This window comes from Paraburkholderia sp. LEh10 (assembly GCF_017814945.1).
Lineage (GTDB): Bacteria > Pseudomonadota > Gammaproteobacteria > Burkholderiales > Burkholderiaceae > Paraburkholderia.
On record NZ_JAGIPX010000006.1, the window covers coordinates 57,672 to 114,285 of the forward strand.

Consider the following 56,614-nt stretch of genomic DNA (forward strand, 5'->3'; position numbering starts at 1 on the left):
AATCCCGCTAGTGACTGAAAGTTCAATGGGCAACGAGCGCGTCAAGTCCGGATCGTAGATCACAGTCTTGGGCAGTACCCGCAGGTCGGTTCCGGTACGTTTGAGAGCCCCTTCCGTCACTCCGAAGATAGGAGTCATCTCACTGCCCGCATAGGTAGTCGGAATAGCGAGAATCGGCAGCTCGGACTCGAGGGCGATTGCCTTGCCGAGTCCGATCGTGGACCCTCCGCCAACGGCGACAGCGCAGTCTGCGTCCAATTCGCGAGCGAGTAATCTCGCTTCTTCGGCGAGTTCGATGGGCACGTGCATCGTCGCGCGTGCAAACACGCCAGCGGACCTTTCTCCAAGTCGTGCAGCAATCGCTTCGCCGATCGCGTGCTGCTCGGGACTGCACAGGACCAGCGCACGCCTCGCATTCAGATGCGATAGCTCCCGTTCGAGATGCTGCAGGCTCCCGGCGCCAAACACAACGCGCCCGGCCCGGCCTTGGTATACGAAATCAAGTTTGGTCATATGTAACGCTGTCTGTAGGTTTGTACGTGCGTGCCCGAGAGCGCGGGCAACTGACGCATGGCCGCTCTCGTTCGAATCCAGCCGACATCCGGATGCCGAGCTTCGTCTCTAATGGAGTGCATCAGGAGTGCATCACCGACTGGCCGCCGTCGGGTTGAGGATGAAATCGTAGTCGAGGGTATAAAAAGGCCGCTCCATACGCGTGCCGTCCGGCGCGATCCCGGCTTCCTGCCGATTCCAGTCCGCGATGAGGGTCGACCTCACGCCAAAGACCACGTCGGAGTCGAGATACCTATCGCCGTTGCGGAACACGTGAGTGATCAGCGTTTCGTAGCCCTGCGCCTGAATCATGAAATGCAGGTGCGCAGGCCGCCACGGATGACGTCCCGTGGCCGCTAGCATGCGTCCGACAGGTCCATCGTGCGGAATGGGATAAGCTTCGGCCAGGATCGAGCGGAAGTAATAGTGCCCATCGGCCCCAGTTCGGAGCTTGGCACGGGCGCGATGCTGCAGCGCTTCACCCGGTTGCAATTGCGCCTGGACGTCGTAGAAACCATCTTCGTCAGACTGCCATACGTCGAGCAGAGCGCCGGCAATTGGACTGCCGTCGAGACCCACCACCCTTCCCTGCACGAAGCAGGTTTCGCCTCGCGCACCGTTCGCAATGTCATCGCCGCAGTTGTATTCGGGCGCGTCTTCAACGAAGAACGGCCCAAAAACCGTCGCCTCGGTGCAAGCCGCGGGCTTCTTGTTGTTCTGCGATGTGACGAGCGTCGAAAGTCCGAGTGTGTCGGACAAAAGGATGAACTCCTGGCGTTTGTCGTCGGTGATGTGACCGACATCGGTCAGGAACTGGATTGCGTCAAACCATTCGTCTTCCGTGAGTTCCACTTCCCGGGCAAATGAGTGCAGATGCTGCACGAGCGAGGTCATGATCCTACGCAATCGCTCGTTGCGGCACCCGGCCATCGAAGCGAGCACGGCTTGGGTAATGGTGTCTTCGTTAATGTTTTGCATCTTGCACGTCTCCAAATATGCACTTAAGCATGCGTTCTACGATACGTTAGTCGTTCTCTTCGAGAGAAAAAATGCACTATAGTCAAATGACCTTCCCGCTCAATGGAACAATCCGCGGCATGGATCGCTGGCTGCAGATAGAGCTTTTCGTCTTGACCGCGGACCTGGGTAGCTTGTCCAAGGCCGCCGAGCGCCTTGAGATGTCGAGCGCGGCGGCGAGCCGCACGTTGACCGCGCTTGAGGCCCGTCTTGGAACGCGTCTGATCGAGCGCACGACTCGGCGTCAATGGCTCACCGATGCCGGGCGCGATTATCATCGCCGTTGCACAGCGGTACTGGCTGAGATGGCCGAAGCGGACGCGGCAGCCACCGATGCGACCCTCCGTCCCCGCGGTGTCCTGAGAGTTACAAGTTCGGTATCGTTCGCCGTGATGTATATTGCTCCGTGGCTTGCGGAGTTCAGTGATAAATACCCCAATCTGTCGGTCCAGATCGTAACGGCGAATCGGTATCTTGACTTCATCGAATCCGGCATCGACGTCGCCATTCGCACTCGGCAGGACGAAGGCGATGCGAGAATAACCGTGCGCCGTCTCGCCGAAACGCGCCGAGTGATGGCGGCTTCCCCAGCTTATCTGGCCGCGCACGGCCGTCCTTCCGAGCCTGAGGATCTCGCGCGCCACCGACTGCTGATCTACAACCTGGCGGTGGATCCCTACGTCGCGCACCTTCGGCGCGGCGATGAAACCCGCACCATACCCATCACGAGCGCGCTCGACTCGAACGAAGGACAGGTGATCTGCGCCGCCGGACGTGCCGGCATGGGTATCGTCATCCAGCCGCTTTACATCATCTACGAGGATATCGTCGCTGGATTGATGATTCCAATCCTGGAAGACTGGCAACTGCCAAGGCTGACGATTAATCTGGCGTACCAGAGCAGGCGTCATCAGCCCGCGAAAATCCGCGTATTCACCGAGTTTCTCCTTGAGCGCGTCGAGAAGCTTCAACTTGAGAGGAAGTGGACCGGGACTTTCCAAAGCGACTCCAATGCCTTGGACCGGCCGCGCCTCCCCGTCCACCTGGCGGATGCTGCGAACTAGGCACTGCGATGCACGCCTGGCGCGGATCTGGTCCACCCATCGTCGTTGGACGATGCGGGCTCCGCTAACGCGCCGATCCAGCATCAAAGCGTCTGCACATAGCTAACTACATCACGCACGTCGTCTTCCGTCAGCGGAGCGGGGTATAGCCGTGGCATCGCGGCCCTTGGCTCCTTGATCTGATGTGCTATCTGCGGGCCGGATAAGCGGCTCTCGACTTTCCTTAGACTGGGCCCGAGTCCGCCGCTGCCGGCAGTGCCGTGACAGACTACACAATAGCGATTGAACAACAGCTTGCCATGCGCGGAGTCGCCTGAGGTGGCAACCGCGGCGGGAGCCGGATCGCCAGCGGTCCCGGAAGCGGGAACTCCGGCCAGTGTCTGACCTGGCATGCTAAACCAGGCGGCGAGCAGTGTGATGATGGTAACGAAGCGGGATTTCATGTCATTCTCGGATGCTCGTCCCGAGCAGGTACGGGACCTGAGCGGACGATGTGTCGGTAAGATCGCGCCGGCGACGCTCGGCCGCAACGCCGGCGCGCGTGATTACAAGCCCCAGACCACAATGCTGGGCAGGCCCGGGCCGCCAAAGGTGACCCGTGACACGTTGCCCGTCGTCGCAGCTACATATTGCTTACCCTTGGCGGCGTAAGTGATGATCCCGCCACCCATTGACCCATCGAGCTTCTGGGACCACAGGAGCTTTCCCGTGGCCGTCTCGAACGCGAGGAAGTTGCCAGCGGTATCGCCGCTGAACGTCAACCCGCCTGCGGTGGGCGTCAGAGCGGCCACCACCGGTGCTTCGGTATGAAATTTCCATTTGACGGCACCCGTTTCCGCGTTGACTGCCGTGATCCAGCCAGAAGGCTTCGGATCGTTGAGCGGGGTCATCGAGCCTCCGAAGCGCAACTGGCCGCGCTCGTAGTCGGGACCGGTGGCCTTGTGAATCGTGCACCAGTCGACAGCCCCGACCAGGATCAGCCGATTGTCCTCGTCGTAAGCCGGACCGTTCCACTCGGTGCCGCCAATGAAGCCCGGACATGCCTTCGCGCCGGCCTTCGTTGGTTTGGGCGCTTCCTTGAACTGCGTGGTGACGGGAGTCTTGAACAGCATCTTGTGCGTGTTTCGATCGACGGCGAGCAGGTAACCGTCCTTGCCAGCAACCGCGGCAACTTCCTGGATCTTCCCGTTCTGATACAGCATTGCCGGGGCGCTCAGGTCATAGTCCCAGGGGTCGTTCTTTTGCGTCTGATACCACCACTTGAGCCCACCCGTGCGAGCATCGAGCACGACAAGTGAATTCGTAAACAGGTTGTCGCCAACTCGCTCGTCGGGAAGCATGTCCTGTGCGGGATTGCCGACGCTGACAAACAACTCGCCGGCGCGCACATCCAGCGTGTATGAACTCCAGGTGCCGCCGCCGCCAATCTGGGACGCGGTGGCCTTTTTCCAGGTATCGGCGCCCACCTCCTTGCCCCGCGGGATCGTGTTGAAGCGCCAAAGTTCGCGCCCGGATTGTGCGTCGTACGCCATGATGCGACCGCGGATTCCCCAGTCGCCGCCGGCAATGCCCATGAACACCATGCCGTTCCACGCGATCGGGGCGGCCGACGCGAACTCGCCGTACGAGGTATCCGCGATCACGTTGTCCCATACCTTCGAGCCGGTCTTCGCATCGAGCGCGATCAGGTGGCCGTCGGGTGTACCCCGGAACAACAGGCCGTTCAGATAGGCCGCACCGCGGTTCACTGGAAACGGCATGTGCGTAAGTGGCTTATAGGAAGACTTCCAAAGCGACTTGCAGTTGGTCGGATCGATGGCGAATGTGTCGAGCGCCGTCGTCACGTACATGGTCCCGTCGACCAGGATAGGGCCGGCTTGCAAGGAGCCGCCGTCGGACAGTACGAGCCGGCAGACCTCCTTCAGTTGGGTCACGTTCTTTGTGTTGATCTGCGTCAGGTGCGCATAGCGTTGCGCGGCATAGTCGTTGTGATAGGTCGGCCAGGTGCTATCGGCGAGATCCGGGTCTTCGCCCACCCCTGCGGCTGCCGAGGCGGCAAGACTCACTGCGGCGAGCAGGATTCCGGCCGTGAGCCGTCCTAAGATGTTCATGCAAGTCGTTTTCATACAGTCTCCGTTCTTATAGAACAGGCTCAAGCCGTGAAATGTGCGTGCGAACGCCGCCGCCCGGATCGACTCGTGCGGTTCCGGTCTGACGACGAACGGGTTTCCAGAGGATTGGGGGTGCCGCGCCACGGGCGCGAAGCGGAGCAGCGCGGCCGTGGCAAAGCTGATGGCGCTAGCGCGCCCGCGCTGCGCTCATTTTTTCTTGCCCTGCACGAGCCAGGCCGCGTACATCTTCTTGACCGCATCGGTCGCAGGGTCCAGTTGCATAATCGCGCCGAACATCTCCGCGCCGTACATGAACGAAACCCAGCACGACAACTCGACGATCTGCTCCGCGCTGAAGTGTGTGCGCAACTCATCAAACACTTCGTCGGCGATGCCTGTCGGGCTTTGCGCGACGGCAGTACCGAAGCGGACGGCCGCCGCCACACGCGGGTCATCGTAATGAGACTGCGGGTCGCCCAGCGATGCGCAGAACTTGCAGCCGCTCTGCTGCGCGACGGCACGGCGCACTTCCTCCTTCAGGTCAGAGTCGACCGTTCCCCCGAAGCGCAGGAACTCGTCCATTTCCATCCATTTCTTTGAGATGTCCTTTCGGTGATCCATGACGTTGAAGTAAGGGGTACCTGATCGCGTGGCTTGTTCAAGGCGGGGCATGTTGTGTCTCCTGGATTAGGGGTTACGATTACTTCTTTAGCGGTCTTTAGATGCTGACCAGCAAGGGGCTTTTCATTTCGAAGAACTGCAGATCGACGTCCGATTCGAGATAGTCGAGCCGGTGCTCCCAGAAATCAGCGAGGTGCGGCATAGCCAGATGCCGGTCCAGGCTTTCCCGGCTACGCCAGTTCTCGTAGAACATGAAAAGGTTGGGGTCGTCTACGCTGCGGTGAAAGTGATAGTCGATGCAATCGGCTTCGAGTCGCGTGGGCTCGACAAGCGATTGCAGGACCTGCTCAAGCGCCTCTCGCTTCTCGGGCTTCGCGTGTAGGTAGGCGATCAGGGTTAGCATCGGAAAGCTCCTTCTAGTTGCAGCGGGCGTCCATTGGAGCCCGCTTGATGGGAAACATTGACCCCGCCCGTGCCCGTAACGGCCGACGGCAGGATTCCACTGCCGGACGTTGCGCCTGCAACGAGCCGGATAGAACGAACGGATGTCTCACGTTACTGAGCGTCTCAACGCTCAGCCTGCGCCTCGATCTGACGCGCCCGAACTCTGGGCAGATCCGTGCGAACTGGCCGCGATTGAAATGGTGAATAACGTCAATTTCTGGCACCTGCCGAGGCGTTCGGTCCTTTCATGTTTGTCTCCGTCGATTCCGTCGCTATCGGTCGGCTTTTGCAAGCGAGGGAGAGGCGTTTCCGGTAGCGATTTACGGCTAACGATACCTTCAAAAACCATGAACAAAAAGCGCAAACAACGGCAAATTTTCTTCTTGTTTTTCGAACGTTTTATGATGTGACCGCCATTTTTAATGCGTCCGTGCAGGGATTACCCTTGAGTCTGCGCGCCGTCCCGTCCCTAAGCACGACGAAAGGTCTGTATCTTCGGAAAAGTCGATCGGTCTGATCGGCCTTTTTGATGGATCGTTCATTTCGGACAGGCGCGCGAATCGATTGGGGCCGTCCGGGGGCGCCCCGACTGTCTTCAGCTTTGGTTATGAGGCGAGTGCGCTGCCACTCACGGAAAGGGCAATCAGGGACGACTACACCCCGCGTATGGCGGATCTTCCGTTCGGCTTTGTTTAAGCAGCGTGTCTTGTCACAGGAAGGACCTCGCATGCTGGCCGCGCGCCAGCATGCGTGCCGGGGGCGATCGCCTCTAAAATCCGACGATCCCATCGCCGTGAAATCTTAAGGAAACGGCAACGCCGCGACGCCAACCTGCAGCCCGAGCCGCGTCGCGATCTGGGCAAGCTGCACGCCGTTGTCGGCGCCAAACTTCTGTCGGATCACCGACTGATGATTTGCGACCGTTTTTGGGCTCAGACCAAGCTTCTCAGCGATGTTCGGCAACGTGTAGCCCTGCACCAGTAGCCGCAGCACTTCGAACTCGCGTGGCGACAACTGCCTGCCGCCTGACGCGCCGTCCTGGCAGCCGTTACTCAGCGCGAGCGCGTGCGACACGTCGGGGCTCAGATAACGCTTGCGCCGTGCGATCTCATGCACCGCTTCGACCAGTATATCGGGCGCGCTCGCCTTCGTGACATAGCCCAACGCGCCGGCGTCGAGCGCGCGCCGCACGAATACCGCTTCCTCGTGCATGCTGAACGCGAGCACCGCCGTGCCCGGTTCGCGAGCCAGCATCCGGCGCATCGCCTCGATGCCGCTCGCGCCCGGCAAGGACACATCCATCACGACCACCTCGGGCGCGAGCACACAAAAGCGCTGATAGGCCTCGGTCGCATTGCCGGCTTCGCCCACGACATTCACATCGCCGCACCGTTCGAGCAGGCGCGTGTAGCCCTCTCGGACCACTGCGTGGTCATCGACCAGCAGCACCGCGATCTTGCGCATCATGATCGTTCGCGTGAGTTCGCGTCGGTGCGAAATATAATCGGCTGGTCCCTGAGGGATGCGCGCCGCAGCGCGGCCTGCGGGCGCGCGGCCGCGAATCGCACGGTCTGCTCGACGGCGCCATGCAACCGCGACTTATCACACACCGGGTCGGTGTTGGCAGCGTCGCCCGTCAACAGATAAGCCTGACAGCGGCAACCTGCAAGATCGTGTTCCTTCTCGTCGCAACTCCGACACGGCTCCTTCATCCAGCCGAAGCCGCGATAGCGCTGGAACGCGTCGCTGTAATACCAGATGTCCGCGAGCGGCCTCTCCGTCACGCGCGGTAGCACGAGCCCCGGCAGCGAGCGCGCCGCGTGGCACGGCAGCGCGAGCCCGTCCGGCGAGATGCCGAGGAACAGGTTGCCCCAGCCGTTCATGCAGCGCTTCGGGCGATCCTCGAAGTAGTCGGGCACCACGAACAGGATCTTGCAGCGCCCGCCGATGCGCTCGCGATACCGTTGCACGACGGCTTCGGCCTGCTCGACCTGCGCGCGCGTCGGAATCAGTTCGGCGCGGTTAAGGTAAGCCCAACCGTAATACTGCGTGTTCGCCAGTTCGAGGTACTCGGCGCCCATCTCGAGCGCCATGTCGATAATCCTGTCCACATGGGGCAGATTGTAGCGATGCAGCACGCAGTTCAGCACCATCGGAAAGCCATGTGCCTTGATCGATGTCGCGACCTTCTTCTTCAGGTCGAAGGTGCGCGTGCTGCTAAGAAAATCGTTCAGCTCTTGCGTCGAGTCCTGGAAGGACAGCTGGATGTGATCAAGGCCCGCGTCCTTCAACGCGCCAAGTCGCTGGTCGGTCAAGCCAATACCCGATGTAATCAGGTTCGTATAAAAGCCAAGCTTGCGTGCTTCCCCGACGAGCACTTCGAGATCGTCGCGCAGCAGCGGCTCGCCTCCGGACAACCCAAGCTGTGCGGCGCCCAGCGCGCGTGCTTGGCGCAACACGTCGAGCCACTGCGCAGTGCTCAATTCCTGTCCGAGCGACGCGTAGTCAACGGGGTTCGAGCAGAAAACACAGTGCAACGGACAGCGATAGGTTAGCTCCGCCAGCAGCCACAGAGGTGGGCCAACTGGCGGGTCAGCGAGCGGCACCACAGTGCGCGGGCTGGCGTCCGCATGGGTGGACTGTATTGAGTTACGCGGGTCGGCGGCATCGTTCATCGCATCACTCCAGCCAGCCACGTCGTTCGGCTTCGTCGACGAACGCCAGCACTTCATGGCCGATTTCGCGCGTATTGAACGCCGCTTCCAGGTCGGCGATCAGCGCATCGACGTCGCGTGTGCCGTCGCAGCGCAACAAGATTTCGGACGCGCTCTGATTGAGCTTCACCATCCCTTCCGGGTACAGTAGTACATAGGCTTGCTGTACCGGTTCGAACTGAAGCCGGTAAATCGGCTTGAGCTTCAACAGTCGGATGCCGGAAATACCGTTCATTGCACAAACGCCTTTTCGATCGAATCGAGCATGGTCCAGAGGATATCGAGCTTGAACTGCAGGATGTCCAGCGCGCGTTGCTGCTGTTCGCGACGTGTGAAATGTTCAAGCGTCACTTCGAGACCATGTTCGACATCGCGGTTCGCGAGCGAGATTCGCGAACGGAAATACGCGAGGCCGTCCGGCTCGATCCACGGATAGTGCTCGGGCCAGCTTGCAAGCCGGTCACGATGGACTTGCGGAGCGAACATCTCGGTCAGTGACGAGCACACGGCCTCCTGCCAAGGCGCGCGGCGCGCGAAGTTCACATAGGCGTCGACGGCGAAACGCACGCCCGGCGTCACCTGCCTGAGGGACCACAATTCGTCGCGCGCTAATCCTACGGCGTCGCCGAGCCGCGCCCACGCTTCGATGCCGCCCGCCTGGTCCCCGAAGCCATCGTGATCGAGAATGCGTTGCATCCAGCGACGGCGCGTCGCGCGATCAGGACAGTTGGACAGGATCGCGGCGTCCTTCAAGGGAATATTGATCTGGTAATAAAAGCGATTCGCGACCCAGCCACGGACCTGTTCCCGCGAACATCCACCGCTATTCATCTTCACGTTGAACGGATGATGAATGTGATACGCGGCACCCTTCGCACGCAGTTGCGTTTCGAATTCGTCGCGTGTCCAGGCACTGCGTTCTGAGTCCATCGAGTCTCCGTCTGTGTATTCGTGTTCCGTGCGCGATGCAGCCGATGCACTGCGTCCGCGGGGGCTTACGGCGGGCATCACTTCCCGTATCACATTTCGAATTGCATGCCGTCGTGGGCGACTTCGATTCCGTGCCGTTCGAGTTCCGCGCGTTCCGGCCCGCGCTCCCTGAGAATCGGATTCGTGTTGTTGATATGGACCAGCACCTTGCGCACGTTCGGGCGAGCGATGGTATCGAGCACTTCTATCATGCCGCCCGTGCCTGTCAGCGCCAGGTGCCCCATGTCTGCGCCGGTTTTGCTCGACAGCCCGAGGCGGATCATCTCGTCGTCGGTCCAGAATGTGCCGTCGATGAGCAGCAGGTCCGCGCTGCACATCGCGGCCATCACATGCGGCTCGATCACGCCGAGGCCTGGCGCGTAGAATGCACGCTTGCCTGTCGCACTGTTTTCAAATACCAGGCCGATGTTGTCGCCGGCGACCGGCGAGTTCCGGCGCGGTGAGTACGGCGGCGCGTTGCTGGTAAGCGCGAGTGCAGTCACCTTCACATCGGTGAGGAACGGGATCGCGAGCGTCGCCCCGTCACCGCCAACCGCCGGTATCTGCCGGCGCTCGATGCGGCAGTAGCTCGACAGGATGGGCCCGATCGGAAAGCCGCTGCTTAGATCCTGCCACACGGACGCGGTCGCATACAGCGGCAGCGGGCAGTGATGCTCGCGCAGCATCAACAGTCCGCTCACGTGGTCGATCTGCGCGTCCATTGCCAGTATCGCAGCGATCCCGCTGTCGCGGACCGCGCGCGCCGGCTGGAGCTCGGTGTTCGATGCGATCTGCGCGAGAATGTCGGGCGACGCATTAACGAGCAGCCAGTCTGCATTGTTCGTCGTGACCGCGAGCGACGATTGTGTGCGTCGCAGCGCATCGACCGTGCCGCGTCTGAAGCCGTCGCAATTCGGGCAATTGCAGTTCCATTGAGGGAAGCCGCCACCCGCTGACGAGCCTAGTACCTTGATTTTCATAGCAGCGTTCGCGAGGTCAGTTTGTCGTGATCGTTGAATTCACTCTTGAGTACACTGGCATGCACTGTCATGTCGCGACTGCCTGAGCAGGCCCACGCTCGACAAGTGCTTCGTCGGGTGGTGGTCATGCTCGTGCCGCCTCTGCCTGCTACCTCCAACGCCACAAGTGAGGCGGTTGTCGAACCCGCGGGCTTCCGTCCGATAGTGCAATCCTTGTCCCGCCCCAAGCACAATGCTGAACTCGGACGCGCTCGTAAGCGCGCCCGACAACGGCCACCGTGAAACTCAATTGCAGCACTGCGCATTGGGGTTTCCTCGGTTGCTTTACGCGGTGGCCTTTCAACGGCACGGCGATGCCGCTATCGATTCGCGACGTACATCGTGATTTCGAAACCCAAACGCAGATCGGTGTAAGCGGGTGTCGTCCACTTCATATAGCCTCCTTGATTGCTAAAGCCCAATTGGATCGAAAGTCGGATTGCCCCGACGTTCGATTGCCCGGATGATTCCGAGCGGTTGCAGCGGCGATCCCATTTGAATGCATCGCCCACTGATCCTCGTTTCCCGGCAAGTTGCCGAGGTACTCCGCAGTTCGAACGGCTTTCCCGACTCGCTCCTCGGCGTTGAGCCTGTCTCGACAATCACTCTACGGCGAAGCTGCAGAAAGAAAAATGCGTCCTCGGAAAAAGATATTTCCCTCGGGTGGACGAATCGACCACTGAGCGACACTTCGTCATGCGAGCTTGCCCGGACCGCCGGCCAGACTGCGACGCTAATAACAGCGAGTGCCCAACCTTAACCGTATGAGATCCATTCATCTCATTGATTCATGAGTGGAGATTCTGTCCGGCCTCGCCGGCACTTGCTGTTCCTATATCACGCGACTGATTCCATGCGACCCGACTTGGCGCCGCGAATGATGGCTTCGAGGAGCGCGATGTTGTTGACCATGTCCTCGCCAGTAATTGGATAGTTCTCACCCGACTTCACGGCTTTAGCAAACGCCTCAAGGTTGGTCAAAACGGCCTCCGCTTTTCCCACCTCAGTGGTAGTGATCGGCTGTCCGGCCAATCCCTTGGTCACAACCCAGCCGTCGGGTGCCTCGACATGCGCCCGGTCACGAATATCAATCCAACCCCTTGTCCCGTAGACTGCAAATCGGGAAATGAACGGATACGAGAGACTCGCGCTGATATAGGCCGTACCACCGCTTTGAAACCGACAAAGCGCACTCATCGTATCGCCCGACGGCAGTTGTGAAGCCAGTTGCTCGCACGTAACCAGCACCTGCTTCGCAGGCCCCATCAGTTTCACTGCAAGGTCCGTGAGATGAATCCCCGTCGCGGTCATGCCGGCGGCAGGCGCGTGATCCGGTTGCAGACGCCAGTTATCCGCGCTCAATGAGAGGAATTTGTCGTGGCTGAAGTTCGCTTCAATCTGCACCAGCCGGCCAAGCTGCCCTGATGCAGCAAGCTGAAGCATCTCCGCCACAGGAGGCTCGAAGCGACGCTCGTGTCCCATGCCAAGCACCAACCCTGCTTCCTTGCACATTGCGATAGACTGTTCCGCACCCGCTCGGGTGAGCGCGAGGGGCTTCTCGCAGAAGACATGCTTGCCGGCACGCACGGCGCTTGCAATCTGCGCCTCATGAAGCGAATGCGGCGTCGCGAGGATGACCGCGTCGACTAACGGGTCCGCTAACGCTTCCTCATAGCTGGCGCTGAACGCGATCTTGTTCTCGGCGGCAAAGGGACTGCTGGCCTCGACGTTGGGATCGACCGCTCGCACAATTCGCATTTCGTCGCTGTGAGATTGAACCAGCGTCGTCATTTTCCGACCCCACCAACCCAAGCCAATCATCGCAACATTCAGCATTTCCTTCTCCACTTCAACTTTTATTGTGACGGGAACATTCCCGATCCAAAGAGCCGCGCTCAAAGAGTTGACCGCTGCTATTTGACGAACTCGATTTTCGAGCGATCGAGCAGCAGAGCTACGGCAAGAACCACGACCACTCCTTTAATGACGATCTGCGAAAACGGATTCACGCCGCTCACGTTCAGCCCGTTGCTCATGACCGTGATTACCAGTACACCGAAAAGCGCCCTATGAACGCCTCCGATACCGCCTGAGAGGGCCGTGCCTCCGATCACCACCGCTGCGATGGCATCAAGCATCAGGTCGTCGCCCATACGGGACGCGCCCGTTCCGCTTCTTGCCACCAACAGGAATCCGGCGAAGCCAGCAAGAAGCCCGCTCATCAGGAAGGCACCGGCCTTTACCGCAAACACACGCACGCCCGACAGTTCCGCAACAGCCTCTCCACCGCCGACTATCATGAGATTTCGGCCGAAATGCGTGCGAGCTGCGACAAGGGAACAAAGCAGAAAGAGGGCAAGGGACCAGAGCGCCACATTCGGAATGTTGAGCAACATACGTCCTGAGGCCAGGCAAGCGATGCTGGAATCGCTGAAAACAACATTCGCTCCGCCCGCGAGCCAGGTCGATACGCCAGTGAAGATTCCCATCGTGCCGAGCGTGGTCAGAAACGACGGGATTCTCCCCAGGAGATGAAGCGCGGCATTGAAGGCGCCTGCGGCAAGACCAATGGCCATGGCGACCGGAAGGGCCCACAATCCAAACGAATAGTCCCTGACTACGAGTGCAGTTGCGATCGCCGTGAGCGTTGCGACCGCACCTAAGGATAAGTCGATTGATCCGACGAGAATGACGAAGCTGGAACCCGTGGCCACCAATAGTAAGATGGCCGACTGCCTCATTACGTTGAAAAGGTTCATCATCGACAGAAAGCGCTCATTGGAGAGCCCGAAGACAAGCGCTTCGATCACGAGCAGTACCACCGGAAGAAGAGTCACGAATAGCGCCTGCCGTCGGACCATTTGGAAGCCGACGGTGAACGGTGTGACTAATGCCATGTTCGACATGATTGACGATCCTTGAATATGCAAGTTGCCATATACGGCGGAGGTAGCTGCGCCCGCTTACACCATGTGAGCGACCAACTGCTCTTCCGTTGGCTTCGCCTCGGGAGGGGCGAGACACTCTTCGATGACCCGGCCTTCTCGCATCACCAAAATCCGGTCACTCAGTCCAATCAACTCAGGCAGGTCATCCGTGATGACGAGGATCGCCATCCCTTCGTCTGCAAGATCGCGAATGAGGGAGTAAATCTCTTCCTTTGCCCCGACGTCGATACCGCGTGTCGGGTTGTCGAGCACCAAAACCTTAGGCTTGGCCAACAGCCACTTTGCGAGAACCACTTTTTGTTGGTTGCCGCCGCTCAGGTGCGCGCAAAGTTGCATGGCATTCGTGCATTTCACGCGTAGACGCTGGATCTCTTTCCAAACCACCTGCTTTTCCTTTCCGACAGGAATGAACGGCAGGCCCAGAACTCGCATCTTCGGCAGCGCGACCACGCTGGCGTTTGAACGCACCGGGAGGTACAGGACGATCCCCTCGGTTTTCCGCTCCCGTGGCACGTAGGCGACGCCAGCCGAAATTGCGGCTCGGCCGCGGTTTCGTTCGGGCAATGTTTGATCGATCACTCGCACCGATCCGCCACGCGCATACGGGTGCGCGCCCGCGACGGCACGACCGACTGCTTCCTTGCCGCAACCCAAAAGGCCGCCGATTCCCAGTACCTCGCCCGCTCTCAGCGAAAAGGAAACATCGATCACGCCTTCGCCGCAAACTCCGTCGACTCGCAAGATGGGCTGTGTGGATGCGTCACGAGACTTGACGCCCTGCTGTCGCTCCTCCTGGTAGTAGCTCGCCGAACGCTTGCGGCCCACCATCAGTTCGTGCAACCGCTGCTCCGTCATCTCGGCTTTCGGTACTTCCGCTACGCTCTCGCCGTCTTTGAGCACGTACAGGCGATCACACTGTTCCAGGTACTCATGCAGACGATGCGTGACGAGAACGAACGATGCCCGGTCTCGGAGCGCGTCAACCCGTGCGAATAGCGCCTCCGCTTCTCGCTCCGTGATAGCCGCCGAGGGCTCATCGAGCAAGATGATTGGCGACGTTTTCTGATAGAGCGCGGCCAACGCAAATGCTCGAGCAATCTCGACCATTTGTCGATCTTCGAAGCTGAGACGGCCCAGTCTGGTTGTCGGATCGACATGTTCAAGGTTCAAATCTGCGAGGGCCTTCTTCGCCGCTTGAATCGCCGTTTTGCGGTCAATTCGCCCGAAGGCACCCTTGAATGCATGTTCGTGGGCGAGAAACATGTTTTCGTACACGGCGAGGTTCTGAACGAGAGCCTGTTCCTGAAAAACCATCGAGATGCCAGCTTTGACCGCCGCATCGTAACCATGCGGCGCGTACGGGCTTCCATCGAGGCTGAGCGAGCCAGAATCGGGCTGGACAATCCCACTGAGCAACTTCAGGGTCGTGGACTTGCCTGCGCCGTTCTCACCGGCGATTCCCAAAATCTCGCCCGCGTCGATGCGAAGGCTTACCGACTTAAGAACGGGGACGCCCGCGTACGACTTGCTAACGCTATCGGCTACCAACCGTGCGGTTCCGTTTTGGATCGCCGAAGTGACAGCTTCTGCAGATTTGATATCGTTCATTTCAGCGACCTCGTACGACCGTCGTTCATCAGCATTACCGCGATCAGAACCATCGCGCCTTTGATGATCGTCTGGAGATAGGGTTCGACTGCCATAAGGTCCAGACCGTTGGCGACGATCGCAATAATCAACGTCCCGATGAAGACGCGCCAAATGCTTCCGACTCCCCCAGTAATGAACGTTCCCCCGAGTACTATCGCGGCGATCACTTGCAGAGTCAGAGAATCTCCCATGGAAACCGCGGCGGTTCCCAGGCGCGCAGTCATCAACGCTCCAGCAAATCCAGCCACCGCACCGGACAGCGTGAAGGCCAGAATCTTGCATCGGCCAACTTGCAACCCAAGCAACGCTGCAGTGCGCTCGGCGCCTCCTACCGCCATCACGTGGCGCCCGAAGAGTGTCCTCGTATTTACCCAGCCCAATACGAAAAATACGGCCAGTGCCCAAAGGCCGAGATTCGGCACGCCATAGATGAGTTGACCCCGAGCCAGGTACTGAAAGTGACTATCAGAGACGGAAATCGATGAACCGTTGGTCAGCATCAAAGCCACCCCACCAAGGGAAGTCATCATTCCCAGCGTCCCGAGAAACGATGGAATGCGCAAGCCCACATGGACTCCTCCATTCACCGCCCCCAAGATTGCGCCAACTGCCACGGCGGCCAGCGCCGCCGCTACCCCAAGTTGCGGAACCAGCATCGCCGCGATAATGCCCGCCAGCGTCGCTACGGCTCCCACGGACAAGTCGATGCAGCCGAGCAGGATGACGAAGGCGCTTGACGACGCGACCATCAGGAGAAGCGCCGAATAGAGGACAATGTTTTGAAGATTGCCGAGGGTCGCGAAATCCGGTGTCATCACGGAGAATGCTGCATATAACCCGACCAGAACGATCCCTGGTGCGTAGGCCACCAGACTTCGATTCCGGAACATCGACGTCGTCACAGTAGACAAGATTCCTACTCCTGATCCTTTGATCATTTTGCATCGATACCGATGCTTGTCTCCTTCCCGACAAGCATCATCTTGCATCCCCGCACAGATCGGGAAGAGACCTGACGGGCATTGATCCCCAGGCTGCGCATTCGCAGCTTGGTCACGTTCAGCGCTTACACCAGCACCATGCCGCCGTCGCACATGATCACTTGTCCGGTGATGTAGTCGGAATCCTCGCTTGAGAGGAAAGACGCGATGCCAGCCAAGTCCTTCGGCTTCGCGGGATAGCCGAGCAAGATGCTGGAAGAGAAGGAGTTGATGAACTCGCCCTTCTCGTGAATAACGCCTTTGTCCATCATGTCCTGCTCAAGACCATCCCAAAGCGGGGTAACGACGACTCCCGGAGCAATCGCATTGACCGTGATTTTGTGCTTGGCCATTTCCCGGGCGGCAGCCTGGGTGAGCGAGATGACGGCTGCCTTGCTCGCGCAATAGGGCGCGAACTCCGCGTAACCCTGTCTTCCGGCGATTGAAGCCGTGTTGATGATCTTGCCGCCGTCCCCTTGTTCGATCATCTGCTTTCCGACTTCCTGCATGCCAATCATCACGCCGAGCGCATTCACGCGGATGATTGAATTGAAGTTTTCGTCATCGACGTCAAAAAACGGAACAGGCCGATTGAAACCTGCATTGTTGAAAAGCACGTCAATCCGGCCGAACTTTTCAACGGTATCTTCGACCATGCGACGAACGTCTTCGCGCTTCGACACGTCAACCTGAACAGCGATGGCCTCTTGCCCTTGCGCGGACAGAGATGACGCCAGCTTGCACGCGACGTCCTCCTTGAGGTCGGCGATTACCACTCTCGCTCCGTCAGCTGCGACGCGACGCACGATCCCTTCGCCCAGACCTTGAGCGCCGCCCGTGACAATGACGACGCGGCCAGAAAGCTTTACCATAGTCTTCTCCATAAACAATTTATTGAAGTTTCAAATGCGGAGCGTCTTAGAAACTCAGTCTGAATATCTTGTTGACGCACGGCGAAATTACTGAGGCGGATCGCGTGGTCGCGACGCACTGAATAGACTAGAACGAAAGCTTCTGCTTGTTATGCTCTTCGTATTGAGCGCGAACCTTCTGATCGTCCTTGTTCTTGAGTGCGTCCTGATAGGCCGCTGAAAGTTGATAGCCGGAAGGCTTCGGCGTTTTGGCGCGCTCCCATACGGTTACGACATCCATCGGCCAAACGCGATTTTGTGGGTCCCAGTCGTTTGGATGCAGGACATGAGACATCTTCTTCCAATCAAAGGGCAATGGTCCGCCATTGAAGACCTTTTGATATGCAGACACGTTGGCTGCGGTGATGACGGCGACCCCCGTGTACATCATCGCTTCCGTTGGACTCGGCTTCCAACCTTTCGCGATGTCATACGCTCGGACCATTGCATAGCCCGCTTGCCACTCCGGCAGATTGCTTACAGTCGCCAAGATCCGACCGTCTTTGATTAGCTTAATCGTCTCCGCGTTCCCGTCGATACCGACGATAGGAATTCTAATGCCCGCGTCGTCGAGCGCCTGCATTGCGCCGATAGCTTCTGAATCGTTTTGTGCGAAGACACCGTCAATCTTCGGATGCGCGACGATGATGTCTTCCATCACTTTGCGTGAATCGACCTGGTTCCAGTTGCCTTGCTGCGAAGCCACAAGTTTGATTCCGGGAGACTCTTTCAAAGCGCGGTCAAAGCCGTCGTTTCTCGCCACATCGGGTGATGAACCCGGATACCCGGTGAGGTGAACGACGTTACCCTTTCCGCCCATCTTCTGAAAAAGAAGCTTGGCAATCGTGTACGCGTTGGCGCTGTCGTCTGGTGCGAAGAACCCGGCGTACGCGCCGTTCGGCACGTCGAGCGGGTGATACCACGGCAGGGAGTCCCATACTCCGACATAGTGCCCCCCGGCGTCGCGGACCTTGCTGACGAAGGCCGGAATGTTCCCAACATTCTGCGCATTTCCGAAGAAAAGCTTGGTTCCAGCGCGGAGTTGCGATTCATAATTCTGGAGTTGTTTGGTCGGATCGCCGCCGTCCGTCAATGCTCGATAATTCAGCCCCAAGGCATCGGCCGCAGATTTCGCGCCGCGATCCCAATTCGAGAAGTACTCATTTTCGAGGCTCGTAACTTCCCCGACAACCGCTGCCTTCTGCTGCGCCAACACTTCAGTGGAAACCATGAGTGTCATTGCCGAGAGAATGACGACAGTAAAGGTACGGGCGATCGCATTCCCGCCTGGAAGGCGTGATTGACTCATGCTATGTCTCCTGCTGTTTGACGTTATGTCCGCGCGCGTTGGGAACGGTCGGATCTACAAGAAGTGCCGAGGGTATGGAAGGCACGAATTCAGTGTATGAGCGCGGGCTTGGACCGACAACACATCAAATGTCCAATCTGGATATTTTCTGGACGGGTCCTAAACGGTTACTCCATGCGGTCCAGGAAGGTCTGGATACGACTGTTGGCGCGCTCGAGCGCCGTCGCGTCGTCGGTATGGCCACTTAGCGCGTCGTGGATCTCTTCGCCGAGTATCTCTTCGATCCAGTGATAGACGGGAATCGCAGGCCTCATTGACGTGTCCAGCAAATTGTCCCGAGCCTGCTTCTTGACAAAGGAGACAATGGGGGAAGTTGCGTCGAATTCAACATCGCTGCCGACACTGAACTCCGGAACCAACGGGAGGCCGTTCTGCAAGTGACTGATTCGTGATCCAAAGGACGTCATCCAGCTGACGGCCTGCGCGGCAAGAGCAGCCCGATCCCTCGGAAGATTGCTAGGGATCGCCAGAATAAAGCCGCCGACTGGGACGCTCTGCCTCATCCCTCGAACGTTCGGATGCGGTAGATATTTGACGCGTCCGCGTACTCGCGACGAAAGATCGAATTCGAACCGCGCTGCCCGCATACTCCATACGTATGCCATTGCCGTCTTCCCTGACATGAACTCGTACATCGTACGATCACCGTCGAACGTCAGAACGTCGCTCGGCGAAACCTCAAGAAGCTCGCGCATGAAACCGAGCGCATCCTTGGCTTCGGAGCTTTCCAGCATCGCACGCCATCGAAGCCCCTCTCTGGCGGTAGCGCTGACATTGCCGGTCTCGGCCAACGGCGAGACGACTGTGCCATGATGGTCTCCGAGGAAAAACATGAAGGCGCTTGCTATCGGCGTTCCGCGAGCCCCGTTCCACGCGACGCCTCCGAGCCCTCGTTTGGGATCGTGAAGGCGGCGAGCGGCTGACAGTACGTCGGAAGGCGTTCTCGGGAAAGGCAGCTTGGCTGCTTCAAAAAGGTCAGTTCGAGCCGCAAGCGCTTCCACGGTCACATAAAGCGGTACGCCGGCCTGTCGGCCGTCCCACGATGCGCAGTCCCAGAGGGCCGGGTGAAATGATCGCAAGTCCGTCAGAGCCTCGAACTCCTCCACGGGCGTCACAAACTCCTTGCTGATAAGTTCGGGCACCCATGGAATGTTCGCCGTTACGACGTCGAATTCAGACACTTCGCGGGCGGCATTGCGAACGAGGGTCTCGTACAAATGCGGCAACGGCGCCATCGCGAAGTCGGCTCCCTTCCCCGCGCTCGCGCGAATATCGGTCCACAAGTTTCTGAGCGAGGCAAAGTAGTTGTCGTCGTGGAAAAGAAATCGCAAGTTCGGCCCGATTGCCTCTGTGGCATGATTTCCGCGCAGCATCGGAGGTGGAAGCATTTCAGCAATTTTGGCGCGCGGATCGCCGAAGAAATAGTCGTCGGCGCGGTCTGCGTCACTGCGCATCCCAAGTGTCTGTGCGATGAGAACTTTGATCTGCTGCGAAAATGATTGAAATTGTCGACGCAGTGCTTCAGTCGGAGCGAGGTCGAATCGCTTCGACCCCTCCGTGGACTCTTTGGTAACCATGCCCTCAGAAATCATCCGCTGAATTCGACGGTTGGCGGTTCCGTACGGCAGGTCACTCGCGCGGATCAGATCCGAGATGCCGACCCTCTCCCCTTTCAAATGCGCTCGAATCAGATAGCTGACGATCAACCAGTCGGCATCCGGGTCCACCCCATGTATAGACCTGCCGAAAAACGCACGAGAGCGCTCGATGAAGTCGATGATCCTGAGCAGTTCGTAATCGTTCACGGTGAACCCATCGAGCAGTTGCGGAGGCTGTTAGGTCGCAGCTCGAACACTGGAACTGAGAAAGCTTATGAGCTCCGCAGTCGCCCGGAATCATGCCTCTCGAACCGCTCCAGGAGCGCGTCGTTAAAGAGTCTGGCCTTTGCCGGCATTTGGGTGCGCTGGCCGACAAGGCACCCGGTAGGCCGGTCCACTGGCGACTTGACTGCCAGAGAGATCCGGATACATCTTGTCCGCAATCGCCGATCATGGACAGGTACCACGTTACCCCATCACCATCATGCCTTACTCACGCGCCTGACGTCGAGAGCGACCCACATGAATCGCTTACCTTTCCACAGCAAGTACGTCATTGCAAGAGCTTTGAAGTGGTCATCCGCTGAACGGGCTGTGGAGATGGCCCCGAACGCGCCAGAGCTTACCGTTATCCGGCCCGAGTCCCATTTTCCGTTGCGGTTAATGCGCCGGGGCTCGCAGGCAGGGGCTTTATGCGGTAGTCAGGCCCGGTCCGTTCCCGCCTCATTCGTCGGCACGGCTGTTCACCGGCGTATCATCGGTTGCATCGGAAACAAGCTGCCGGCGCGCCCTCTCCCAATACTGGTCCGCTGCGTCCGCCGGGCCCGCCGTCCTTCTTCCAAAGATAGAATGCAAGCGTCCGGATCTGTTCTTCAGTGACTGGCACGTCCATCACAACCTCCTGAGGTTCGACATCCGGCAGTAGCGCTTCAATAGCAAACGGTATGCTCGGCTTGCGCAATGGCCTCTCGATCCGACACCTCGGCTCCTCCCTTGTCTCGCTACCGCAGGAAGCGGGATTTCGCTGTCACGCCGGAACCATCAGCAGCTCCGGCGGTCCCGGATCGCAGCGGAAGCGACCTCGGATTCGTCGTGCAGAAGCACTGGGCGAGCCGGCTGCACTATGACTTCCGTCTCGAACTCCATGGTGTCCTCCTGTCCTGGGCTGTGCCCAAAGGCCCCTGCTACGACCCGAAAGACAAGCGGATGGCGGTGCATGTCGAAGACCATCCGGTCGACTATGCAGACTTCGAAGGCACCATTCCCAAACATCAGTACGGCGCGGGCACCGTTATCGTCTGGGACCGGGGCACGTGGGAACCGGTTGGCGACGCCGACAAAGGAATGGAGACCGGCAAGCTGGTCTTCCGGCTCCACGGTCAAAAGCTCGCCGGGCTGTGGGAACTGGTGCGCATCTCGAAGCCAGACGACAGGCAAGACCAGTGGATGCTCTTCAAGAAACGCGACGAATGGGCTCGCCCGCTCGCCGAATACGACGTCATCAAGGCACTGCCGGATAGCGTTGTCTCCCATCCGCTCGGGCTGGTGGAAGAGCGCGAACCAAAGTCATCCAGACCCGCACACGGCGCCGATCTCGAACCGGACCTCTCCGCTGCCGCGCGCGCGCCGCTGCCTGCGAAGCTTGAGCCGCAACTTGCGACCCTGGCCATCTCGCTGCCAACGAGCGGAGAGTGGATTACGGAGACCAAGCTGGATGGATATCGACTCCTGACCCGGATCGATAAGGGGCGCGTGCGGCTACTGACGCGAGGCGGGCATGACTGGACGTCCAAATTTTCTTCTCTCGTGACGCAGCTCGGTGATCTGCGACTCTCGTCCGGCTGGCTGGATGGGGAAATCACCGTCATGAAAGACGGGTTGCCGAATTTTTCCGCGCTTCAGAATGCTATTGACGGGCGAGCTGCCCAGGACATCGTCTATTTCCTGTTCGACCTGATGTACCTCGATGGTAAAGACCTGAGGAAAGTGCCCCTGTGGTCAAGGCGCGCGCGGCTGGCGCAACTTCTCGATGATGCCGGGGAGCAGCTACGCTTGAGCCCGGACTTTGACGCAGCGCCAGCACAGGTGTTCAAGGCCGCCTCCAGCCTGGGTCTGGAAGGGCTGATGCTCAAGCGGCGTGATGCCCCCTACGAGTCCGGTCGGACGCAAACCTGGCTGAAAGCGAAAGCGCGACTACGACAGGAACTCATCATCTGCGGCTTTACGGCACGTGGAGGGAAATCGGGGGAAGTCGGGAGCCTGCTGCTTGGCTATTACGTCGGCGACAAGCTCCATGATGCTGGCAGTGTCGGCACTGGCTGGGACTCGCGGACCGCCCACGACATCTGGTGCCGGCTCGTTCCGCTGGAAATAAACGTTGCCCCATACGATGTCGCAGCGGCAAAGCAACGGCGGTGGTCACGACGCGCGGCCGGCAGTGAACGGTGGGTCAAGCCGACCCTGGTTGCGGAAGTCGAGTTCGCCGAATGGACTGCGGATGGTGTAGTCCGGCAGGCGTCGTTCAAGGGACTACGTCTTGACAAGCCTGCGGACAGCGTCGTCCGCGAGGGAGGCAAGACACAGGCGCCTGAGCCTGCTCCCGAACTGAAAATCACTCATCCCGAGCGAATCGTCGACACGTCGGCAGGCATCACGAAAGCTGACCTCGTTCGATACTACGCGAGCGTCGCGGAATGGATGCTCCCTCATCTGAAGGACAGGCCCGTGGCAATGGTCCGCGCGCCAGCCGGTATCGCAAGCGAACTGTTTTTCCAGAAACACGTCGAGCGTACCAGTATGCCGGGACTGACCGTTCACAATCGCGGCCTATGGCCCAGGCACCCACCCTTACTGAGCGTGGATACGGTTGACGCGCTACTGTCCGCGGCGCAAATGAACGTCATCGAGTTCCACACGTGGAATTCAACAGTCCGGAAACTCGGCAAGCCGGACCGGGTCATCTTCGACCTCGACCCAGGCGAAGGATTGAAATGGAGCTATGTTCAGGAGGCCGCTGTCCTTGTCAGAACGCTGCTTTCGGAACTGGGCCTGCAGTCGTGGCTGAAGACAAGCGGCGGCAAGGGGTTGCACGTGATCGTGCCGCTGAACTCGCGCCTCGACTATGCAGCCGTGAAGTCGTTCTCGCAGGCCTTTGTCCGGCATCTCGCGAAGACGATTCCCGAACGCTTCTCCGCCATATCCGGCCCGTCGAACCGCATCGGCAAAATCTATGTGGATTACCTGCGCAATGGAATGGGACAGACAACGGCTGCAGCGTTTTCAGCGCGCGCCCGTCCGGGGTTGGGAATGTCGATGCCCGTCGCGTGGGAACAGCTCACTGACCTCAAAAGCGGCGCGCAGTGGAATGTCCAGACTGCGCGCGAATACCTGAGCTTTCAAGCCAAAGACCCATGGTCCGACTACTGGTCGACTGCACAATCGCTGGCTTCGGCGACAAAGCGCCTGCGTTGAAGCTCATCCCCGAGGGTGCCGCCCCTGTGATCAAAGACTTGCTACGGGCAGTTCGATCCGATGCCGCTTTACATCGCGTACCCGCCGAACCGCCATGTCAGCGCGAAGCTGCGCGTGTTCATCGACTGGGTCGTCAAACTGATGAACGAACGTGACTCAGGCGCTTGGATGTCTTTCGCCTCTTTGACAACATTTGGCACCATACAGGTCCCGCCATATGCCTGAACCGGTGCCAGCGTTCGCAGTATGCGTTGCGCGATCGCCTCGGTCGGCCCTGATGGACGCTCGGCTGCAATCAGCGACTCGATGCCGTGGGTTAGCGATACGACGCCCACCTCATGAAAGACGGTGCGCGGTACTATCTTCGTCAGCCCCGTCCCGTACACCCCTGTGCCATGGAACTGAAGCAGATCCAGTACTTCATCGCGCTTTTCGAAGAAGGCACCGTCACGCGCGCCGCCAGGCGCCTCAACATCGCGCAACCGGCGCTCAGCATGCAGATCGCCAAGCTCGAAACGGAGATTCGGCAGAAGCTTTTCGAGCGCGGGCCGCACGGCATGGCGCCGACCGAAGCCGCACGGTTGATGTACCGCCTTTACACGCCGATCATGCGCGACATCGATCACGCACGTGAGCACCTGAGTCGTCGCGATGTGATCGTGACGGGCCGCGTGTCGCTGGGGATGGTGTCGTCGGAGGCGCAGAGCGTATTGCCCGAATCGCTCGCCCGATTCGATACGCTTTTCCCGCAAGTCGAAGTGTCCGTCGCCGATGGCTTCAGCGCGCAGCTGATCGACGCTGTCGAATCTGGCCGGCTCGATGCTGCCATCATCAACAAGCCGCGCGGACGGCTGACGCTCCACGTCGAGCCTTTGCTCGTCGAAGAAATGGTGCTGGTGACGAGCGCGGTGCACGGCCCAGAACTACCCGACGCGATCGATCTCACGCAGCAGTCGGGCATCGAACTCGTGTTGCCCACGCGCCGCAACGGCCTGCGCGGCGCGCTCGATGCCGCGCTGATGGCGGCCGACGTCGTCATCCAGCCGAAGTTCGAGATCGATCTGCTCAGCACCATCGTGCAGTTCGTCGAGCAGAGCAGTGTCGCGACAATCCTGCCGCGCGTCGTCGTGCAGGCGAAAGTGGACGAAGGGCGCTTGCGCGCACGCACGATCACATCGCCGCAGATCGTGCGGCACATCATCCAGGTCACGCATCCAAAGCGGCCGATCGGTCCCGCCGCACAGGCGCTCATCGCAATTATCACTGACGAGATAAAGCGCGTGACGACGGGTGTATTGGCGAAACAAGCGCCTTAGCGGCCGTGTTCCAACGGTTCGCGCGCACTACTCGGAACGTCGCTGCGCGTGCCGAACAGCGTGTCGCAGATCGGGAACGTGAGGTTGAAGTTCTGCGTCGCCATCACTTCGGGATCGTGGTGTGTGGCGTGCAGGCGCCGCACTGTGTTGACGAGCGGAACGCGGTCGAGGAACGGGCTATCGGTGAAGTGTGAGAGCGTATGCAGGCCCTCGTACATCAGAAAGTAGGCCGCCATCGTGAACAACGCGATATAGCCTGCGTTGCGGGAGAATACGAACCCGATCACGAGCGCGAACGGCACGGCCGCCAGCACGAACGCAACCGGCGCGAACGGCGGAAACAGCAGCGCGCGCCAGTGACGGTGGCCCTTGTATTCAAGCGTCACATGCGTGAAAAAGCGGTGATGGACCGCGCAATGGCGCTTGTAGATCATGCTGAAATACTTCGTCGGACGATGCAGCACGTAGCGGTGCGCCGCCCATTCCGCCCAATTACCGAACAGAAAGAGCGGAATGACCGCCAGCCATTCGGCGAACGTCGGCGCATGAAGCTGCATCAGGCAATACACGATCACGCCGCCCGTGAAGAGCAATGTGAAGCCGAGGTGCATTTCTCCGCGATACCACCATGGCGTCGCGTTGACATACTCGTCACGGAACTTGTAGGAACGCGCACGAACGTCTTCTTCGTATTTCATCGATGTCTCCTTCTGTTGTGAAAGGCGTGCGCCCGTTGGCGTCCGCCGTTATGGCCAATGACTCAGGCGTGATTGCGCGCGGAACTGCCTTCAAGCTTGCCGAGCGTCTCGGGCACGACGAACGCGCCCACGAGGAAGATCACGCTGATCGCGCCGATGAAGACCGCTAGTGTCATCGGCAACTGGCTCGCGTCCTTCGCCGCCAGCGAAACGGCCGTCGGCATCATCCCGCCGATCGCGAAGCCGATATTCCAGGAGAGGCCCGTGCCGGTCGCACGGATCGAAGTCGGGAAGCGTTCATTCAGGAAGATCAGGATCGGCGCATAGCCCGCGCTGCCGAGCGCGCTGAGAAGCACGGCATAGACGCCGACCATCATGATGCTGTCGGCGGTAGGCAGAAGCAGGAATAGCGCGGGCAACGCGACGAGCCGGATCATCCCGATCCACACGAACGCTCCCTTGCGGCCGATGAACGTGCTCAGGTGCCCTGTTGCGATCGATGCGATCACTACCGCGATGCTGCAGGTCATCAGAATCGCCGCGGCGGCACCGTTGGGTGCGTGGCTAACTACCTTCAGGAACGTCGGCAGGTAGCCCGATGTCAGGTAGTAGCCGCTGCCGCCGCCAATCGTAAGTAGCAGGTTGACGAAAAGGATCTTGCGATAGTCGCGCGAGAACAGCGTCTTTAGCGGCGAGCGCACGACTTCGATGGGCGCGCTCTTGACCTGTGCGGTGGCCTTCGCGGCCTTTTCGGCGGCGAGCTTCTTCCACAGCGGCGACTCTTCCAGGCTGTTGAACACGAAGAGACCAAGCATCGAGCTGATGATGCCGGTGAAGAACATGCAGCGCCAGCCCCATGCGTCAAAGGCATCGCCGGGGAAAAGCGCCGACATCGCGAGGAACGTTACTGAGGCGAGCAGCGCGCCGAGCCCTGCCCCGCCGCCGCCGATCAGTCCCGACACCGCGCCGCGATACTTCGGCGCGACGGATTCCGTTCCGATGGTGTGCGTCGAAGCAACCACGCCGCCGACAAACACGCCCTGGATCAGGCGCAGCAAGAGGAAGAGAATCGGCGCGAGCAGGCCGGCTTGAGCGACGGTCGGCAGCAGGCCGAACGCAGCCGTCGACAGGCCGACGCCGACCACCGCCACGATCATCGCGCCTTTACGGCCACGGCGATCGGCGTAAGAACCGAAGAGCGCGGAGCCGAGCGGGCGCATCAGCAGTGTCACGGCGAACGATGCATAGACGGCGGCGAGAGAAAGCATCGCGTGCTCGGAGGGGAAGAAAAGACGCCCCACCACTGGCGCGACATATAACAGCACGAACAGATCGAATAAATCCAGTGCCCAGCCGAGACACGAAGCTACCACTGCGCCCATCACCTGTCGCTGATCGACAGCGGGTGCGGCGGCGCCATTTTGCGCTGCTACGGACATTTCCATCTCCTTGAATTCACAGGGCCATCTCTCGATCGACCCCGTGTTGAAGGCACGTTGTTGTCGCGTGCTCTTATTGCCGTTAAAGAAACTTGTCAGTGCGCGGCGGCGAGCGGCGTCGTAGTCGATGCGCTGCCTGCGCGTCTCGTGACCATTGCGTCGGCGATCTTCTCGGCAATCATGATGGTCGGGATATTGGTATTCGCCGAAGGCAGTCGCGGCATCAGCGATGCATCAACCACTCGCAAGCCTCGCGTTCCGTGCACTCTGCCCTCGGTGTCGGTCACGGCGCTGCGCTCGTGCGCGTCGCCCATGCGGCACGTTCCGCTCGCATGCCATACCCCGAAGACGTTCGCGCGGATGAAATCGGCGAGCGCGCGGTCGTCGTGGATAAGCGAAGCCATCTTCAGGCCGCGCGTGAAGAAGCGTTCAATCAGCAGGCGCCGCAGCGGCGCCGGTGTGTCGAGCAGCGCGCCGAGGATCGAAGTCAGAAGCGCATTGCCTTCGCCGACCTTGCTCAGCGCCTTCACGCGCGGCGAGAAAGCCGCCGGAAAGAAGTCGCGCGCATCGCGTCCCAGACCCGATGCATCGACAATGCGCGCCAGCATCCGCACGCCCGCGGCGAGCCGTTGCAGATCGCGCTCGTCATCGAGCAGATTCAGATCGACGCGCGGCGCGGCGGCCGCATCGGGCGAAGCCAACTGCACGCGGCCACGCGAGTACGGCCGGTTGCACCACAGGAAGAAGAGGCCGAGCCGGTTGCCGAGCGCATGCCACGCGGCGCGCGTCGCGCTCGACAGATACAGGTCCGACTCGTCGCAGCCCGCGATGCCCGAACTCATGCGCGCGGCCATCATGCTGGCGCGGCGTCGTGCGAGCGGCATGCGAAAGCGCGGCTCGAGAAAATGACAGAACGTGAGCGACGGATGATCCTGCAGATTGCGTCCGACGCCCGGCAAATCCACCGTACATGCGATACCCATCGCCACGAGTTGGCCCGCATCGCCGATGCCGGCGCGCATCAGCATCGCCGGCGACTGCATTGCGCCCGCGCTCAGCACGACTTCGCCCGCATCGAAACGCACGCGCTCGCCGTTCGCCGCAATCGCGACGACACCGCGCGCCGTCGTGCCTTCCATCACGATGCGTTCGACGCGCAGATTCGAATGGATACTGAGATTCGGGCGTTGGCGCGTGGCTGCGTCGAGGTAGGCGATGGCCGTCGACACCCGCTTGTCGTCGATGTTGGAGAAAGCGCCCGGAAAAAAGCCGTCGCCGAACTCGCCGTTCTGATCCTGCAATTCAGGGAAGCCATTGGCGCGCAAACCCTTGGCGAACGCATGACAGAACGCGGGCCAGTCTTTCGGCATGATGCGGCGGATCGGGACGGGACCATCGCTGCCGTGCAGTTCGCCGCCGGGGAAGTCGACGTCGCGTTCGAGCTTTCGGAAGTACGGTAGCACGTCGCGCCATGACCAGCCATCGGCGCCGCTCGCGGCCCATTCGTCGTAATCGCGCGGCAGGCCACGATTGGCCGACTGCACGTTGATGCTCGACCCGCCGCCCATCACGCGGCCCTGTTCGTAGACGCGCGGCGCGGCGTCCCTCGTGGCCTTCGCCTTGAGATCGGGCCAGATGTACGTGTCGCCGCAGAAGACCGGCATCGGATAGCTGTCAAGAATGGCCGCAGGCACTGCGCCAGGCGGCGTGTCGGCGCCGGCCTCGATCAGCGCGACGCGCACAGTCGGCGTCGCCGACAGCCGATGCGCGAGCACGCATCCCGCCGAGCCGCCGCCCACGATCACATAGTCGAAGCGATCCATCACCTGTCTCCCCTTATGTTCGCCGCGCGGCGTATCAGGAACCGCGAAACACCGGCTTGCGCTTGCCGTGGAACGCCTCCACGCCCTCGCGGAAATCGTCCGACGCGCGCAGCCGGCTATAGCAATGCCCTTCGAGTTCGATCGCAATCGAGAGCGGCGAGTCTTCCGTATCGTTCAGCAGCTTCTTCGCGGTGCGCTGCGCGAGCGGCGAGAACGCGCGCAGTTCGTCGACGAGCGCATCGGTTGCCGATTCGAGTTCCGCGTCCGCGACGCAATCGACCGCGATGCCCCACTCGTACGCCTGCTTGCCAGGAATGCGGCGCGAGCGCATCACGATGTCCTTCGTGCGGCCGATGCCGACCATCGACTGCAGACGCGCCGAGCCGCCCGAGCCGGGAATCTGGCCGAGCTTCTGCTCCGGCAGCGCATAGAAGGTCGTATCGGTGACGATGCGGAAATCGCACGCCAGCGACAACTCGAAGCCCACGCCGAAGCAGAAGCCGCGATTCGCCGCGATCACCGGCTTCGAGCACCGCGCGGGCGCCGCGATGTTCCACGCGAGCTTCGATACGTGCTCCGGCGAGGCTTCCAGAAAGCCCTTGATGTCGCCGCCGCTCGAAAAATGCTCGCCCTTCGCGCGCACGACGATCACGCGCACGCGGTCGTCCTCGTCGAGGGCTTCGAACACGGCGCGCAACTGCTCGCGTGCGGGCATCGAAATGACGTTGAACGGCGGCCGATGCAGGATGATGTCGGCGCGCTCGCGCTGCGCGTCGATTTCGACCGAGAAGCCGTCGAGGTCTTGCAGCAGCGTCCGGCCGCGATGGTTGAGATCACTCATTGTGGGTTACTCCTTGGTGGTTTCTGTAGGTTGAGCGGCCTGCGCTTTCGAGTCGGGCGTGTACTCGCCCGCCTGCAGCTTGCGGCGCAGGATCTTGCCGACGGGCGACTTCGGGATGTCGTCGACGAAGACGTAATCGCGCGGGCGCTTGAAGTTGACGAGGTCGGACTGGCGGCACCATGCATCGAGCGAGTCGGAATCGACGTACTCGCGGCGCTTGATGAATGCAACCACGCGCTGGCCCCAGCGCTCGTCCTTGACGCCCGCGACCGCGACTTCATCGACGGCGGGATGCAGCGACAACACCGATTCGATATCCACCGGCGAGATGTTTTCTCCGCCGCTGATGATCATGTCGTCGACGCGACCCGTCACGTACAGATCGCCGTCGCGGTCGAGATAGCCCGTGTCCCCGGTGAAGTACCAGCCGTCGCGCAAGCACTTCGCATTCGCGTCCGGGCGATTCCAGTAGCCTTCGAAGGCTTCGTCGCCGAGCAGGTCCACGGTGATCTGTCCTTCTTCGCCGACTTCGGCGATCTCATCGGGCGAGAGCGCATCGAGCTTCACGACGCGCAGCCGCGTATTGATGCCGGCGCGGCCCGCGCTGCCAGGTTTCTTCGTCGCGTCCTGATCGATGCTGAACGTGTAGACCTCGGACGAGCCGTAGTGATTGACGAAGAGCTCCGGCTCGAACGCGGCCGAGAGGCGCTTGAGCAGGCTGTCGTTCATCGGTGCGCCCGCGAAGCCGAGCTTTCTGACCGACGACGTGTCCGTGCTCGCGAACGCGCTGTCGGCGAGCAGATCGTGATAGAGCGTCGGTACGAGATAGAGGCAGGTGAGCGCGTGCTTCGAGATGCATTCGAGCGCGAGCTTCGCGTTCCAGCGCCGCACGCAGACGAAAAGGCCATCGACGAGCGCCATCGCGAGCAGCGAGCGCACGCCCATCGTGTGATAGAGCGGCATCACGCCGAGCGTCCGTTCGCCGCGCCTGTACAGGTTCTGCGCGACGTGCGCTAGCGCGCCCGCGCGTTCGTGCCGATGCCGGCGCGGCACGCCCTTGCCTTTGCCCGTCGTGCCGGACGTGTAAAGGATCAGCGAGATGTCGTCGGCGGCGGCGTGCGTCGTGTCGGTCACGTCGCCGCTGCGCGTTCGTTCGACGATGAGCGCATCGAAGATGGTGGTGCGGCCGGGCGCATCGTCGAGTCCGACGCGAGGCACTTTTTGCGCGGCAGCGCTCTGCGCGACGGAATCGGCGCTGACAGGTTCGTACACGATCGCCTTCGCCCCCGCGTCGGTCACGCAGTAGTCGACTTCTTCCGGCTTCGCGCGCCAGTTGAGCGGCACGATCACGATGCCCGCGAACTGTCCGGCCCAATGCAGCGTCGCCATTTCCCAGCGGTTTTGAAGCACGACGAGCAACCGGTCGCCGCGTTGCAGGCCCAGCTCGCGCAGGCCAACGGCGACATTCAAGATCATGCGATGCCACTGCGCGTACGTCAGTTGCACATCGCCATCGACGAGCGCGAGCGCGTTCGGACTGCGCTCGACGCTTTGCAGGAACGTGCGGCCGAGATCAAGCATGTTCGACCTCCTTCGTGCTTGCCACGGCCCGGCGGCGCGCCGCCACGTCGAGCACCGCGGCCACGATGGGCGTGTAGCCCGTACAGCGGCAGATATGACCCGAGAGCATCTCGCGCACTTGCTCTTCGGACGGATCCGGCACGCGCCGCAGATAATCCGCGCACGACATCAGAATGCCCGCCGTGCAGAAGCCGCATTGCAGCGCGTGATGCCGCTGGAACGCCTGCTGCAGGTCGCCAAGCGTCTGATCGGGCGCAAGGCCTTCGACGGTATCGATATGCCGCCCATCGGCCTGCACCGCGAGCATCAGGCACGACCGCGCCGCGACGCCATCGACATGCACGGTACACGCGCCGCATACGCCGTGCTCGCAGCCGACGTGCGTGCCCGTCGCGCCGAGTTCGTGCCGGATGAAGTCCGACAGCAGTTCGCGCGGCTCGCAATGGCCGCTTCGTTCGCGGCCGTTCAGCGTCAGCGTGATGCGCTGCGCTTCGCCTTGCCGCAGGATGTTCGTCGATGTCTTGCTCACTTCGCCTCCTCAATCACGCGCCATCCGAGTTGCCGGACCAGATTCCGGCGATATTTCGCGCTGATGTGCGCGTCGTCCTGCGCGTTCAGTTTCCAGCTCAAATCGTTCAGTGCGCCACGCAAGTCGTCGCCCTGCAGACGCGGCCATTGCTCCGTCACCGGCCGGTCCGCGACGCCGCCGACTGCAATACGGATCGAATCGTCGGTGACCACGGCCGCGCACGCGACGATCGCGAAATCGCCGTGTCGCGCGGAAAATTCCGCGAACGCGTAGCGCACGCCCGGTTTGCGCAGCGGGAAGCGCACCGCTTCGACGAGTTCATCGGGCTCGCGCGCGGTCATCAGCATTCCCTGAAAGAAGTCCTGCGCGGCGAGCGTGCGGCGCCTCTTTCGCGAGCGCAGCATCACGTCGCCGCCGAGCGCCGAAAGCACGAGCGGCAACTCCGCGCTCGGGTCCGCATGCGCGATCGATCCGCACACTGTTCCGCGATTGCGAATCTGAAAGTGCGAGATATGCGGGAAGGCCATCGCGAGCAGCGGCGCTTCGTCGGTGAGCGTGCTGCGCCATTCGACGCTGCCTTGCGTCGCTGCGGCGTTCACGACGAGATGCCCCGCCTGCTTGTCCACGCGCACGGCGTCGAGTTCGGCGGTGCGCGAGATATCGACGAGCACCTTCGGCTGCGCGAGCCGCATGTTGAGCACGGCCATCAGCGACTGGCCGCCCGCCAGCACGCGGGCGTCTTCGCCGTATTGCGCGAGCGCGTCGAGCGCGTCTTGCGCGGTCATCGCGCGCAGGTAATCGAATGGTGCAGGCTTCATGCGTGTCTCCTGAAACGTGCGAGGAGTCTTGCGATCCACGATCCGTGCGCGTGCACCGGCTTGCCCGCCGCCTGCCGTCCGAGCGATTCGAACAACTGCTTCAGCACGACCTTCGCCGCGCCTTCGAGCATGCGGCCGCCGACGGCCGCGACCTTGCCCGACACCTGCGCTTCGTAGTCATACGTGAGCCGCGTGCCGCTGCCTTGCGGCGTCAGTTCGACGAGACCGCTGCCGCGCGCGCTGCCGAGCGGTGAGATGCCCGCGCCAGCGAGTCGCAGGCGGCGCGGCGCATCGATCTCCGACAAGCCGATACGCGCCTCGAAACGCGCCTTGATCATGCCGACGCCGACGGTCACGTCCGCGCGATACTGGTCCGGCGCGGTTTCTTCGAGCGCGTGACAGCCGGGAATGACGTTCGCGAGCGCCTTCGGATCCAGCAGCACGGCGAACACAGCTTCGGGCGTCGCGGGCAGATCGACGGTGCCTTGCGCCGTCAGCGCGCGTCCGCCGCCCGGCGTCGCGGGCTTCGTGGCGGGCGCTTCGCGATATTCGGGGCGCGAGGGTTCGGGATCGTCAATGCCGATCATCGCCATCACTTTGGGCGGCGTGAGCGGCAAGCGAATGTCTTCGACGCCGAGCGCATCCGCCACCGCATTCGCGATGCATGGCGGCGTGCTCATATTGTTGCCTTCGCCGAGACCTTTCGCGCCAAGCGGCGTGAAAGGCGAAGGCGTCTCCAGATGCACGATCAGCGGATCGGGCACTTCGCAGGTCGTCGGCATCAGATAGTCGGCGAGCGTGCCGGACTGGAAGCTGCCGTCCGCGCCGTAGCGGAACTCTTCCATCAGCGCCGCGCCGAGGCCTTGCGCGAACGCGCCGCGAATCTGGCCATCGGCGAGTGCGGGATTGAGGATCGTGCCCGCGTCGTGCACGGTCACATATCGGTCGATGCGCACGCGTCCCGTCGCGCGGTCCACTTCGACGCCGCACATGTCGAACGCGAAGCCATACGCCGCAGATGTATTGATGCGGTCCTGATCGTCGGGCGCATCCATGTGCGGCGGCGACCAGAACACGGTTTCGCGCAGGCCCGGCTCTTCGCCTTCGGGCAAGAGCGCGGGCGCCCAGTGCGGCGCATTGCTCGCGGCGCGGGCGAACGGCAGCGCGCGGTCTTCGGCATCGCGCGGAAAGACGCGCGCGCCTTCGAAGCGCACGTCGCCGGGCGCGCAGTTGAACTGCTTCGCGAGCACACGCGCGAGCTTGTCGCGCACGCGCGTCGCGGCGAGATGCACCGTGCCCGCCACCGCGCCCGCGAAGCGGCTCGAATAATTGCCCGCCGCGACGGACCAGGCGTCCTTGTGCGTATCGAATTCGACGTTGACGACAATGTCCTTCGGATCGAGTCCGAGCACGTCGGCGACGACTTGCGCGCACACTGTCATGTGGCCCTGGCCCGCGGGCGTCGATGCGATCGTCACCACCACGCCGCCGAGCAGATCGACGTTGACGGTCGCGCTCGCGATCGCGCCGTTCTTTGGCCCTGCTTTCTTGCGCGCGTCGGCGGGCATCACGGTCGTGATGTAGCCCATGTTCGAGACCGACGGCTCCACGATCGCCGCGAAGCCTATGCCATACAGCCGCCCTTCGCCGCGCGCGGCGTCGCGGCGCGCGACGAGTTCGCGGTATCCGCCATCGTCGATCGAACGGCGCAGCGCTTCGTGATAGTTGCCCGAATCGAGCAGTGCGCCCGCTGCCGCGCGATACGGGAACGCGTCGGCGGGAACGAAGTTGCGGCGATACACGTCGAGCACATCGAGCTTCAGCTCGATGGCGATGCGCTGAACCAGCCGCTCCAGCGCGAAATACACCTGCGGTCCGCCGAATCCGCGCACGAGGCCGGTTGGCGTCTTGTTTGTCAGCACGACCCGGTTGCGCACGAGCAGATTCGGGATGGCGTAGGCGCCCGTCAGACAGCCGTGCATCCGGTAGAACGTCGCGGGCTCGGGCGCGCGCACGTAGCCGCCGACGTCTTCCATCTGGTCGTACGAGAGCGCGACGATGCGGCCATCCGCTTCGACAGCGGCTTCGATGGTCGATACGCGCGCCGTCGCCGACGTCGCCGCGCTCAAATGTTCGAGCCGGTCCTCGACCCACTTCACCGGCGCACCCGCCTTACGCGACGCGAGGCACATTAGCACGACATACGGAAACACCGCCTGCTTCACGCCGAAGCTGCCACCGGAATCGCGCGGCGCCTTGTGACGCAGGCGACTGGCGGGCACATTCAGCGCCATTGCCATGACGGCGTGCAGCGAGAACGGCCCCATGAAATTCGACGTGACGTCGTAGCCTTCATCGCCCGAAAGATACTCGGCGATGACCACGCCGCACTCGATAGGCGCGCAGGTGTTGCGCGGATAGTGCGCGACCAGCTTCACGCGATGCGGCGCGCGCTCGAAGGCCGCTTCCGGCTCGCCGTAGCGGAAATGCCGGTCGCTGATGACGTTGCTGCCGACGCGTTCGTGCAGCACCGGCGCGTCGTCCTTCGCGGCTTGTTCGATCGACGTCACGGGATCGAGCATCGCGTAGTCGACCTTGATGAGATCGAGCGCGTCTTCCGCGAGCGCACGCGATTCCGCCATCACGACCGCAACCGGCTCGCCGACGTAGCGCACGCGGTCCATCGCGACCGCCCACTGTTCCATCGGCGATCTCACGCCGACGACGAACGGTCGCGACCACGGACGCAAATCGTCTCGCGTGAGCACGGCGCGCACGCCCGCGAGTTTCGATGCAGCTTCCGTATCGATCGACAGGATGTCCGCGTGCGCGTGCGGCGAACGCAGAATCGCGGCGTGCAGCGTGCCCGGCTTTACAGCGATGTCGTCGCCATAGCGGCCACGGCCCGTCAGGATCGCCGGGTCTTCGAGGCGCTGCATCGGGCGTCCAATGTGGCGCTGCGGTGCGGTAGCTTCGCGCGCCTGGTTGTCGGAGACGCGCGCGTCCATGTCGGCGAATGCGGTTTCGCGCTGATTCATGACGTTACTCCTGACCTGCGGCGCGGCCGCCGAATTCATCGGCGAGACCGCTCCAGCGGCGCGCAATCTCGTCGTGCTCGATGCCGAACAAATCGAGAATACGCCCGACCGTGTGGTCGACCACGTCCTCGATAGTCTGCGGATGCGCGTAGAAAGCGGGCACCGGCGGCATCACGATCGCGCCCATTTCGGTGGCGAGTGTCATGTTGCGCAGATGCGCGAGATTGAGCGGCGTTTCGCGCGCGACCAGCACGAGGCGGCGGCGCTCCTTGAGCATCACATCGGCGGCACGCGTAAGCAGGTTGTCCGCGAAGCCGTTCGCGACGCCCGCAAGCGTTTTCATCGAACATGGCGCGATCACCATGCCTTCGGTCAGAAACGATCCGCTCGCCACGGCCGCGCCGATATCGCGCACGTTGTGCACGACATCGGCAACGGCTTCGAGATCACCGCGCGCGAGGCCGAGTTCCTGTGCGGCCGTCACCGCGCCCGACGACGACACGATGAGATGCGTCTCGTGGGTGCCTAGCCGGCGCAACGCGGCGAGCAAACGCACGCCGATCACCGCGCCGCTTGCGCCCGAAATGCCGACGACGATGCGCTTCGTGCGTTCAGCCATGATTGCGCTCAAGGTAGGCATCGAAGGCGCTGTTGTCGGCGGCGACGAGCGCATTCAGATCAACGGTGTCCTGACCGGGAATGCGCACGCGCGTGAAGACGTGCGCCGGATAGACGACCGGGCGCGTCGCGTCGAGGCCCATCTTCGCGCTCACGCCCTGCAGATGCGCGGGCGCGTCGTCGGGCTGACCGACCGTCGTCGACGGATCGAGCGGCGAGCCCTGCGCGCCCGCGATCACGACGAGATCGCGGTCCGCCTGAAAGCGCGTCGCGATCGCCCATTCGATTTCCGCGGGATCGTGCACGTTCACATCGGTATCGACGACGACGACCTGCTTGATGTCGTAGTGCGCGCCGAACGCGCAGAGGATGACGTTCTTCGCTTCCCCTTCGCGCTTCTTGTCGAACTGCACCCACAGGTGATAGCGGCACACGCCGCCCACCGACAGATGCACGTCTTTCACCGCCGGATGGCTGCGCTGGAGATGCGCGAGCAAGGTGGCTTCACGCGGGATCGCGCCGAGCAGCAAATGCTCCATTTCGGCCGGCACGATCGTATGAAAAATCGGATCGCGCCGATGCGTGAGCGCCTTTACTTCGATGACTTCGCGTGCTTCCTTCGCGCTGTAGTACTTCGGGAACTCGCCGAACGGGCCTTCCGGCTCGCGGACGTTCGGCAGGATGCGCCCTTCGATGACGATCTCCGCGAACGCGGGCACGTGCACGCCGTTCGTCACGCACTGCACGACGGGCAGCGGCGCGCCCTGCAGTGCGCCCGCGATTTCGAGCTCGTCGCAATCGATCGGCGTGATCGCCTGTGAAGCGAGCAGGGTCAACGGATCGACGCCAATGGCGATGGCCACGTCGAGCGCATCGCCGGCGGCTTCAGCCTCGCGCTGAAATGCGTAGAGATGGCGCGGCAGCAGCAGGATCGCCATGCGATCGGGGCCGTGCACCTGGATGCGGTTGATCGAGACGTTCTGCACGCCGGTGCGCGGATTGCGCGCGATCACGAGGCCTGCTGTGATGTACGGTCCGTTGTCATGCTCGCTGTGCGTCGGAATCGGCAACAGCGCGTGAAGATCAATGCCGCTCGTGTGCACCACTTGCTGGCACGGCGCATCGTCACGTTCAACGAGCTTCGATGCGAGCGGCGCGGCGGCCGCAGCGGAGAACCGCGCGAGCAACGCGGATTCATCGACGCCCATCGCTTCCGCAATCCACGCGCGCTTCGACATGAAGCCGCTCACCACGGGCACCGCATGACCGCGCGGCTGCGTAAAAAAAGCCGCTTGTGTGCCGTCGAGGCGCTTCGCGATTGCGGCGAGTTCATGTTCGAGCGCAACGGGCTTGTCGATCGTCGCGACGCGGCCTGTTTTCGCGAGATACGCGAGCCAGTCGCGCAGCGAGAGCGAGCCGGTGTCGGCGTGGTCGGGGGCCCAGGTAAGCGAGGGAATGCCGTTCGTTACGGCATCGCGTGTATTCATCAGCGTCTCCATCTATGAGCGTTTGCCGAGGCAAGCGCATGGATGAAGCGTAACGAGATCGCCCCATAAGATCTAATACCGTTTATTGATGCGGCGAATCATTCCTCCTTATATCCGTGTTCCTCCGGATGACAGCGTTCTTGCAGTTCCGTATGAATGTACCGCTCAACATGCCCCGGTACCGGGAGCGTGAAGAATCTGCACCCTGCCTGCATGCGGAAAGCGGTTGATAATGCCGATACCAGCTATTAGCCTCTCTGATGCCCGGAAAAATGGACCTCAAACAAATCCAGTACTTCATCGCGCTATTCGAGGACGGCTCGGTCACGCGCGCCGCCAAGCGGCTGAACATCGTGCAGCCCGCGCTCAGCATGCAGATCGCGAAGCTCGAAGACGAACTACATCAGCAGCTATTCGAGCGCGGCGCACACGGCATGGCGCCGACCGCCGCGGGACGGCTGATGTACCGCCTGTTTTTACCGATCATGCGCGACCTTGCCCACGCGCGGCAGCAACTCGTGCAGCGCGAGGAAGTGGTGACGGGGCATGTCGGCATCGGGCTGATCGCATCGGTGACGGAAAGCGTGCTCGCGGATTCGCTGTCGCGCTATCACGCGCGTTACCCCGATGTCGAAGTCACTGTCGCCGATGGCTACAGCGCGACCTTCATCGACTGGGTGGCGGGCGGCCAGCTCGATGCCGCCATCATCAACAAGCCGCGAGCGCGCCTTTCGCTCGACTCGCGCCCGCTGCTCGACGAAGAGATGGTGCTTGCCACCAGCGCGGCGCATGGGCCGGATCTCCCGCACGCGATCGAGCTCGCGCAACTACCCGAACTCGAACTGGTGCTGCCGACGAAGCGCCACGGCCTGCGCGGCGTGCTCGACAGCGCCGCACAGCACGAAGACGTCCTGCTTGCGCCGCGCTTCGAGATCGACGTGCTGTCGACCATCCTCAAGCTCGTCGAGCACACGCGGTTCGCGACGATCCTGCCGCGCATCGTCGTCGAACGGGCGGCGCGTCACGGCACCCTGCGAGCGTGCCCGATTCTGGCGCCTCGCATCGTGCGGCACATTGTCTGCGTGAGCCATCCGCGCCGCCCGTTGAGCACGGCGGCGGAAGCACTGATCGAGGTCATCGGCGACGAGTTGCACCGCGCGTCGAACATGTCGGGCGACGAGCCCTCACGCGCCATCAAGGAACGTTCAGCATGAACGCACGACACTGGATTGCCGGGCATTGGCTCGGCACACCCAACGCCGACAGCATCGATACCGCGACGGGCGAGGCGATCGGCCGGTTCGCCGACGGCGGATCGGGCGAAGCCGATGCTCGGCTACAACGCGTTTGGCCTCATTTTGGAAAAACCTTCATATGCAGACAGATTCACTTACGTCGCGTCAGCAACAGGCTCTCGCTCGATACAGCAAGCTGCGCCAGCGGAAGACGCCGATCATCACGTCGGGTCGGCTCTGCGGCTCATTTTTAAATCGGCAAATCTGGGAATCGCAATCGGAAATGGCCTCCGCCTAGGGCATTTCGAAACCGCACGCTACGAGGCCGCTGCGCGCTGCAAAGGAGTTCTCTCCTGGTTTGAGTCGGATTTTTATCGTGCCGTCGTCTTTCGTGGACTGCCCGTGTGACAATCTCAGTAGGATCTGGTGCGAGCTGAGGTCGCTCTGCAAACGATGGTGTCTCGCAGTTTCCCAGAGCTTTTGTTCACCAACTCTTGTTGAACACATAGCCGGCGAATCCGTCTTTCAGGTCGGGTATTTCTGGATAATCGCCTCGGCCAGGTCGCTCACTTCCCAACCAGCGCAGCGTGAGTTTGCCAGCCGACGACATCGTCGTTTTGAATTCGACAAGCACAGTTTGATCTTCAGGCAGCGCGACGTTGCGCACGTTCACTTCGCGGATCAAATTCGGATTGGCCGTGTTCGCCGGAAAGAGCGCGTCATCACGTAGTCAGCCTTTAAAACTGGTCCGCGATGGCGGCGATCATCTGCGCCTTCACGCGTCCATCTGGAGGATGTGCGTCGAAATCGCATCACGCGACTTCTTTGCGAGCAGTGCCTTGAACGTCATCAACTTCTGCTGTGCAGATTGCTTCCAACGGCCCGCGCGGCGTCGGCGCCACGAAGGACGGGCTTCGGTTACCTTTCTTCCTGGTTGTTACGTCTGTGCGCCGGTGAAAGCCGGAACACGTCGCCCGTAAGCGAGTGAATTGACTGCCACGGCGGCAAGTGCAAGCAACACGCCAACCACAGCGAGCCCGATCCAGGCGGCGTGAAGCGCACCGACGCCGCCGAGCGCCGCCCCGAGTGCGCCGCCAAGAAAGTACGAAACCATGTAGACGGTGTTGAGACGGCTGCGGGCCTCGGGACGCAGCGCGTAGATCCGCGCCTGGTTGGCGATAAAGGTCGCGCGGTTGCCGAGGTCCAGCAGCACCATGCCGACGATCAGCCATGCCAGACTGCGCCCGCCCGCTGCAACGAACGCGAACGCCACGACGACCGTCAGCGCGCCGGCGGAAGCGATCTTGCGGGCGCCAATCCGGTCGACGACCGCGCCGAGCTGCGCCGATACCGAGAGGCCGACGATCCCGGCGAGTCCGAATGCACCGATGGTGGCAGGACCGAAGTGATAAGGCGGGCGCACGAGCAGCGCGGCCAGCGTCGCCCAGAACGCGCTGAACGCGGCAAACACCAGAAAACCCATTGCCGCGGAGATCCGCAACAGTCCTTCGTCGCGCACCAGACGAACGAGGGAGCGCATCAGTTCGCCGTAGCGGATCGTGGCGAGTCCCGTCGCGACAGGCAGCCCTCGAATCACGACAAGGAGTGCGAGATCGATGATGGCGGCGATCAGGAATATTGAGCGCCAGCCGAGCATCGCACCAATGAAGCCGCTCAACGTGCGCGCCAGCAGGACGCCTGAGGAAAGGCCGCCCAGCAGCGAACCGACTATGCGGCCGCGGGTCTCGGGGGCGGCCGCGCCCGAGACCGCCGGAATGATGATCTGCGCCGAGATCGCCGTCATGCCGACCAGGAAGCTGCATACGGCGAGGACGGAGAATGATGGCGCGGCCGCGCAGCCGATCAACGCCACTGCATTCGCGATGATCGCCCGCGACGCCAGCGTGCGAGGCTGGACACCGTCGGCGAGCGGTACAAATAGAAGCAATCCAATTGCGTAGCCGAGTTGGGTGAGCGTGGCGATGAGACTCCCGCGCGCAGATGGCAGTGCGAACGCCGCTGCGATCTGCGGAAGCAACGGCTGATGATAGTAAATCGGTGACACGGCTAGCGCGCAGCACAGAGCCATCAGATACACCTGGCGCGTGGAGATCATGGTTGTCGTCGCGAAGCTGGATGGAACCGGCGGGTGCTCATGCTTTCGGCAAGGCTTCGACGAGTTCGGCGGTGCTGACGATACTGTGCGCATAGGTCGGCCCATTCAGTTCATGCGCTGCACGCATCATTTCCGGCTGCAATGCGGCGGTCGCGTCCTTCACGAGCGTCACGTGATAACCGAGTTCCATTGCATATCGCCCGGTGGCCTCGATGCAGGTGTTGGCCAGCAGACCAACGATCACCACATGCGTCACGCGGTGCTGCTTGAGCTGGAAATCAAGATCCGTATTCGCAAAGCCGCTCGAACCCCAATGTTCGAGCGCCACGATATCGCCCGGTTGCGGCGCGAAGTCGGGGTGCCATTCGCCGCCCCACTCGCCTTTGGCAAAGTGATGGCCAGCCATGATCTTGCGCTGGCTCGGGCTCGGATGACACCAGCACCGGTAATCGCCCGGCTGCCAACGGCGGTGCGGAACATAGATGACCTTAATCCCGGCGTCCCGGACCGCCTTGTTGATGGTTCGAAGGTTGTCGAGCAGCCTCACTTCTGTCGCAATCTTTTCGACGAAAGGCCAGACCTTGCCGCCTTCGGACAAAAAGTCGTTGTACGGATCGACGAACAGTAGTGCGGTAGACCTGGCGTCGTAGGCGGTGGCGCTCATTTGCATTCCTCCAGAAGTGGCGTACGAAAACTGCGTCTCGACATGGCTCGCTTCTCGACGGGAGACCTTGCGATCCCGCTGACGATTCAGCTTGCGACGAACCTTGCCGGTCGTCGCATTGTAGCTATGCTTTCCATAGTGTCAAGAAGAGAATGTGTCTCGCCGACAGACCAAAATTTGCACGCCACATATAAATTCGACTCGTCACGCCGCGTTTGCAATACCGCCACGCCGTGATACTATGTTTTTCATAGGTTATTGATCAAAGGAGAGCAACATGCAGTATCTCGTGATGATTTCCCGTTCAGAAAACGCATCCACTATGTCTCCCGATAAGCAGGACATCGAGGCGGAGGCCGAATATGTGCGTCGGCTTTACGCCTCTGGCGTGGTTCGTCAGATATGGCTGCGCGCTGAAGGCGGCGCCTGCATGATTTCGGAAGCGGACGACGAAGACCGCCTGATTCAGCTTCTGTCGGGACTTCCGCTGGTAAAGTCAGGCTTCCTTGCCTCGCCGCAGATCAGCCAGTTGCGCTCATACTCGGGGTTTGGTCCGCGGACCAGCTGAACATCACGTTGGGGCGTCAGCGCTCAGGCGACGCCCTCTCAAGTCAGCGATGCTCAGGCTTTTGAGGTCGCCCGCAGGACGCAGCAACTGCGTGCTCTTTCGCAGGAAGAACCGATGCTCGGGACACGTTTCGGAGCGCGGCCAACACCGCCGACTCCAGACCGACGACTCGCCGCTGCAACAGCTCGAGTCAGCTCAGGGACCTTCTTTGCCAATCGCTCCATCTACGTTGATTTGCTCGCGCTCATTGACTCGATGGACGAACCCGAATGCCTGCTTCGACTGGTGAGGGGTTACTCCAATCAATACGACCCGAACTACGCACTCAAGAACGGCTTGCAGATGTCGGTGCTCTACGCGATGGTGCAGCGCGCGCGTGACTGGCCGACCGTACGGTCGTCTTCGCATGAGAGCGACCTGCTCAACGCAATTTTCGTGACGCTCGATGCAAGCTTGCTACCGCATCCCGCAAGCGGTGATGGACGTCAGGCGATGCCCCACCCGTTTCCGTCTCATCGACTTCCGATAGTCGGCCGCCGATGTCCAATTAGATCAACGTCAGCTCATCACCGAACTGCCGCACCAAGCTACGAAATTATATCATGTCATAACAAGTTATAACGATCGATTTAGAGGGCATGATCGCGCGCTGAAATGAAACGTTCACGGAACCACGAAATATCGGTTCTGCTGTAACCATTCCTGAGTTCGCGACGATCTATCTAATGCGGCCACTATCCGGCCGATTCGCACGATGCCGGTGTGCTCGTTTTCCACCACCATCTCGACATTCAACGCCCATGAATCTCTTTCGCTCGCTACTCCTTGTTGTCAATCCATCTTGGCTCGCGGCCCGCTTCGAGCGATTCTCAGTTTTGCCTATCCGCCTGGTCGTGGGCTACGGTTTCATGGCGCACGGTTATGCAAAGCTCGTCAAGAATCCGGAAAACTTCGCCGCGATCCTCCACGCGCTCGGTGTTCCGGCCCCTCATCTGATGACATGGAGCACCATCGTCATAGAACTGTTTGGCGGCTTCGCAATCCTCGTTGGCGCATTCGTGCCGCTCGTCACGATTCCGATGCTCGCCGTGCTGCTCGTCGCCACGCTCACGGTGCATCTGCAATTCGGGTTCGCTTCAATCAAGTTGATGTCGATAACGGGTGGAATACCGCGGTTCGGGCCGCCGGGTTATGAAACAGATCTGCTTTACATTGCGGGCCTGATTGCGCTCGTGTTCAATGGGCCGGGGCCCCTGGCCGTGGACGGTGCGCTCAGGCGCTGGTATACCCGCCGCGTCGACGGCTTGTTGCGAGCGTGACGTGCGTAACGTCGACCGCTTATCGTCCTTCGGGACGATGACATCGCGTCCCCCTGCTGGCCGCGAGATGCAGACGACCGTGAAAAGTCTCGATGCGAATTCAATGATGTCAGAAGCGGAACGCCAGCTCACCGCACTGCTCATGCGTTCGATCAACGGCGACAGCCAGGCATATCGGATGTTTCTCGATAAACTCGCGCGTCATCTGCGCACTCGCCTGCGGAAACGTTTGCGCCAGCAGGACGCGGACATCGAAGATCTGGTACAGGAAATTCTTCTCGCCGTGCACAAGGGTCTCGATACGTTCAGGCCGGAAGTGCCGCTGACCGCATGGATCAGTGCGATCGTGCGTTACAAGCTCGCCGATCACGTCCGTTCGGCGGTGCGCCGCAGTGCACTCTTCGAACCACTTGATGAGGATTCGGAGGCGGAAGCGGAATCGCAATTCGAGACACTCGAAGCACAGCGCGATCTGCAGCGGTTGCTGGCCACGCTACCGCCGCGGCAGCGCGGTCCAATTGAGCATATGAAGCTATGGGGCTTGTCGGTCGCTGAAACTGCGGCGACGATGGGTCTTTCCGAGTCGGCCGTAAAGGTTGGTGTGCATCGTGGTCTCAACACACTCGCGGCAAAATTCCGGGGGAAATCAAAATGAATACACAAGAGTTCATCGCAATGCTCGCGGACAGTCCTCGTCCACCGTCGCGGTCAGCGGTGGCAAGCCGCCTCGGCATGGGTCTCGCGGTCAGTCTTACTGCGGCGCTGTCGCTGCTTGTGATATTGCCAGGCGACGGCACCAGCCTTATAACACGCGTGGCAATGCCCGTCTTCTGGGCCAAGCTGGCATTGCCGTTGACGATGACGCTCGCAGCCACGTGTGTGACGTCGCGTCTGTCACAGCCGGGTGTGCGCGTCGGTCGCGCGTGGGCCGCGTTGATTCTTCCCGTGGGCGTCGCATGGCTCGCCGCACTCATCGTGCTTGCTCTCGCCGTGCCTGAAGCGCGCGGCGCCCTGATATTGGGGCACACGTGGCGTGTCTGTTCGCTGAAAATCATGCTGCTCTCGTTGCCGGCGCTTGGCGCATTGCTGTGGGCGATGCGAGGCCTGGCTCCTACCCGTCCCCGGCTCGCCGGCGCTGCCACGGGACTTCTTGCTGGAGCGTTAGGCACGTTGGCTTACAGCCTGCGCTGCCCCGAGATGCATGTGCCCTTCTGGGCAACCTGGTACCTGCTCGGCATGGCAGCGCCTGCTCTTGTCGGTGGCCTTCTCGGTCCACGCGCGATGCGGTGGTAAGGCGCCGTGTGTCGAGACGACACCGTGGCCTTGCGGCGCGCACTACGGCCTGGAATCGACGCCGGCGTGTCGACTTTCTCTTCGAAATCATTCGGGCGACAACACGGACACGAGAGCGTGGCGTACGAAGCCACTACGTGAAAAAAGCTGCATTTTCTTGTAACCCGCTCTCGCCCTATCCCGATCTATCAGATAGCCAGCCCTGAATCGGCGGCAGCACGATGAGAACCTTGTCGGTTGCATCGAAATGCCGGGACGGTCAGGCGGCGCATCGGCGACACGGTCTGGTGAACGATGCCGCATTCAGACGGCCCGCATTCCCGCTGCTCCGCGTCGCGACGCACATCAGCTCTTCAGAGGATTCAACATGCAAGTTCGTAAAGTGATGGCCATCTTGCTTCTTTCCAGCACGTCGATCGGCTTCATCGGTACCGCCCAAGCACAAGGCAAAACGCGGGAGCAGGTTCGCCAGGAACTGATCGATGCAGAACAGAACGGTTCCATGTACGTAACTGATGCGTCGTACCCGGATGTGAACGCGATCTATCAACATTTGCTCGACCAGAAGAACGCCGCGCATGCAAACGATAGCGCCATCGGTCCCGACGTGAACGGCTCAACCGAAACCGGTCGGTCTGCCGCGCACGACTCACGCCCGATGTCCGACGGGCCCTCTCACGACGATGGCTGTGTCGGTCCGATCAGCTTCTGCGAGATCTATTTCGGCGGCAGCTGATCCGCACCGGTAAAGGTCGCCTGATAGCGCAAAACGAGCCACGCGGTGCGCCAAGTCTGCTTCCGAAACGTGCACGTCACTGGTCCGTCGTCTGTGGACTGCGCGATCCCGAACTTCCAGACAAACGCAAGACTGCTATCGCTTGCTTCGTGGTCTTTGTGTTTCTGCTTTCGGAGCGCGCTTTCTGTCGATACGCAACCGATACTTGAACGTGCCGCTTCTGAAATAGAGGTATTCGAAGTCGATTGGGTGACCTCGGCTATCGTGAGTGAGTCGTTCGATCCGCAGCATCGGTGCGCCCACTTTGATCTTGAGCGCGCGCGCAATGGAGGCACTCGCCGATATCGCATCGATGCTCAGATCGGCGCTCCCCAAAGCGATCCCACAGTCGTTTTCAAGAATGAGGAAAATATCGCGCGCGGAGAGATCCGCACGTTTCAGCTTCTCACCGAGTTGCTCGGGCAAGAATGTGACCTCGTAAGAAACCGGCTCGCGATTGAGCAGGCGAACGCGATGGATTTCCACGACGTTGGCCCCGTCTGGTAAGGCGAGCTTACTTGCGACCTGAGCAGATGCCCGGGCGATGCGGAAGGACATCACATGATTGACGATCTCATGCCCGCTGCCCGACATCGCCTCAGCGAAACCCTGCAGCGTGGCAATGTCCTGAAACGCCGCCTTCGGCTGAGAGACGAAAGAGCCTTTTCCGTGCACCTTGAAGATCAGGCCTTCCTTTTCAAGATCGCCGAGTGCCTGTCGAATCGTAATGCGGCTCACGGCGAACATGGTCTGAAGCTCACTCTCGGAAGGCATGCGGCTGTGCGGCGCATACTCGCCGCTCAGAATGCCGACGCGTAGGGTGTCTTTGATCTGTCGGTAGAGCGGTATCGGAGAATCGATCTCGAACGTTGGGCGACGTGGCGACATGGGCGATGAGCGAACGAGCAACAAAGGCACGGAACGCGGGGGCTTAAAGTTTGCGGATTGTACTCCCTTCGCAGGTATGGGCTTCCCCGCTGGTACGCGGACCCGCCCGTTTGCAAAGCGAAGAGACATCCATTTTCAATGAACTGGGAATAAAAAGACGCTCTGATGTGTTGACGCAGGTGAATCGCAAACAACACACACCGCCAAATTCTTCTTCCGGGATGCCGGCGCGGCGACCGGAGTTTCATCGTGCGGAAACATGAATGGATCATCTGCTTTCGATCAGGGCGTTCGTCGCCGTCATCAAGTTTCAGAGCTTCACGACGGCTGCGAGGCATCTCGGCATGTCGCCCGCGACGTTGTCACGTGCGATCACGAGCTTGGAATCGCATACAAGTACGCGGTTGGTCAATCGCTCAACACGCCACGTCTCGCTCGCAGACGACGCGCGAGCTTACTACGCTTCATGCGCGGAGATTCTGGAACGGCTCGATCGCGAGGAGTTGCGGCTTGCAGAGCAGCGCAACACACAAAAAGGCATACTTCGACTCGCCGCGCATCCATTCGCGGTCGAGACTGGTCTGTCACAGCTCGTTGATGAATTTCTGCTGGCGACGCCCGACATACGCGTTGCCGTAACGACAATCAGCGAGCCTTTGCGCCTCGAACACGGCAACTATGATGCAGCAATCTACCCCGCTTTTTTGGTTCAGGACGCAGCTGCAATTTGCCGTCCGCTCATTCGTTCCAGTTCGGTTCTGGTAGCAACACGCGCGTATCTCGAAGCAAATCCGCCCGTACCATCATCGCTCGATCTCACAGGGCATGCATTCATCGATACACGACCAAGCAAATGGGATCCAGAATACGGTTCGGGTAGAGCAACAGGGATTTCCCTCTCGCACAACGCACGGCTTCACGCTGTGATGAATGAATGCATTGCCGTGCAGCTTGCGTTAAACGGTGATGGCATCGCCCTGTTGCCCACGAGCATCGCTCAGCGGTACATGAAGAGCGGACGTCTGGTGCGTGTGCTGCCCGAGTACGAATTGACCGATCCTGTTGCCGAACTGGATATTGCATTTGTGCATCGTCGTACTTTGCCAAGGCGTGTGAGGGACTTCGTGGATCACTGCATTTCATTTTTCGGAAATCTAAACACCCAGACCGACGAGTATCGCGTCGTTCACGCGATATAGTGCTAACTGACTTGAGATCTGCCCTTTCGCAATCGTGTGCATCAACTCGATGCCGGGCAGAAGGATCCGGGCACAGAGAAAACTTTTGAACCCGAGCATGGGTCGCGTTCGTCGCTTGATCGCCCGATGGTCGTGCTCAGCAAGGTTGTTGAGATATTTCGACTGGCGGATCCGACATGCAGACACCCAGCGACAGCGTGCTGATTCGTTTCATGGTCGGCTTGAGCGTGACGGAAGGTTTGACGTGAATCAGGTTCGCATAGCCCGTGTAGCCCGCGAGCGTAAAGATAGCCGATGAAGCGCCACTTCTGATACTCATCGTAATTACGGGGCTAGCCGGACTTCCCGATAGTCGGTCGACCCGTCGCGGTAATGATCGAGCGCGAGGTCGAGCACGCTCGTCGGATCCGGCGCAGCGGCACCTTCGTGCCGGAATCATCCCGCGACGTTCGAATGTCACGCCCGCAGCAATTCGACCTGTCTCGCGGACAGCATCGGAATGATGCGGTCGACGACCAGTTGCTGATAGTGAGGCGAGTTGCGATGCTCGTCGATTGCTGCGCTGTCGCGATAGCGCTCGATCAGCAGTATCACGCTGGGATCGTCGGTGCTACGGAACGCTTCGTAACCAAGACAGCCCGGCTCGGTCAGCGATTTTTCCCGCAGCACCCCGACAAGTTGGAGTACATCCGCCACGCGCTCCTGTGCAACCCGCCAGCGCGCGACGACGACAATCTGCCCGGACGCGTCCATCAGTTGCCCTCCTGAAGGGCAGCGACGATCGCCTCGCCGACCGCGCCGCCCGATGCCGGGTTCTGGCCGGTAATCAGGCGCCCGTCGACCACGACCTTGGCCTGCCAGGGGTCCGCCGAAGCGTACTGGGCGCCCGCCTCGCGCAACGCATCTTCCAGCATGAACGGGACGTCGGCCTTGGCATAACCCTCCTCCTCGGCGTTCGAGAAGGAAGTCAGTTGCCGCCCCTTGACGAGCGGCGTGCCGTCGTCGAGGTTGACGCCAAGCAACGCGACCGGACCGTGGCACACGGCGGCGACGATCTTGCCGCCATTCCATGCGCGAAGGACCGCACGCTTCACCTCGGGATCGCTGGCGATGTCCACCATCGGCCCGAGACCGCCGGGGAAGAAGATCGCATCGTAGTCGAGGACATCGACATCCGACAGCTTCCGGCTGCGTGCCATACGACGGACGGCGGCGCTTTCGCTGAACGTGCGCTGTACATCATCCTCTGCGTCGTAACCGTCGAACGGCGGGTTGCCGCCCTGCGGCGATGCGTACTCCACGGCAATGCCTGCGGCGTCGAGCACTTCAAAGGGATGCGCAACCTCAGGGTAGTAATAGCCCGTGGCGCGCTTGTTCGGACCAATCTCGGCGGCGTTTGTCAAAATAAACAGTACGTGCTTGACAGTCATGATGTAGCTCCTTTCGTTTCCAGTTCCGCGTTTGTTGCGATTGAATGAACTTTAAGACTTCTCATCAGGCACGAGTAGCCATCGTCATATTGACGCATTGGCTCAAAAAATTAGACAATCCACGTATGGATACGACAAGCTCGATTCTCGACGAACTGCGCGGAATGGCGATTTTCGCCGCCGTCGTGCGCTGCGGCAGCTTCGCGGCTGCGGCCCGCTCGCTGGGGCTCACGCGCGCCGTCGTGAGCCACCACATTCGCCTGCTCGAAACCAGCGTGGGCGTGCCCCTCGCGCAACGAAGCACGCGCAGCTTCAGCCTCACGCCGGCGGGACAAGCGTTCCGCGTGCATTGCGAACGGATGGTTGACGAAGCTGTCGACGGTCTTCGCAGCATGGCGTTACTGCGCGACGAACCACGTGGCGAAGTGCGGCTGACCTGCTCGCACCATTTCGGCACCAGGTGGATCCTGCCGGCGCTGGTCGAGTTCCGACGGCGCTATCCGGCCGTCCGCCTCCACGTCGCGATGTCGGATACCAACGTGGATATCGTGCACCACGGCGTCGAACTGGCTGTGCGCGCCGGCCCGCTTGCCGATTCGTCGCTGCTTGCACGTCCCCTGCTACGCGAAGCCACCATGCTATGCGCGTCGCCCGCGTATCTGCGCACGCACCGGGCGCCGGCTTCGATCGAGGAACTTGCACAGCACCGCTGGGTGATCTACCCGCCTAGCCAGCGGACTACCGCCGTGCGTTCGGGCGGCAAGGACATCGAGATCCCCGTGCAGGGAGACGTCGTAACGGACAGCGCCACGTCGAGACTCGCTTTCGTGCTTGCAGGCGACGGCATTGCCAGGTTGCCGGCATACGACGCTGCGTCGCTGATCGCATCCGGCGATCTCGTGCGTGTCTTGCCGGAAGTCGAGACGGCGCCGCTGGATATCTTTCTGGTCCATTCGAAGCGAATCGGACCCAGTGCAAAGCTATTGCGGGATTTTTTGCTCGACACTGCGCGCAGTGACAATGCGCAAGTTGCGCGATGAACGCGGCCGGCCTCGTATCGCGGTTCACGCACATCATTTACAGGCTCATTGATGCATTCGGGAATTGAGCGCTGTCGGAGTTGCTGCCGCGAAATTGGCCGCGCTCGCTTCCCGTCTACTTTCCCTATTACTTCCGCCAACAGTTAATTGCAGGCGTAGTGAAGTTGCCCAGCGTGGCGCCGCATGATTGTTTCCGCCTCACCGCTCTCGGCGAGCTTTTGCAACGCGTACGCGCGGGTGATGCGCAACAGACGGTAGCGTGTGGTCGTGTCGCTTACATCGGCGCAAAGCAGCGACTTTTCAACCAGTTGGCCTACGCCGCCGATAACGTCGTTGGCAGTCATTTCACTGTCTTTCGCCAGATCGACTGCGACTTCGAGCGTGAACGGACCGGAGAGCACCGAGAGACGCTGCAGGATCGTGCCTTCGACTTGTGTCAGGAGCTGGTAGCTCCAGTCTAGCGCTGCACCCAGCGTGCGATGGCGTTCCAACACCGTGCGTCGGCTTTGATTCAGGAGTCGATGCCCGTCGTTCATAAGCTCCGACAACCCTCGGAGACCGAAAGATTCGAACCGCGCGGCAACCAGCTCGATCGCCAGAGCAATGCCGTCGAGGTTTCGACATATGTCGGCAACGATGGGCGCATCCTCATCGCGTAGCTCGAATCCTCTATGGGCCTCTGTCGCGCGGTCGACGAACAGCTGGACCGCCGGGAACTTCAATGCCTGAGCGACCGTGAGCGACGCGCTCTCGGGCGGGCTTCGAAGCGGTGGCAGCCGGTGCAGATGTTCGCCAGTCGCGCGCAGCGGCTGACGGCTGGCCGCGAGTACCACGACATTCGGCGCGCCGCGCATGACCTGTTCCGCAAGCAAAGCTGCATCGTCGATAACGTGTTCACAGCTGTCCAGCACGATCAGCATGTGCCTGTCGCGCAAATATGTGGTCAGCGCGAACAGGTTATCTCCGCTGCAAACTGCCAGCCCGAGCGCGGCGGCGGCAGCAGCGCAAACGTCCAGACCGGTTGGCGCCGCGAGGTCGACAAACCTGACTCCATGCGCGAAGCTGCCAACAAGTGTTTCGGCAATATGAAGCGCCACTGTCGTCTTGCCGATCCCACCGGGGCCGACTACGCTCACCAGGCGGTGACGGGACAGCGCTTCCCGAAGACTCGCAATGGCGTCCGCGCGACCGATCATTGGTGTAATGGACGACGGAAGATTACAGGCGCACTGTCCTGGTCCGTCCCGCAGTGCTGCGCACACGGTTGGCTCGCAGTACGAGACCGGCGCGACAAAAGTGTATCCGCGCCCTTTTATCGTGGCGAGATAGCGACGATCATGCTGGTCGTCGCCCAACACGCGTCGAAGGGCAGCGATATGGACCTTCAGATTGCTCTCCTCCACCTTCGCAGTCGGCCACACCCGTGCCATCAGTTCGCTCTTGCTGACCATGACGCCGGCATTCTCGACGAGCGCCGTCAGCAGCAACAGGGCGCGACCGCCTATCTGAACGGGTGTTTCCTGTTCAAGCAAGAGGTGCTGCCCCGGAAGCAGATGAAAAGGACCGAAAGAGAACCCACCCGCGACGGACTGCGAGCGATCTGACGCGCTCGTGCGCTGGTTCGGCATAAGAAAGCTCAACGGAAGATTTCCTGACATCGCGTATCCCGCCAATCGTTATCGGACTCAGGTTTCTTTATTGTTGTAGCCGTTGGTGCTCTCGTACAGTGCGCAAGCTGCCGTTTGCAGGAATGCACGCAATTCTTGCAGGATTCGATGACGCGACATCCTGATCCTCAGGACAGGCGAAGATGCCGTGCGAACAGATCGAACAGAAGCCCCTATGGTGTGCGAGCGGCGATCAGAATGCGGCCGTCGACGATCTGGACCGCATACCGGTTCAACTGTGCTCCGGCTGGATTGATGCCGCGACCGCTATGGGCGCAAAACTCCCATCGGTGGTTCGGGCACACAATGACGCCGTTGACGAATTCGCCTTCACTGAGCCGGCCGCCCTTGTGCGGGCACCGGTTCTCGTACGCGTGAACCGAGCCATCGATATTGACCAGCAACAGTGGGCCGACAACCGTCTGCGCCTCGATCATGTCGCCGATCCACAGATCGTCCGCGTCCATTACGTCGACCCAGGGTGCGCTCTGCGGCGCGTTCGACGGCGCGTCTCGCCCGCTCGGCGGGCTGCAGCCATCGTCATCCTTCGTACCTGCCGCCATCACATCCTGGTCTCCGTCGACTCCATGACATTGAGCGTTGGCCTTCCCCTGAACTGATTTGCATATTGACTCGGGGGTTCACCAAAATAGCCGGTAAAAGCCTTGACGAAGTGCGATGCACTTGCATATCCCGTGCGCGCGGCTGCCTCGCTGACACCCCAACCCTCGCGAATCATCAATACCCGTGCGCGTTCGAGTCGCAACTGCTTAAGAAAATGATAGGGCGACACGCCAATAATTTCCTTGAACGAATGCGCGAGGGTTGACGTGCTCGCGCCGACAGAACGGGCGATGTCGTCGATCGTGATCGACCGGCCGTACTCCGCCTGCATATAGCGAATAGCAGAAAACACCTTGCGCGACGTTTTCCCGTACAACGCGGCGCGCACCAGCCGCGGCGCCTGATCCTGGCGCAGCAGCCGAAACACGATCTCCCGAAGAAACAGCGGTCCGAGCAGGCGGCGCTCGCTATCGTCGTCCAGCGTCTTCAGAAAACGGATGACGGCATCGCGCAGATCGCCGTCGAACTGCGATACGTAGGCCTCGTCCTCCTCGTCATCGGTTGCCTGCTGAGCCTCGAGTGCAGGCAGGCTTTCAATCAGGACTTCCGCGAGTGCCGCCGCGGGAATCTGCAAGATCATTGAAAGAAATGGTCGCGCTGGAGAACCTTCGAGAATCTCAGCCTGCAACCGGGTGGCGCGGTTAATAACGAAATAGTTGGACGGGTCGAAGAAGTATTTCCGTCCGTTGATCGATACGCGCTTGCGCCCCTGCACGACGACGCAGAAAGCCAACGACGCCGTCTGATCCCAATGCGGCGCGACGGGAGCTTCGAAGCGATAGAACGTGAGTCCCGTCCATCGGCACGGATTGGCGCCTGGCTCCACGGCGTACCTGTCGAACAGTGCAATCAGCGGGTCGACGAGCACGGGAGGGGCATGCGAACGAGAGGTCGCGCCGCGCGCATTTTCTGCCGCTACGGCGCTTTTATCCATGTCCTCGGAAATGCCGGCTGAGGCAAGAGACTCCGTGATTGCACTGCGAGCCGCTTCGAGGGTCGCGAGCTCGTCCTGGCCTGGTGACGACACGCTGGTGAGCAACGTCGACAGTCCGCCCGCCGCATCCTCCGCGCGAGTGCGCCACTTTTTCACCCAGCGCACGAAGCTGCCGGCATTATCAGGACTTCGCTCTATCGCAAAGCGCGCAAGCGCACAACTCCAGCGAGTGGCGCGCGCAGAGTCCCTGGCAAGGTTCGTCAACAGCAGCCAGGTCAGGTCGTCACGGTTCTTGCGGGCGACATTCGCGAGCTGATTCAGCAGCACCTCGTCGAGCGCCGGCCGCAGAACGAGATTGACTGCCGTCAGGCACTCGGCCCAATCATAGGCAATGAGTGCAGTCTCCAATGCCTTTCTCGCCGGCTGCCACCCTAGATCCGCCTCCCAGATACGCCGCGCATCGTCGAGCACATGCACGTCGGGCCGCGCGCGTTGCAACTGGCGCGTCCGGTATGCGATCAGCGAACCTCGGCGCAGCAGATCCGCAGCCGAGAACGCCGCGCAATTCGTGATGTACGACGATGGCGCGATCGTACCCAGATACGCCTGGGTCATCTGCAACCCGTGAACCGGGTAACGGGTAGGAATCAATAGATGCGCAAGCGTATCCAGCCAGCGGGACGCGATGTCGTGATCATGCGCAGTGCTTTCATACTGATCGAGTACGCCCTTCAGAACGCTCTCCTGTTCGTCCTGCACAGTGACGTACTTTCGGTACGTCATCTCATCGGGATCGCGAAATTCGTTCCATTCCGGGACCTGCACCGGCGACTTGTCGCGGTACGTCAGGTACCACATATTGGCGGGTGTCGTCGGATTCAGTTCGAATGCAGCTGCACGGTGCTTGCGGACCGTGTAGTTCACTTCGTGTGTGACAATTTCGTATTCGCTGGGTACATGGCGAATCTCGCCAAACGCGCTCCAGGTACGCAATGGCCGTACTTCAGCATGCCCGGTCGTATCGCCCATCTGACGGCCTCCACTTATCCGGCACTCACGCTCGGCACCATCGACATCAGCGCTTGTACTGCCAGACAACATCATCCGAAGTAGTAATAATGCGTCCGGCAAACGACGCGAGCATCTGCTCCAGTTCTCGCATCTGGTACGGCCGCCCGATTTGACGTTCGATGGACTCCCGGCTCACGCGAAGAGACCACTCTGCCTGCACTCTGATATATGCGCCGCGGTCGACCACTTCGACTTCGCGGTCCGGGTTGTCTTCGACGATTGCGCGCACCACGGCATCCACCTCATCGACCATGCGCAGCACCGGTCCGACCAGATTTCTCTCGACTGTCACCATGCCTCCCTCACTCCGCGTAGCGGACCGTCAGACATTGCAGCGGCTGAATACCTGCGCCGGCGACCGTCTCGCTCATGGGCAACGGTTCGCCATTGAAATAGACGACCATTGGCGCATCTCGCCGTGCGACCCGGATACCGACTGCATGCTCCGCGATTTTTCCAGCGACCTCCGCGATGGTGTCGGTGTCGAGCACGAACACCAGTTGGGTGACGATGTCGCCTATAAATAACGCGTTGATCGGCAAGAGTGTCTGCCGTGTGCTCCGGGTCGTCATCATGTCAGGCCTGCACCTTGGTTTCATCGCGGTAAGAATGGGCCCACGCATAGTTCTTTGCGTCCTTCCCCATGACTTCAGGTGTCAGGCCCATATACTCCAGCACGCCATCCAGCGTTTGTGGCTGCACTTCGCCTTCGAGAAGCCGTTCTATGACGGTCTTCTGATGGATCGTGTCCTTGTCTTCCCACCAGATCTGGCGGCACGGTCTTGAGCAGAAGTGATACGTGTAGCCGTTATGTTCGAGTGGGTAGCTGCGCACAGGATATCGCTCGTTATTCGGCGCCGCTGCCGTGCCGATCGGCAGATGACAGCAGTTACACAACCACGGGAGTGTCTTTGGCAAGGTCTTTTCTTCCTGTCCGCTGTTGAGGTTCGCGATGATCGTGTCCCAGCCGGGGCCAAATTCCTTTTCCCAGCGCGGGTATTTTTCGCGCAGCCACTCGCGCTCGTCCTCGCTCACGCCACCCTGCGGTTTCCACCAGACCGTCGGACGCCAAAACCAGATTCCCATCTGAAGCGAGTGATGCCACATGTCGAGGCCATCGAGGAATTCCTGCCAGAACCACGGCTGTTTTAATCCATATTCCTTCAACGTGCGTTGATACTGATTGACCACCCACTCCTCCATAAACTCCTTGTACGACGATTTGCGATGTTCGAGGGGCGTGTAATAGTCCATGCAAATGCCGCTGATCACCGCGAACAGCCGCGCGCTGATCCAGAACGTCTTGTCGATCAGCCATTGAGCCCGTTTCGGATCGTGTCGCATCAGGATTTCCATGGTCGGATGTCCCTGCTGCGCATGGCGGGCCTCATCCGTCTGCACCGACGAAATCATGTTTGCGAAGTTGATGTCGGTGGAGCTAAGTGCGTCGGCTGCAAGTCCGATGAACTGAACATTGGTGAATGCAGTCTCGAACGTGAAAGGCAATTGAATTGCTATATCGACTGCGCTTGGATTCACCATCATGCCGTCGAACGCTGCCCGCCCGGCCACGGCCACCCATTCGTCCGTGTGATAGGCCTTGAGCGCCCAATCGTATTGTCGATCCCTGCTGATGAATTCATGAGCGAACAACAAGTCCAGTTGCGCGTGACGAATCTCGTCGAGCGAGCCGAACAATGCCATCTGTCGCCACGCCGGGGAAAGTCCGAAGCGCGCCATGCGCAATTCAGCGAGCACGGCGAGGTATTCGATCAGCGACACAGCGCCATAGTGAATCTTCGAGACTGATTTCCACCCTTCGTCGAGATGCTCGAAAATCGACGAGCGTCGCAGCGCCGACTTCACGGCATAGGCAGACGCTTCCTTCTCACGCTGTGTCGCAACGTACTCCGGATAGGTCACCTTATATGGCTCGTCCCACTGTTTCCATGCGTCGATCGGCACCTTGCCAGTACCCGACAACCATTCAGGAAACACTGCGTCCTGGTCGACATAGGAGAGCGTCCATTCGACGTCGCGATAAAGGTCGTACCAGTCTTCACGCCTGAGTGAAGCCATCTGTTCCTCCTATGCTCCATTCCGCCCGGATCGTCTCGCCGCGCGCATCAGTCACATTCGAGCCGTCCCAATTGCCGATACCAGTC

57 protein-coding genes and 1 pseudogene (2 of these 58 only partly in view) are annotated in these 56,614 nt (G+C 60.9%); 12 read left to right on the top strand and 46 right to left on the bottom strand.

The window, feature by feature from the left end; all coding sequences use genetic code 11:
- Together J8I87_RS06895 and J8I87_RS06900 are read right to left on the bottom strand one after the other, a co-directional pair.
- Positions 1–513: the beginning of a maleylacetate reductase gene (locus J8I87_RS06895; protein WP_209930701.1), read on the bottom strand. It extends 561 nt beyond the left edge of the window; the window shows 513 of its 1,074 coding nt (coding positions 1–513); it begins with the start codon at positions 511–513; its stop codon lies off the left edge, out of view.
- A gap of 132 nt (positions 514–645) precedes the next feature.
- A complete protein-coding gene (locus tag J8I87_RS06900; protein WP_209930702.1) occupies positions 646–1,530 on the bottom strand; it encodes an intradiol ring-cleavage dioxygenase in 885 nt (294 codons plus the stop codon).
- A gap of 119 nt (positions 1,531–1,649) precedes the next feature.
- On the opposite strand from J8I87_RS06900, the gene J8I87_RS06905 reads away from it, so the two are divergent.
- Entirely contained in the window at positions 1,650–2,633 is a 984-nt protein-coding gene (locus J8I87_RS06905) for a LysR family transcriptional regulator (RefSeq protein WP_209930824.1), read from the top strand.
- 83 nt (positions 2,634–2,716) lie between these two features.
- Here J8I87_RS06905 and J8I87_RS46255 read toward each other — a convergent pair whose 3' ends face one another.
- The 18 genes from J8I87_RS46255 to J8I87_RS06995 form a co-directional block, all read right to left on the bottom strand.
- On the bottom strand, positions 2,717–3,076 hold the full coding sequence (locus J8I87_RS46255) for a cytochrome c (RefSeq protein ID WP_209930703.1): 360 nt from the start codon (positions 3,074–3,076) through the stop codon (positions 2,717–2,719).
- A gap of 102 nt (positions 3,077–3,178) precedes the next feature.
- On the bottom strand, positions 3,179–4,789 hold the full coding sequence (locus J8I87_RS06915; protein ID WP_245253746.1) for a pyrroloquinoline quinone-dependent dehydrogenase: 1,611 nt from the start codon (positions 4,787–4,789) through the stop codon (positions 3,179–3,181).
- A gap of 162 nt (positions 4,790–4,951) precedes the next feature.
- Positions 4,952–5,416 carry a carboxymuconolactone decarboxylase family protein gene (locus J8I87_RS06920; RefSeq protein ID WP_209930704.1) on the bottom strand — a complete coding sequence of 155 codons (465 nt, stop codon included), beginning with the start codon at positions 5,414–5,416 and terminating at the stop codon, positions 4,952–4,954.
- Between the two features lie 46 nt (positions 5,417–5,462).
- Positions 5,463–5,768, bottom strand: coding sequence for a putative quinol monooxygenase (locus J8I87_RS06925; RefSeq protein WP_209930705.1), 306 nt, complete (start codon positions 5,766–5,768; stop codon positions 5,463–5,465).
- A gap of 842 nt (positions 5,769–6,610) precedes the next feature.
- A complete protein-coding gene (locus J8I87_RS06930) occupies positions 6,611–7,276 on the bottom strand; it encodes a response regulator transcription factor (protein WP_209930706.1) in 666 nt (221 codons plus the stop codon).
- Complete coding sequence (pqqE, locus tag J8I87_RS06935) at positions 7,273–8,484, bottom strand: pyrroloquinoline quinone biosynthesis protein PqqE (RefSeq protein WP_209930707.1); 1,212 nt, start codon at positions 8,482–8,484, stop codon at positions 7,273–7,275. Before pqqE ends, J8I87_RS06930 begins: the two co-directional genes overlap by 4 nt.
- 4 nt (positions 8,485–8,488) lie before the next feature.
- Complete coding sequence (pqqD, locus tag J8I87_RS06940; RefSeq protein ID WP_209930708.1) at positions 8,489–8,758, bottom strand: pyrroloquinoline quinone biosynthesis peptide chaperone PqqD; 270 nt, start codon at positions 8,756–8,758, stop codon at positions 8,489–8,491.
- Positions 8,755–9,453, bottom strand: coding sequence for a pyrroloquinoline-quinone synthase PqqC (gene pqqC, locus J8I87_RS06945; RefSeq protein ID WP_245253747.1), 699 nt, complete (start codon positions 9,451–9,453; stop codon positions 8,755–8,757). Before pqqC ends, pqqD begins: the two co-directional genes overlap by 4 nt.
- 89 nt (positions 9,454–9,542) lie before the next feature.
- A complete protein-coding gene (gene pqqB, locus J8I87_RS06950; RefSeq protein WP_209930710.1) occupies positions 9,543–10,472 on the bottom strand; it encodes a pyrroloquinoline quinone biosynthesis protein PqqB in 930 nt (309 codons plus the stop codon).
- Between the two features lie 359 nt (positions 10,473–10,831).
- Positions 10,832–10,906: a pyrroloquinoline quinone precursor peptide PqqA gene (pqqA, locus tag J8I87_RS06955; protein WP_209930826.1), complete on the bottom strand. Its 75-nt coding sequence runs from the start codon at positions 10,904–10,906 to the stop codon at positions 10,832–10,834.
- Between the two features lie 442 nt (positions 10,907–11,348).
- Complete coding sequence (locus J8I87_RS06960; protein ID WP_209930711.1) at positions 11,349–12,347, bottom strand: Gfo/Idh/MocA family protein; 999 nt, start codon at positions 12,345–12,347, stop codon at positions 11,349–11,351.
- A gap of 77 nt (positions 12,348–12,424) precedes the next feature.
- Positions 12,425–13,417 carry an ABC transporter permease gene (locus J8I87_RS06965; protein WP_209930712.1) on the bottom strand — a complete coding sequence of 331 codons (993 nt, stop codon included), beginning with the start codon at positions 13,415–13,417 and terminating at the stop codon, positions 12,425–12,427.
- A 57-nt stretch (positions 13,418–13,474) separates the two neighbouring features.
- Positions 13,475–15,067, bottom strand: coding sequence for a sugar ABC transporter ATP-binding protein (locus tag J8I87_RS06970; RefSeq protein ID WP_209930713.1), 1,593 nt, complete (start codon positions 15,065–15,067; stop codon positions 13,475–13,477).
- On the bottom strand, positions 15,064–16,011 hold the full coding sequence (locus J8I87_RS06975; RefSeq protein WP_313064163.1) for an ABC transporter permease: 948 nt from the start codon (positions 16,009–16,011) through the stop codon (positions 15,064–15,066). Before J8I87_RS06975 ends, J8I87_RS06970 begins: the two co-directional genes overlap by 4 nt.
- Before the next feature lie 164 nt (positions 16,012–16,175).
- Positions 16,176–16,961 carry an SDR family NAD(P)-dependent oxidoreductase gene (locus tag J8I87_RS06980; RefSeq protein ID WP_209930715.1) on the bottom strand — a complete coding sequence of 262 codons (786 nt, stop codon included), beginning with the start codon at positions 16,959–16,961 and terminating at the stop codon, positions 16,176–16,178.
- 127 nt (positions 16,962–17,088) lie between these two features.
- Positions 17,089–18,309, bottom strand: a complete 1,221-nt coding sequence (locus J8I87_RS06985; RefSeq protein WP_209930716.1) for a sugar ABC transporter substrate-binding protein — start codon at positions 18,307–18,309, stop codon at positions 17,089–17,091.
- A gap of 167 nt (positions 18,310–18,476) precedes the next feature.
- Positions 18,477–20,174, bottom strand: a complete 1,698-nt coding sequence (locus tag J8I87_RS06990) for an extracellular solute-binding protein (RefSeq protein WP_209930717.1) — start codon at positions 20,172–20,174, stop codon at positions 18,477–18,479.
- 547 nt (positions 20,175–20,721) lie between these two features.
- Positions 20,722–20,859, bottom strand: coding sequence for a DUF2934 domain-containing protein (locus J8I87_RS06995; RefSeq protein ID WP_245253765.1), 138 nt, complete (start codon positions 20,857–20,859; stop codon positions 20,722–20,724).
- Between the two features lie 68 nt (positions 20,860–20,927).
- Here J8I87_RS06995 and ligD point away from each other — a divergent pair, with 68 nt between their 5' ends.
- Positions 20,928–23,438 (top strand): DNA ligase D, encoded by a 2,511-nt coding sequence (gene ligD, locus J8I87_RS07000; RefSeq protein ID WP_209930718.1) that lies wholly within the window; start codon positions 20,928–20,930, stop codon positions 23,436–23,438.
- A 68-nt stretch (positions 23,439–23,506) separates the two neighbouring features.
- Here the strand turns inward: ligD and J8I87_RS46260 are convergent, their stop codons facing one another.
- Complete coding sequence (locus J8I87_RS46260; RefSeq protein WP_209930719.1) at positions 23,507–23,824, bottom strand: hypothetical protein; 318 nt, start codon at positions 23,822–23,824, stop codon at positions 23,507–23,509.
- A 9-nt stretch (positions 23,825–23,833) separates the two neighbouring features.
- On the opposite strand from J8I87_RS46260, the gene J8I87_RS07010 reads away from it, so the two are divergent.
- Complete coding sequence (locus tag J8I87_RS07010) at positions 23,834–24,754, top strand: LysR family transcriptional regulator (RefSeq protein WP_209930720.1); 921 nt, start codon at positions 23,834–23,836, stop codon at positions 24,752–24,754.
- Here J8I87_RS07010 and J8I87_RS07015 read toward each other — a convergent pair.
- The 10 genes from J8I87_RS07015 to J8I87_RS07060 form a co-directional block, all read right to left on the bottom strand.
- A complete protein-coding gene (locus J8I87_RS07015; RefSeq protein WP_209930721.1) occupies positions 24,751–25,452 on the bottom strand; it encodes a sterol desaturase family protein in 702 nt (233 codons plus the stop codon). The genes J8I87_RS07010 and J8I87_RS07015 overlap by 4 nt on opposite strands.
- A gap of 62 nt (positions 25,453–25,514) precedes the next feature.
- On the bottom strand, positions 25,515–26,891 hold the full coding sequence (locus tag J8I87_RS07020) for an MFS transporter (RefSeq protein WP_209930722.1): 1,377 nt from the start codon (positions 26,889–26,891) through the stop codon (positions 25,515–25,517).
- 95 nt (positions 26,892–26,986) lie between these two features.
- Entirely contained in the window at positions 26,987–28,714 is a 1,728-nt protein-coding gene (locus J8I87_RS07025) for a GMC family oxidoreductase (protein WP_209930723.1), read from the bottom strand.
- 34 nt (positions 28,715–28,748) lie between these two features.
- On the bottom strand, positions 28,749–29,555 hold the full coding sequence (locus tag J8I87_RS07030; protein ID WP_209930724.1) for an enoyl-CoA hydratase/isomerase family protein: 807 nt from the start codon (positions 29,553–29,555) through the stop codon (positions 28,749–28,751).
- Between the two features lie 6 nt (positions 29,556–29,561).
- Entirely contained in the window at positions 29,562–31,136 is a 1,575-nt protein-coding gene (locus tag J8I87_RS07035; protein ID WP_209930725.1) for an AMP-binding protein, read from the bottom strand.
- Positions 31,129–31,665: a (2Fe-2S)-binding protein gene (locus J8I87_RS07040; RefSeq protein ID WP_209930726.1), complete on the bottom strand. Its 537-nt coding sequence runs from the start codon at positions 31,663–31,665 to the stop codon at positions 31,129–31,131. Before J8I87_RS07040 ends, J8I87_RS07035 begins: the two co-directional genes overlap by 8 nt.
- Positions 31,662–32,483, bottom strand: coding sequence for a xanthine dehydrogenase family protein subunit M (locus J8I87_RS07045; protein ID WP_209930727.1), 822 nt, complete (start codon positions 32,481–32,483; stop codon positions 31,662–31,664). The genes J8I87_RS07040 and J8I87_RS07045 overlap by 4 nt, the downstream gene beginning before the upstream one ends.
- Entirely contained in the window at positions 32,480–35,521 is a 3,042-nt protein-coding gene (locus J8I87_RS07050) for a molybdopterin cofactor-binding domain-containing protein (RefSeq protein WP_209930728.1), read from the bottom strand. Before J8I87_RS07050 ends, J8I87_RS07045 begins: the two co-directional genes overlap by 4 nt.
- A gap of 4 nt (positions 35,522–35,525) precedes the next feature.
- Entirely contained in the window at positions 35,526–36,140 is a 615-nt protein-coding gene (locus J8I87_RS07055; RefSeq protein WP_209930729.1) for a UbiX family flavin prenyltransferase, read from the bottom strand.
- A complete protein-coding gene (locus tag J8I87_RS07060) occupies positions 36,133–37,626 on the bottom strand; it encodes a UbiD family decarboxylase (RefSeq protein WP_209930730.1) in 1,494 nt (497 codons plus the stop codon). The genes J8I87_RS07055 and J8I87_RS07060 overlap by 8 nt, the downstream gene beginning before the upstream one ends.
- 272 nt (positions 37,627–37,898) lie before the next feature.
- Between J8I87_RS07060 and J8I87_RS07065 the strand changes: the two genes are divergently transcribed.
- Both J8I87_RS07065 and J8I87_RS07070 read left to right on the top strand, forming a co-directional pair.
- Positions 37,899–38,840, top strand: a complete 942-nt coding sequence (locus J8I87_RS07065; protein ID WP_209930731.1) for a LysR family transcriptional regulator — start codon at positions 37,899–37,901, stop codon at positions 38,838–38,840.
- Positions 38,837–39,115, top strand: a complete 279-nt coding sequence (locus J8I87_RS07070; protein ID WP_209930842.1) for a hypothetical protein — start codon at positions 38,837–38,839, stop codon at positions 39,113–39,115. Before J8I87_RS07065 ends, J8I87_RS07070 begins: the two co-directional genes overlap by 4 nt.
- 230 nt (positions 39,116–39,345) lie before the next feature.
- On the opposite strand, the gene J8I87_RS07075 is transcribed toward J8I87_RS07070, so the two are convergent.
- The 3 genes from J8I87_RS07075 to J8I87_RS07085 form a co-directional block, all read right to left on the bottom strand.
- Positions 39,346–39,546, bottom strand: a complete 201-nt coding sequence (locus tag J8I87_RS07075) for a hypothetical protein (protein WP_209930732.1) — start codon at positions 39,544–39,546, stop codon at positions 39,346–39,348.
- A 252-nt stretch (positions 39,547–39,798) separates the two neighbouring features.
- On the bottom strand, positions 39,799–40,977 hold the full coding sequence (locus tag J8I87_RS07080; protein WP_209930733.1) for an MFS transporter: 1,179 nt from the start codon (positions 40,975–40,977) through the stop codon (positions 39,799–39,801).
- 37 nt (positions 40,978–41,014) lie between these two features.
- Positions 41,015–41,641 (bottom strand): isochorismatase family cysteine hydrolase, encoded by a 627-nt coding sequence (locus tag J8I87_RS07085; RefSeq protein WP_209930734.1) that lies wholly within the window; start codon positions 41,639–41,641, stop codon positions 41,015–41,017.
- A 277-nt stretch (positions 41,642–41,918) separates the two neighbouring features.
- Here J8I87_RS07085 and J8I87_RS07090 point away from each other — a divergent pair, with 277 nt between their 5' ends.
- The 5 genes from J8I87_RS07090 (at position 41,919) to J8I87_RS07110 (ending at position 45,557) form a co-directional block, all read left to right on the top strand.
- Positions 41,919–42,209: a muconolactone Delta-isomerase family protein gene (locus tag J8I87_RS07090; RefSeq protein WP_209930735.1), complete on the top strand. Its 291-nt coding sequence runs from the start codon at positions 41,919–41,921 to the stop codon at positions 42,207–42,209.
- 875 nt (positions 42,210–43,084) lie between these two features.
- Positions 43,085–43,528, top strand: coding sequence for a DoxX family protein (locus J8I87_RS07095; protein WP_245253748.1), 444 nt, complete (start codon positions 43,085–43,087; stop codon positions 43,526–43,528).
- Positions 43,529–43,607: 79 nt separating this feature from the next.
- Positions 43,608–44,183: a sigma-70 family RNA polymerase sigma factor gene (locus tag J8I87_RS07100; RefSeq protein ID WP_313064107.1), complete on the top strand. Its 576-nt coding sequence runs from the start codon at positions 43,608–43,610 to the stop codon at positions 44,181–44,183.
- Positions 44,180–44,821, top strand: a complete 642-nt coding sequence (locus tag J8I87_RS07105; RefSeq protein WP_209930736.1) for a DUF1109 domain-containing protein — start codon at positions 44,180–44,182, stop codon at positions 44,819–44,821. The genes J8I87_RS07100 and J8I87_RS07105 overlap by 4 nt, the downstream gene beginning before the upstream one ends.
- Positions 44,822–45,188: 367 nt before the next feature.
- Positions 45,189–45,557, top strand: coding sequence for a DUF4148 domain-containing protein (locus J8I87_RS07110; RefSeq protein WP_209930737.1), 369 nt, complete (start codon positions 45,189–45,191; stop codon positions 45,555–45,557).
- A 135-nt stretch (positions 45,558–45,692) separates the two neighbouring features.
- On the opposite strand, the gene J8I87_RS07115 is transcribed toward J8I87_RS07110, so the two are convergent.
- Complete coding sequence (locus J8I87_RS07115) at positions 45,693–46,484, bottom strand: GntR family transcriptional regulator (protein ID WP_209930738.1); 792 nt, start codon at positions 46,482–46,484, stop codon at positions 45,693–45,695.
- A gap of 263 nt (positions 46,485–46,747) precedes the next feature.
- Between J8I87_RS07115 and J8I87_RS07120 the strand changes: the two genes are divergently transcribed.
- Positions 46,748–47,683, top strand: coding sequence for a LysR family transcriptional regulator (locus J8I87_RS07120; RefSeq protein WP_209930739.1), 936 nt, complete (start codon positions 46,748–46,750; stop codon positions 47,681–47,683).
- Here J8I87_RS07120 and J8I87_RS07125 read toward each other — a convergent pair.
- From J8I87_RS07125 to J8I87_RS07140, 4 genes and pseudogenes are all read right to left on the bottom strand, one after another.
- Positions 47,639–47,857, bottom strand: a pseudogene (locus J8I87_RS07125) (DDE-type integrase/transposase/recombinase); the annotation flags it as partial. The gene J8I87_RS07120 and the pseudogene J8I87_RS07125 sit on opposite strands and share 45 nt — an antisense overlap.
- Complete coding sequence (locus J8I87_RS07130; protein WP_209930843.1) at positions 47,820–48,002, bottom strand: hypothetical protein; 183 nt, start codon at positions 48,000–48,002, stop codon at positions 47,820–47,822. The pseudogene J8I87_RS07125 and the gene J8I87_RS07130, both read right to left, overlap by 38 nt.
- A gap of 137 nt (positions 48,003–48,139) precedes the next feature.
- On the bottom strand, positions 48,140–48,436 hold the full coding sequence (locus J8I87_RS07135) for a putative quinol monooxygenase (protein ID WP_209930740.1): 297 nt from the start codon (positions 48,434–48,436) through the stop codon (positions 48,140–48,142).
- The gene (locus J8I87_RS07140) at positions 48,436–49,113 is read right to left on the bottom strand and encodes a type 1 glutamine amidotransferase domain-containing protein (protein ID WP_209930741.1); all 678 of its coding nucleotides are present in this window, start codon (positions 49,111–49,113) and stop codon (positions 48,436–48,438) included. The genes J8I87_RS07135 and J8I87_RS07140 overlap by 1 nt, the downstream gene beginning before the upstream one ends.
- A 125-nt stretch (positions 49,114–49,238) precedes the next feature.
- Between J8I87_RS07140 and J8I87_RS07145 the strand changes: the two genes are divergently transcribed.
- Positions 49,239–50,153 (top strand): LysR family transcriptional regulator, encoded by a 915-nt coding sequence (locus J8I87_RS07145; protein WP_209930742.1) that lies wholly within the window; start codon positions 49,239–49,241, stop codon positions 50,151–50,153.
- A gap of 143 nt (positions 50,154–50,296) precedes the next feature.
- On the opposite strand, the gene J8I87_RS07150 is transcribed toward J8I87_RS07145, so the two are convergent.
- The 7 genes from J8I87_RS07150 to J8I87_RS07180 form a co-directional block, all read right to left on the bottom strand.
- On the bottom strand, positions 50,297–51,793 hold the full coding sequence (locus J8I87_RS07150; RefSeq protein ID WP_209930743.1) for a winged helix-turn-helix domain-containing protein: 1,497 nt from the start codon (positions 51,791–51,793) through the stop codon (positions 50,297–50,299).
- Between the two features lie 200 nt (positions 51,794–51,993).
- Positions 51,994–52,383 carry a Rieske (2Fe-2S) protein gene (locus J8I87_RS07155; protein ID WP_209930744.1) on the bottom strand — a complete coding sequence of 130 codons (390 nt, stop codon included), beginning with the start codon at positions 52,381–52,383 and terminating at the stop codon, positions 51,994–51,996.
- A complete protein-coding gene (locus J8I87_RS07160) occupies positions 52,383–54,482 on the bottom strand; it encodes an AraC family transcriptional regulator N-terminal domain-containing protein (RefSeq protein ID WP_313064116.1) in 2,100 nt (699 codons plus the stop codon). The genes J8I87_RS07155 and J8I87_RS07160 overlap by 1 nt, the downstream gene beginning before the upstream one ends.
- Positions 54,454–54,744 (bottom strand): MmoB/DmpM family protein, encoded by a 291-nt coding sequence (locus tag J8I87_RS07165; RefSeq protein WP_209930746.1) that lies wholly within the window; start codon positions 54,742–54,744, stop codon positions 54,454–54,456. Before J8I87_RS07165 ends, J8I87_RS07160 begins: the two co-directional genes overlap by 29 nt.
- Positions 54,745–54,751: 7 nt before the next feature.
- Positions 54,752–54,991, bottom strand: coding sequence for a toluene-4-monooxygenase system B family protein (locus J8I87_RS07170; RefSeq protein ID WP_209930747.1), 240 nt, complete (start codon positions 54,989–54,991; stop codon positions 54,752–54,754).
- Between the two features lie 34 nt (positions 54,992–55,025).
- On the bottom strand, positions 55,026–56,528 hold the full coding sequence (locus J8I87_RS07175) for a toluene monooxygenase (RefSeq protein ID WP_209930748.1): 1,503 nt from the start codon (positions 56,526–56,528) through the stop codon (positions 55,026–55,028).
- Positions 56,529–56,575: 47 nt separating this feature from the next.
- On the bottom strand, positions 56,576–56,614 hold the end of the coding sequence (locus tag J8I87_RS07180; RefSeq protein WP_209930749.1) for a nuclear transport factor 2 family protein. 444 nt of this gene lie beyond the right edge of the window; only the last 39 of its 483 coding nucleotides appear in the window; its start codon lies beyond the right edge, outside the window; it ends in the stop codon at positions 56,576–56,578.

Bases quoted from the DNA above. Each gene is read 5' to 3' on its own strand.
- J8I87_RS07060 (WP_209930730.1), bottom strand. From the start codon at position 37,626: ATGAATACACGCGATGCCGTAACGAACGGCATTCCCTCGCTTACCTGG.
- J8I87_RS06960 (WP_209930711.1), bottom strand. From the start codon at position 12,347: ATGCTGAATGTTGCGATGATTGGCTTGGGTTGGTGGGGTCGGAAAATG.
- J8I87_RS06970 (WP_209930713.1), bottom strand. From the start codon at position 15,067: ATGAACGATATCAAATCTGCAGAAGCTGTCACTTCGGCGATCCAAAAC.
- J8I87_RS07015 (WP_209930721.1), bottom strand. From the start codon at position 25,452: ATGAAATACGAAGAAGACGTTCGTGCGCGTTCCTACAAGTTCCGTGAC.
- J8I87_RS06920 (WP_209930704.1), bottom strand. From the start codon at position 5,416: ATGCCCCGCCTTGAACAAGCCACGCGATCAGGTACCCCTTACTTCAAC.
- J8I87_RS07115 (WP_209930738.1), bottom strand. From the start codon at position 46,484: ATGTCGCCACGTCGCCCAACGTTCGAGATCGATTCTCCGATACCGCTC.
- J8I87_RS07090 (WP_209930735.1), top strand. From the start codon at position 41,919: ATGCAGTATCTCGTGATGATTTCCCGTTCAGAAAACGCATCCACTATG.
- J8I87_RS07085 (WP_209930734.1), bottom strand. From the start codon at position 41,641: ATGAGCGCCACCGCCTACGACGCCAGGTCTACCGCACTACTGTTCGTC.
- J8I87_RS06980 (WP_209930715.1), bottom strand. From the start codon at position 16,961: ATGGTAAAGCTTTCTGGCCGCGTCGTCATTGTCACGGGCGGCGCTCAA.
- pqqD (WP_209930708.1), bottom strand. From the start codon at position 8,758: ATGAACGGTATTTCCGGCATCCGACTGTTGAAGCTCAAGCCGATTTAC.
- J8I87_RS07165 (WP_209930746.1), bottom strand. From the start codon at position 54,744: ATGGTGACAGTCGAGAGAAATCTGGTCGGACCGGTGCTGCGCATGGTC.
- J8I87_RS07140 (WP_209930741.1), bottom strand. From the start codon at position 49,113: ATGACTGTCAAGCACGTACTGTTTATTTTGACAAACGCCGCCGAGATT.
- J8I87_RS06925 (WP_209930705.1), bottom strand. From the start codon at position 5,768: ATGCTAACCCTGATCGCCTACCTACACGCGAAGCCCGAGAAGCGAGAG.
- J8I87_RS06905 (WP_209930824.1), top strand. From the start codon at position 1,650: ATGGATCGCTGGCTGCAGATAGAGCTTTTCGTCTTGACCGCGGACCTG.
- J8I87_RS07020 (WP_209930722.1), bottom strand. From the start codon at position 26,891: ATGTCCGTAGCAGCGCAAAATGGCGCCGCCGCACCCGCTGTCGATCAG.
- J8I87_RS07080 (WP_209930733.1), bottom strand. From the start codon at position 40,977: ATGATCTCCACGCGCCAGGTGTATCTGATGGCTCTGTGCTGCGCGCTA.
- J8I87_RS06900 (WP_209930702.1), bottom strand. From the start codon at position 1,530: ATGCAAAACATTAACGAAGACACCATTACCCAAGCCGTGCTCGCTTCG.
- J8I87_RS07030 (WP_209930724.1), bottom strand. From the start codon at position 29,555: ATGAGTGATCTCAACCATCGCGGCCGGACGCTGCTGCAAGACCTCGAC.
- J8I87_RS07025 (WP_209930723.1), bottom strand. From the start codon at position 28,714: ATGGATCGCTTCGACTATGTGATCGTGGGCGGCGGCTCGGCGGGATGC.
- J8I87_RS07045 (WP_209930727.1), bottom strand. From the start codon at position 32,483: ATGAAGCCTGCACCATTCGATTACCTGCGCGCGATGACCGCGCAAGAC.
- J8I87_RS07160 (WP_313064116.1), bottom strand. From the start codon at position 54,482: ATGATGTTGTCTGGCAGTACAAGCGCTGATGTCGATGGTGCCGAGCGT.
- J8I87_RS07135 (WP_209930740.1), bottom strand. From the start codon at position 48,436: ATGGACGCGTCCGGGCAGATTGTCGTCGTCGCGCGCTGGCGGGTTGCA.
- J8I87_RS07105 (WP_209930736.1), top strand. From the start codon at position 44,180: ATGAATACACAAGAGTTCATCGCAATGCTCGCGGACAGTCCTCGTCCA.
- J8I87_RS07035 (WP_209930725.1), bottom strand. From the start codon at position 31,136: ATGCTTGATCTCGGCCGCACGTTCCTGCAAAGCGTCGAGCGCAGTCCG.
- J8I87_RS07010 (WP_209930720.1), top strand. From the start codon at position 23,834: ATGGAACTGAAGCAGATCCAGTACTTCATCGCGCTTTTCGAAGAAGGC.
- J8I87_RS46255 (WP_209930703.1), bottom strand. From the start codon at position 3,076: ATGAAATCCCGCTTCGTTACCATCATCACACTGCTCGCCGCCTGGTTT.
- ligD (WP_209930718.1), top strand. From the start codon at position 20,928: ATGGCCTCTCGATCCGACACCTCGGCTCCTCCCTTGTCTCGCTACCGC.
- pqqE (WP_209930707.1), bottom strand. From the start codon at position 8,484: ATGAACGATGCCGCCGACCCGCGTAACTCAATACAGTCCACCCATGCG.
- J8I87_RS06985 (WP_209930716.1), bottom strand. From the start codon at position 18,309: ATGAGTCAATCACGCCTTCCAGGCGGGAATGCGATCGCCCGTACCTTT.
- J8I87_RS07145 (WP_209930742.1), top strand. From the start codon at position 49,239: ATGGATACGACAAGCTCGATTCTCGACGAACTGCGCGGAATGGCGATT.
- J8I87_RS07120 (WP_209930739.1), top strand. From the start codon at position 46,748: ATGGATCATCTGCTTTCGATCAGGGCGTTCGTCGCCGTCATCAAGTTT.
- J8I87_RS07155 (WP_209930744.1), bottom strand. From the start codon at position 52,383: ATGGCGGCAGGTACGAAGGATGACGATGGCTGCAGCCCGCCGAGCGGG.
- J8I87_RS06995 (WP_245253765.1), bottom strand. From the start codon at position 20,859: ATGGACGTGCCAGTCACTGAAGAACAGATCCGGACGCTTGCATTCTAT.
- pqqB (WP_209930710.1), bottom strand. From the start codon at position 10,472: ATGAAAATCAAGGTACTAGGCTCGTCAGCGGGTGGCGGCTTCCCTCAA.
- pqqC (WP_245253747.1), bottom strand. From the start codon at position 9,453: ATGGACTCAGAACGCAGTGCCTGGACACGCGACGAATTCGAAACGCAA.
- J8I87_RS06965 (WP_209930712.1), bottom strand. From the start codon at position 13,417: ATGTCGAACATGGCATTAGTCACACCGTTCACCGTCGGCTTCCAAATG.
- J8I87_RS07055 (WP_209930729.1), bottom strand. From the start codon at position 36,140: ATGGCTGAACGCACGAAGCGCATCGTCGTCGGCATTTCGGGCGCAAGC.
- J8I87_RS07065 (WP_209930731.1), top strand. From the start codon at position 37,899: ATGGACCTCAAACAAATCCAGTACTTCATCGCGCTATTCGAGGACGGC.
- J8I87_RS07110 (WP_209930737.1), top strand. From the start codon at position 45,189: ATGCAAGTTCGTAAAGTGATGGCCATCTTGCTTCTTTCCAGCACGTCG.
- J8I87_RS07050 (WP_209930728.1), bottom strand. From the start codon at position 35,521: ATGAATCAGCGCGAAACCGCATTCGCCGACATGGACGCGCGCGTCTCC.
- J8I87_RS07130 (WP_209930843.1), bottom strand. From the start codon at position 48,002: ATGAGTATCAGAAGTGGCGCTTCATCGGCTATCTTTACGCTCGCGGGC.
- J8I87_RS07070 (WP_209930842.1), top strand. From the start codon at position 38,837: ATGAACGCACGACACTGGATTGCCGGGCATTGGCTCGGCACACCCAAC.
- J8I87_RS07175 (WP_209930748.1), bottom strand. From the start codon at position 56,528: ATGGCTTCACTCAGGCGTGAAGACTGGTACGACCTTTATCGCGACGTC.
- J8I87_RS06930 (WP_209930706.1), bottom strand. From the start codon at position 7,276: ATGATGCGCAAGATCGCGGTGCTGCTGGTCGATGACCACGCAGTGGTC.